Origin of the sequence: Actinacidiphila polyblastidii, from assembly GCF_036353415.1 — a bacterium.
In the GTDB taxonomy this organism is placed as follows: Bacteria; Actinomycetota; Actinomycetes; order Streptomycetales; family Streptomycetaceae; genus Actinacidiphila; species Actinacidiphila polyblastidii.
The window spans coordinates 689,026-740,178 of record NZ_JAZEWV010000001.1 but is presented as its reverse complement, the minus strand read 5'-3'; the positions used below and the strand labels follow the sequence as shown (position 1 = coordinate 740,178).

Genomic DNA, 51,153 nt, shown 5'->3' with positions numbered 1-51,153 from the left:
TGTGTTCCGACTTTAGCAGATGCTTTCCGGTCGGAATTACCAACCCCGTTGCGAACACACACGTTTCCGCGGGTCTCGTCGAGGCGGTTGTGCCAACGTACTGGAGCGGGCCCCCGGATGCAAATCCGGGGGCCCGCTCTCGGCCATGTGGTTGACGGTGCGTCAGGACGCCCGTGCGGGAGGCAGGTCAGACCTCCACGACCACCGGCAGGATCATCGGCCGGCGGCGGTAGGTGTCGGAGACCCACTTGCCGACGGAGCGCCTGATGAGTTGCTGGATCTGCCGCGTCTCCATGACCCCGTCGGAGGCCGAACGGGACAGCCCCTCCTCGATCTTGGGAATGACCGCGGCGAACGCCTCGTCCTCGATGCCGGAACCGCGCGCGTGGATGTTCGGACCGCCGACGATCTTGCCGGTGGCGGTGTCCACGACGACGAACACCGAGACGATGCCCTCCTCACCGAGAATGCGCCGGTCCTTGAGGGACGACTCGGTGATGTCGCCGACGGACAGGCCGTCGACGTAGACGTATCCGGCGGTGACCTTGCCGGCGATCTTGGCGACGCCGTTGACGAGGTCGACCGCGACGCCGTCCTCGGCGATGACGCAGCGTTCCTTGGGAATGCCGGTGAGCTGACCGAGTTCGGCGTTGGCGCGCAGATGGCGCCATTCGCCGTGGATCGGCATCAGATTGCGGGGCTTGCAGATGTTGTAGAAGTACAGCAGTTCGCCGGCCGAGGCGTGCCCGGAGACGTGCACCTTGGCGTTGCCCTTGTGGACGACGTTGGCGCCCCAGCGGGTGAGCCCGTTGATGACGCGGTAGACCGCGTTCTCGTTTCCGGGGATCAGGGAGGAGGCGAGGATGACGGTGTCGCCCTCCACGATCCGGATCTGGTGGTCGCGGTTCGCCATCCGGCTGAGGGCGGCCATGGGTTCGCCCTGGGAGCCGGTGCAGACCAGGACGACCTGCTCGTCCGGGAGGTCGTCGAGGACCTTGACGTCCACGACCAGGTTGCCGGGCACCTTGAGATAGCCGAGGTCGCGGGCGATGCCCATGTTCCTGACCATGGAGCGGCCGACGAAGGCGACCTTCCTGCGGTGGGCGTGGGCGGCGTCCAGGACCTGCTGGATGCGGTGCACGTGGCTGGCGAAGCTGGCCACGATGATGCGCTTGTCGGCGCGCCCGAAGGTCTGCCGGAGCACCTGGGAGATGTCGCGCTCGGGCGCGACGAACCCCGGGACCTCGGCGTTGGTGGAGTCGGCGAGCAGCAGGTCGATGCCCTCCTCGCCGAGCCGCGCGAAGGTCGGCAGGTCGGTGAGGCGTCCGTCCAGCGGCAGTTGGTCCATCTTGAAGTCGCCGGTGGCGACCACCATGCCGGCCGGGGTGCGGATGGCGACGGCCAGCGCGTCGGGGATGGAGTGGTTGACGGCGATGAACTCGCAGTCGAAGGGGCCGATGCGCTCTCGGTCGCCTTCCCTGACCTCCAGCGCGTACGGCCTGATGCGGTGTTCCTGGAGCTTGGCCTCGATGAGGGCGAGGGTCAGCTTGGAACCGATCAGCGGGATGTCGTCCTTCTCCCTGAGGAGGAAGGGGACGGCTCCGATGTGGTCTTCGTGGCCGTGGGTCAGGATGATGCCGACGACGTCGTCGAGGCGGTCCCTGATGGAACTGAAGTCGGGCAGGATCAGGTCGACGCCGGGCTGTTCCTCTTCGGGGAAGAGGACGCCGCAGTCGACGATCAGCAGCTTCCCGCCGAATTCGAAGACGGTCATGTTGCGACCGATCTCGCCGAGGCCGCCGAGCGGGGTGATGCGGAGGCCGCCCTCGGCCAGGGCAGGCGGAGGACCGAGTTCAGGATGCGGATGGCTCAAAGGTTTTTCTCCCTACCGCGCACGCCAGAGGGTCTCCTCTGAGGGGCCGTGGCGTGTGCGACATGCATTGGTCGTTTTCTCGGATTCTTGTCTTCCGGTGCTGCGTATTCAGTTGTGAAGTCTGTTGTCAGAGGTGTACCCCGCCCGCGGCGAGATCCCTCCTGAGCTGGTCGGTCTCGGTCCCGGTGAGTTCCACCAGGGGCAGCCGGAGGGGTCCTGCGGGCAGTCCGCGCAGCGCCAGGGCGGCCTTGGTGGTGATGACGCCCTGGGCGCGGAACATGCCGGTGTAGACCGGCAGCAGCCGCTGGTGGATCTCGGCGGCCTTGGCGACGTCGCCGCCGGCGTACGCCTCGATCAGGCTCCGCAGCTCCGGGGTGACGAGGTGGCCGACGACGGAGACGAAGCCGGTGGCGCCGATGGCCAGGAGCGGCAGGTTGAGCATGTCGTCGCCGGAGTACCAGGCGAGGCCGCTGCGCGCGAGCGCCCAGCTCGCAGCGCCGAGGTCGCCCTTGGCGTCCTTGTTGGCCACGATGCGCGGGTGCTCGGCGAGCCGGACCAGCGTCTCGGTGTCGACGGGCACGCCGCTGCGGCCGGGGATGTCGTAGAGCATCACGGGCAGGCCGGTCGCGTCGGCGATGGCGGTGAAGTGCCGGTACAGGCCCTCCTGCGGGGGCTTGCTGTAGTACGGCGTGACGGTGAGCAGTCCGTGCGCCCCGGCGCGTTCTGCCTGGCGGGCGAGGTCGATGCTGTGCGCGGTGTCGTTGGTGCCGACGCCGGCGACGACGTGTGCGCGGTCGCCGACCGCGTCGAGTACGGCTCGGACCAGCTGCTCTTTCTCCTGGTCGCTGGTGGTCGGCGACTCTCCCGTGGTGCCGTTGACGACCAGGCCGTCGTTGCCGGCGTCGACGAGGTGGGTGGCCAGCTGCTGTGCGCCGTCGAGGTCGAGGGCACCGGCGGTGGTGAACGGCGTGACCATTGCGGTCAGCACCCGGCCGAAGGGGGCCTTGGGGGTGGAGGTCGGAGCCATGTCTCCCACGGTACTGGGTGGGTGTGTACGGACGCAGCCGTGGGACCTGCGGAAAGGACTCCGGCGCTGCCTGCTCGGGGGTTCAAGCAGCGCCGGAGACCGTTTCTGCAGCGTAGATGAACTTCGCGAACGCCTGCAATTCGGGCACTTCGGACAGATTTTACGGGGCGACTCGGCCGTTCGCGTTGAATGCCGCGTGGGTGAGCGGCATCAGCTCCTTCCAGAGCTCCTCCATCTTCTCCCCGACCATCTCGATCTCCCGCTGCGGGAAGGACGGGACGGCCGCCAGCTCGTGCTGGGTCCGCAGCCCGAGGAAATGCATCAGTGAGCGCGCGTTGCACGTCGCGTACATCGACGAGAACAGACCGACCGGAAGAGTGGCCCTGGCCACCTCGCGCGCCACTCCGGCCGCCAGCATCTCCTGGTAGGCGGCGTACGACTGGGTGTACGACTCCTCCATCGCCGCCGCCACCGCCTTGTGCTGCTCGGGGCTGCCGTGCACGAACTCGTACTTGCCGGGCCGCCCCTGCTGCACCAGCTTCCGGTCCTCCCCCGGCACGTAGAACACCGGCTGCAACTCGCGGTACCTGCCGGACTCCTCGTTGTACGAGTTGTGCACGACGATTCCGTCGGCCAGGAAGTTGTGCCAGGGACCGGCGACGGACAGGTCGTACGTCATCTCCTCGCCGTCCTCGGCCACGGCCACGATGCGGTCCGGCACGGCCGGTGCGACCTTGGGGCGGTCGCGCTGGTTCGAGGTCCCTACCCCGATGTCCCGGCGCACGCCGGGCGGAACGAGGTCGGCGGGCGGCTGCGGGGCGGTGTCCGCCGCCATGACCGCGTCACCTGCCGCCAGCTCGCCGGCCTTGCGCCACCCTTCCGGCGTGAGGACGGCGTGATCGACGGAGCAGCGCAGCGTCCGCCCGCTCTCTGTCGTGAGACGCAGGAGCGCCTTGACCCCGGACTCCATCACGTCGACGATCTGCGCCCGCTGCGCGAGCAGGGTGTCCTCCTCGTAGCAGCGGACATGGGCGCCGCGGACCGATGCGACCCCGGCCTGGGAGTGCCGCGTCGCCCCGTCGGCCGACAGCCCCGTGCGGTCCTCTGCACCGTGGTGCCACAGGCGGTGGAGGTCGGCGATCTTCCGGTGCCGCAGGCTCCCGTCCTCGCTCTCCAGTGTCACCTCGGTGTCACCGGCCAGGCACCATCCCACCCGGTGGCGCATGAACTCGCGGAAGACGAAGATCGGGGCGCTGACGAAGAAGGTCATGGAGTTGTGCTCGAAGGGGCTGCCGTGGCGGTCGCGCATCAGGTAGTTGATCAGGCCCTTGGAGCGCTCGGGGTCCTTGGTCAGCTCCGCCAGGGACTGCTCGCCCGCGGTGGAGACCCGGGCCGCCCAGAGCACGTCGGAGTCCGACGCGCTGTGCTTCACCAGCTCGACGCTCACGTCGTCGCGAAAACGGACGGGGGTGTCGGGGGCGGCGGGCTGATCAGTGGACACCGGCGGGTCCTTCCTGTTGGCTTCAGTGCGCCGCCCAGCCTAAGCGGTGGGCCCGACAGTGGGGCGTACGCGGCCTGCGCGACCCGGAGGTTGGCCGTCGCCGGGTTGACGGCTAGCCTCACCGGTCATAGCCCCTGCCGGAATCCGGAAGAGGAATCTCCGCGTGTCCCTGCCCTACCGCTCCCCGACCGCCGTCGACGACGAGTTCGCGACCGGACGGCCGCTGCCGCACGATGTCCACGACCGCTGGATGCGGCCGTACCGACCGGGGCCGTGGCGGGTCGGTCTCGCGGCCCTCGCCCTGATGCTGGCCGCCTACATGCTCTTCGCCTCGCTCATCATGGTCGCCGCCGGCAGCGTGAACGGGGCCGCCACCTGCCTGGTCGTCGCCCTCGCGGTGATCGTCTGCACCCTGCGGCTGCTGCGGGTGGGGCTGTGGCTGAGCGGCAAGGGGCTGCGTCAGGTGTCCTTCTTCGGCACGGTCACGGTGCCGTGGTCGAAGGTCGACACGGTGCGTACGGCGCAGCAGCCGGTGAAGGTGCTGGGGCTGCCGCGGACCGTGATGGGTCAGGCGCTGCTGATCACCCGGCGTGGCGGCGGCCAGCTGCGCACCATGGTGACCGACCACAACGCGGACTTCCTGGGCCGGGTGGAGGCGTTCGACATCGCAGCCGACGCCATCGAGGGCTGGTCGACCGAGCTGCGCTGACCGGCGGGGCTTCGGGGGCCGGCCGGTTCGCGGCCTCCCCCGGGGCTCCGGGCCGGTCAGCGGGCGGCCTGCCGGTCCCCGTCGTGCAGGGCGATGGCCCGCTGCATGGCCTTGCGGGCGCGCGGCGTGTCGCGGGCGTCGAAGTACGCGACCGCCAGCCGGAACCAGTTCCGCCAGTCCTCAGGGGCGGCCTCGGTCTCGGCCTGGCGCTTGGCGAAGACGGCGTCCGCCGAGTCCCGGTCGATGCGGCCGCTGGGTGTGCGGACCAGCTCGTCGACGGGCAGTCCTCCTTCGGCCTCCAGCTCCCGGCCGAGCCGTCCCGCGTGCCGGGCGAACTGCGTGGTGTGCCACAGGAACCACGCGCCGATCAGCGGCAGCACCAGCACGGCGACGCCGAACGCCACCGTGACCGGGCGGCCGTCGGCGATGAGCAGCACGCCGCGGTCGCCGACCAGGACGAAGTAGAAGAGCAGGGCGATCGCGGAGGCCGCGTAGCCGATTCGGGAGCGCATGACGTCAGGCTCCTTCGCCGGCGCCGGTGCCGTCGCCGGGCCCGGCCGTCCCGGTCTCCGCGGTCACGCCGGTGAGGAAGTGCTCGAGGCCGAAGGTGATCCCGGGCACGCCGGGGACGGTGCGGACGGCCAGCAGGATGCCCGGCATGAAGCTGCTGTGGTGCAGCGAGTCGTGCCGCAGGGTGAGGGTCTCCCCGGTGCCGCCGAAGAGCACCTCCTGGTGGGCGAGCAGGCCGCGCAGCCGTACGGAGTGCACCGGGACGCCGTCGACGTCGGCGCCGCGCGCGCCGTCGAGGCCGTGGGTGGTGGGGTCGTGCTGCGCGTCGAGCCCGGCCTCGCGGCGGGCGGCCGCGACCAGCTGGGCGGTGCGGGTGGCGGTGCCGCTGGGCGCGTCGGCCTTCTTGTCGTGGTGCAGTTCGATGACCTCGACGGACTCGAACCAGCGGGCCGCCTGGCGGGCGAACTGCATGGTCAGGACGGCGCCGATGGAGAAGTTCGGGGCGATGAGGACGCCGGTGCCGGGCGAGCCGGCGAGCTGCCCTTCGAGGGTGGCCAGCCGCTCGGGCGTCCACCCCGTGGTGCCGACCACGGCGTGGATGCCGTGGCCGGCGCAGAACTCCAGATTGCCCATGACGGCGTCCGGGTGGGTCAGCTCCACGACGACCTCGGCGCCGGCCTCGGTGAGGGCGTCGAGGCGGTCGCCGCGGCCGAGGGCGGCGACCAGGTCCAGGTCGTCGGCGGCCTCGACGGCGCGTACCGCCTCGGAGCCGATCCTGCCCCTGGCGCCGATGACGGCCACACGGAGCTTGCTCATCGTTGTCCGGTCCTCCGGGTCGTAAGGACCGCGCACCTATGGTGCGCGGGTATTACACGCGCGCGGGCCGCCGCGCGCTCACGCGGTCACGCGAGTGCCTCGTGCAGGCGTGCGGCCTGCTTGTCCTTCACCGGCCCTATGACCGCGAGCGAGGGCCGCTGTCCCAGTACATCGCGGGCCACCTCGCTCACTTCCTGCGGGGTCACCGAAGCGATGCGGGCCAGCAGGTCGTCCACGGACAGCTGCTCGCCCCAGCACAGCTCGCTCTTGCCGATCCGGTTCATCAGCGCGCCGGTGTCCTCCAGGCCCAGCACCGTCGAGCCGGAGAGCTGCCCGATGGCGCGGCGCAGCTCCTCGTCGGTCAGCCCGTGCTCGGCGACCTGCTGCAGCTCGTCGCGGCAGATCTTCAGCACCTCGGGAACCCGCCGCGGCTGGCAGCCGGCGTAGACGCCGAACATGCCGCAGTCCGCGTAGGAGGAGGTGTACGAGTACACGCTGTAGGCCAGGCCGCGCTTCTCGCGGATCTCCTGGAAGAGCCGCGAGCTCATGCCGCCGCCGAGTGCGGCGTTCAGGACGCCGAGGGCCCAGCGGCGGTCGTCGGTACGGGACAGGCCGGGCATGCCGAGCACCACGTGGGCCTGCTCGGTGCGCCGGTCCAGCACCTCGACGTGGCCCGCGGCGCGCAGCGCCCGCGAGCCGCCGCGCGGCGGCACCGGGACGGCGTCGCCGTCGCCGAGCGCCCCGGCCCGCTCGAAGGCGCGGCGGACCTGGCGCACGACGCTGGCGTGGTCGACGTTGCCCGCGGCGGCGACGACCAGGCGGGTCGGGTCGTAGTGCTTGCGGTAGAAGCGCGCCACCTGGTCGCGGGTCATCGCGTTGATGGTCTCGACGGTGCCGAGCACCGGGCGGCCGAGCGGGGAGTCGCCGAGCAGCGCGGTGGTGAACAGGTCGTGCACCTGGTCGCCGGGGTCGTCCTCGGTCATGGCGATCTCTTCGAGGACGACGCCGCGCTCCGCGTCGAGGTCCTCCTGCCGGATCAGCGAGGACGTGAGCATGTCGCAGACCACGTCGATGGCCAGCGGCAGGTCGGTGTCGAGGACCCGCGCGTAGTAGCAGGTGTACTCCTTGGCGGTGAACGCGTTCATCTCACCGCCCACGGCCTCGACGGAGGCGGAGATCTCCAGCGCGCTGCGCCGCTGCGTGCCCTTGAACAGCAGGTGTTCGAGGTAGTGGGTGGCGCCGTTGAGGACCGGTGTCTCGTCGCGGGAGCCCACGCCGGCCCAGATGCCGAAGGTGGCGGAGCGGACGGTGGGCAGCGTCTCGGTGACGACCCGCAGGCCGCCGGGGAGCACGCTGCGGCGCACCGTGCCGACACCGTCGGTGCCGGGCAGCAGGGTGCGGGTGCGGGTGGCCCGCGTGCGGACGGCCCGCCCCTCGGTCGAGGGGCGGGCCGTCGCAGCGGTGGAGCGGGTCGTCACTTGGCCGACTCGTCCTTCGCGTCGTCGTCACCGTCTGCGGCTTCGCCTTCGCCGTCGATCACGGGGATCAGGGAGAGCTTGCCGCGCTGGTCGATCTCGGCGATCTCGACCTGCACCTTGGCGCCGACGCCGAGGACGTCCTCGACGTTCTCGACGCGCTTGCCGCCGGCGAGCTTGCGGATCTGCGAGATGTGCAGCAGACCGTCCTTGCCGGGCATCAGCGACACGAAGGCGCCGAAGGTGGTGGTCTTCACGACCGTGCCCAGGTACCGCTCGCCGACCTCGGGCATGGTCGGGTTGGCGATCTGGTTGATCATCGTGCGCGCGGCCTCGGCCTGGGAGCCCTCGGTCGCGCCGATCAGCACCGTGCCGTCGTCCTCGATGGAGATGTCGGCGCCGGTGTCCTCCTGGATCTGGTTGATCATCTTGCCCTTGGGGCCGATGACCTCGCCGATCTTGTCCACCGGGATCTTGATGCTGATGATCCGCGGCGCGTTGGGGGACATCTCGTCCGGGGAGTCGATGGCCTCCATCATCACGTCGAGGATGTGCAGGCGGGCGTCGCGGGCCTGCTTGAGGGCCGCGGCCAGCACGGACGCCGGGATGCCGTCGAGCTTGGTGTCCAGCTGGAGGGCGGTCACGAAGTTCTTGGTGCCGGCGACCTTGAAGTCCATGTCGCCGAAGGCGTCCTCGGCACCGAGGATGTCGGTCAGCGCGACGTAGTGCGTCTCGCCCTCGATCTCCTGCGAGATCAGGCCCATGGCGATACCGGCGACGGGGGCTTTGAGGGGCACACCGGCGTTCAGCAGCGACATGGTGGAGGCGCAGACCGAGCCCATCGACGTGGAGCCGTTGGAGCCGAGCGCCTCGGAGACCTGGCGGATCGCGTAGGGGAACTCCTCGCGGGTCGGCAGGACCGGGATCAGGGCGCGCTCGGCGAGCGCGCCGTGGCCGATCTCGCGGCGCTTGGGGGAGCCGACGCGGCCGGTCTCGCCGACGGAGTACGGCGGGAAGTTGTAGTTGTGCATGTAGCGCTTGCGCGTCTCGGGCGCCAGCGTGTCGAGCTGCTGCTCCATCCGGAGCATGTTGAGGGTGGTGACGCCCAGGATCTGGGTCTCGCCGCGCTCGAACAGCGCCGAGCCGTGCACCCGCGGGATCGCCTCGACCTCGGCGGCCAGGGTGCGGATGTCGGTGACACCGCGGCCGTCGATGCGGACCTTGTCGCGGATGACGCGCTGGCGGACCAGCTTCTTCGTCAGCGAGCGGTAGGCCGCGGAGATCTCCTTCTCACGGCCTTCGAACTGCGGCAGCAGCTTCTCGGCGGCCAGGCCCTTGACCCGGTCGAGCTCGGCCTCGCGGGCCTGCTTGCCGGCGATGGTCAGCGCCTGCGCCAGCTCGCCGGTGACCGCGGACTCCAGCGCCTCGAAGACGTCCTCCTGGTACTCCAGGAAGATCGGGAACTCCGCGGTGGGCTTGGCGGACTTGGCGGCCAGTTCGGACTGCGCCTTGCAGAGCACCTTGATGAACGGCTTGGCGGCGTCCAGGCCGGAGGCGACGATCTCCTCGGTCGGCGCCTCGGCGCCGCCCTCGACGAGCTTGATCGTCTTGTCGGTGGCCTCGGCCTCGACCATCATGATCGCGACGTCGCCGTCGTCGAGCACCCGGCCCGCGACGACCATGTCGAACACGGCCTCCTCGAGCTCGGTGTGGGTCGGGAACGCCACCCACTGGCCCTTGATCAGCGCGACGCGGACGCCGCCGATCGGGCCCGAGAAGGGCAGGCCGGCCAGCTGCGTGGAGCAGGAGGCGGCGTTGATGGCGACCACGTCGTAGAGGTGGTCGGGGTTGAGCGCCATGACGGTGGCGACGATCTGGATCTCGTTGCGCAGGCCCTTGACGAAGGACGGGCGCAGCGGGCGGTCGATCAGCCGGCAGGTCAGGATGGCGTCCTCGGAGGGACGGCCCTCGCGGCGGAAGAAGGACCCGGGGATCCGGCCGGCCGCGTACATGCGCTCCTCGACGTCCACCGTGAGGGGGAAGAAGTCGAAGTGCTCCTTGGGCTGCTTCGAGGCGCTGGTGGCCGACAGCACCATGGTGTCGTCGTCCAGGTAGGCCACGGCGGAACCGGCGGCCTGACGGGCCAGGCGGCCCGTCTCGAAGCGGATGGTGCGGGTGCCGAAGGTGCCGTTGTCGATCACGGCTTCGGCGTAGTGGGTCTCGTTCTCCACTATGGGGTTTCTCCTCGTCCTTGCCCGCAGGGCGTCTCCCTGGCGGGCCATCGGTGGAGGGGCGTCCTGCCGGGGCCGGTCTTCGATCGAAGCCTCCGGGGGTGTTCCCACCCGGGGGCCACTACCGAGGACCGGCGCATGCGGCGGATAGGAGGACGCTCCTCCTCATTCGTTGTCAACGGCACCATTGCACCAGACGACGCGGGGATCGCGCACGTCATGTGCACAGGCCGTCGCCATGTGCATACGGGACCGGCGTGTCCGGCACATATGCCAAAGGGAGCGGCCCCGTCGAGACGGGGACCGCTCCCTCCACGGCGTCCTAGCGAACGCCCGCCGCGCCGGCACGGATGCCGAGGCGCTCGCGGAGCTCACGGAAGCGGGTGATGTCCTTCTTGGCCAGGTACTGCAGCAGACGGCGGCGCTGGCCGACCAGGATCAGCAGACCACGACGGCTGTGGTGGTCGTGCTTGTGGGTCTTGAGGTGCTCGGTCAGGTCCGAGATCCGGCGCGACAGGAGCGCGACCTGGACCTCGGGGGAGCCGGTGTCGCCCTCCTTGGTGCCGAACTCGGCGATGATCTGCTTCTTCGTCTCGACGTCGAGCGACATACGGACTCCTCAGGTTTTGTGTGGCCTCCGAGCGCCCCCGGTCTTCATCGCGGGGGAATCTCACGGAACTCGCGAGGCGAGGCCACGCGGGTGAGCACACGCGTGACCGTCACCCAGAGTACCAGCCCGCGACGGCCTCCTTACCCGCGGGTCATCTCCGGCGCCGCGCCGTGTCCCGCGGCGCGCAGCCGGGCGAAGGCGGTGGGCGCCTCGCCGCGGGCGACGGCCGACTCGACGTGCGCCTTCACCAGCTCGGCGCAGGCGCGGGGGGACGCCGCGCCGGTGTCGCACTCGACGTCGTAGACGCCGTGCGCGTGCACCTTTCCGTACTGCAGTGCTGCCAGTCCCCGCGGCCTGTCGCCGCGGGCGCGCTCGCGGCGCTCCAGCTCCGGGAGCGGGCAGTGCACGCCGACGAGGAAGACGTCGGCGCCGGCCAGCACCTCCAGGCAGTCCGCGAGCCGCCAGGGCTCGCTCAGCACGTGGTCGACGACGAGGTCGTTGCCCGCCGCGGCCATCCCGGCGATCGCCCGGTGGTATCCCATCCGGGTGCGCCGCAGCACGTCGTCCAGCCGCTCGGGCGCGACCTCCCTGTCGGCCCGCATCGCGCCGACGGCGTCGACCGCCAGGTGGAAGTAGGGGTCGCCGTCGAGAATGCGCAGCAGCTCACCGGCGATGGCCGATTTGCCCGAACTGGAGGTGCCGTTGAGGAAGATGATCCGACCACGCCGCATACCGATCATCGTATCGACGGCCTGTCGGTGCGCGGGCGGCGGGAGTTGGAGGCGCGGGCTGTGGTGAGCCGCCGCGCAGGGCGGGTACGGGGCGGGTACCGGCCCTTGCGGGACGGCGGTGTTCGTGCCGGGCGGGCCTGACGCCCACCGGGGACCGGCGATTAGTCTTGCCCTGAACGGGGAGGGTCGACGGGCAGTGCGGCGCTGGGTACGGCGCGTCGCGGGGCGCTCGGCCGCAAAAGACCAGGAGGCACAGTGAGCAGCGATCGGGACGAGAACCGCGTGGCCGGGGCCGCCCCTGTCGAGGACGCGTCCGAGTCGGACTACACCGGGGAGTTCAGCCTCGGCCCGAGGCTGCCCGCCTGGTACATGCAGGACTCGGGGAGCCGTTCGGACACATCGCAGGACGCGTCACAGGAGGAGTCGCAGGAGGAGTCGGCGGACGGGTCGCAGGAGGAGACGGCCGACCGGTCCGCTGATGAGGACGCGGACCGGTCGCAGCGCGGCTCATCCGGCCGCGACGCGCAGCCGGGGGCGGGTCAGGAACCGCGGCCCGCACCGGCGTTCGGGCCGCCTGCCGCGGACCGGGCGGCCGCGCCGCCCCCTTCCGCGTCGCCTTCTTCTGTGCCGACTTCTTCCGTGCCGCCCGCGCCCGCCGGCGGCTCCGCGTCGCCGCAGAGCTGGTCGGCCGCGTCCGTGCCGTCGATCCCGCTGCCGACCGCCCCGCCGGCGGAGCCCGGGACCGTGTTCGCGCCCGAGTCGGCGGCCGACGGGACCGACGACGGGGCCGCCGGCGACGAGCCCGTACGGGAGCGGTCCGTACCGGAGGCCACCGCCGAGGAGTCCGCTCACGAGGCCGCGCGCGAGGTCGAGCCGGAGCCCGCGCACGACGAGCCGTCGTGGTCGGCGTCGTCCTGGTCGGCGTCGTCCGTTCCGCTCGGGCCCGGGGCGGCGCAGCCGGCGGCCGACGAGGCGGGGCCGCAGGGCGGGGACGCCGCGCCGGACGAGGCACCGGATGCGCCGCAGCCCGCGGAGCCGCGGGCCGACGCCACCATGCGCTTCTCCGCGGCCGCGCTGCGCCGGGAGATCGAGGAGCGGGCGGGCGAGAAGCTCCCCGGGAGGGCGGAGGACGCGGAGCCGGTGGACGAGCCCGAGCGCGAACACGGCCGCGAGCAGGAGCACGAGCACGAGCACGAGGCGTACCGCGAGGCGGGCGAGGTTCCGGTGGAGGCGGCCGCCGCCGAGGCCCAGGAGGAGGAGGCCGCGGAGGTCGCTGAGGCCGCGCCGCCCAAGCGCGCCCCGGTCTGGACTCCGCTGCCGCCCGGCGCGAACCCGTGGGCGCCCGCGCCGCCGCAGGGCCCGGTACCGCCGCTGCCGCCGGCGTACGAGCGTGCGGACGTCCCGCTGCACTCGGGTGGCCACAATCCGCCGGCGCCGCAGGACGGTCCCGCCTATCCCCCGCCGACGGGCCGGCCGCTCGCGCCGATGCACCCCGGCGGCCACAACCCGCCCGCGCCGCAGGGCGGGCAGCCGTTCACGCCTCCCGCGAGCGAGCCGCCGCAGGACTTCTCGCCGCGGCCCGAGGCGCCGCGGCCCGAGCCGCAGCCGCCGGCCGCCCCCGCGCCGGGGCTCGACTTCCCGCCGCCCACCGGCAGTCCGGTGATCCCCGCGGAGTACGGCGTCCCGCAGCCAGGGCCCCAGGGCGGCTACGCCTTCCCGCCGCCCGCGCCGCTGCCTCCTGCCGCCCAGTCCCCCGCGGCCCCGTCCGCGGCAGTCCAGTCCCCCGCGCCCGCGCCGCCGGTGGAGGAGCCGCACGGGCAGCCGGGGCCCGCCTTCCCGGCGCCCGCCGCACCCCAGCAGAACGCACCGCAGCAGAACGCACCGCAGCAGAACGCGTCCGTGCCCGGCCAGGGCGGCTACGGCTTCCCGCAGCAGCAACAGCCGCCGACCGCTCAGCCCCAGCAGGGGCAGGAGCAGCCGCCGCGGCCCGCGCCCGACGCGCAGCCGCAGCCGTATCCGCAACCCCTCCCGCCCGCGCAGGCCGGCTACGGGTTCCCGCAGCAGGCACCGCCGCCGCAGGCCGAGCCCGGGCCCGCGCAGCCGCCGGCCGCCGAGGACCGGCTGCCCGCGCCCGGCCCGTACGGGTATCCCCCGGCCGACCCGCGGCCGTCCGACGCGGCGCACGGCCCGACTCCGGTGCCGCCGGCCGGTATCCCGCACCAGCCGCAGGGTCCCGAGTCCGGTTGGCCGGGTCAGCCGCCCCAGCCGCAGCCTCAGCCCCAGCCGCAGGCGGAGCAGTTCCGGCCGCCGCAGTCGGGTGCGCCGCAGTTGCCGCCGGGGCAGGGTGGCTACGGCTTCCCGCAGCAGGCGCCGCCGCAGGCGGAGCCCGGCCCGCTGCCGCCGCTGCCCGCCCAGGGCGGCTACGGCTTCCCGCAGCAGCAACAGCAGCAGCAGCAGCCCGAGCGGCAGGACCCGGCCGCCGGCCCGGGCCGCACCGAGCAGCCCGCACCCCCCGCACAGGTCCCGCAGGTCCAGCAGGTCCCGCCGGCACCGCAGCCTCCGCAGGTGCCGGGGCCGCCGCAGCAGCCGCAGGGCTACACCCCGCCGGTCGACCCGCGCGCCGGGGGCTGGCCGACGGTCACGCCGGACCAGCGCCAGCGCACCGCGCAGGGCGGTGCGCCGCTGGGCTACACGGCGGCCGTCGAGCTGTCCTCCGACCGCCTGCTGCGCAACCAGCCGAAGCCGAGGAAGCCGGGCGCCAACGCGCAGCCGTCGCGGTTCAGGATCGGCGGCAAGAAGGAGGAGGCGGAGCGGCAGCGCAAGCTGGAGCTGATCCGCACGCCGGTGCTCTCCTGCTACCGGATCGCGGTGATCAGCCTCAAGGGCGGCGTCGGCAAGACCACCACGACCACCGCGCTGGGCGCCACGCTGGCCAGCGAGCGGCAGGACAAGATCCTGGCGATCGACGCCAACCCGGACGCCGGCACGCTCGGCCGCCGGGTGCGCCGCGAGACCGGCGCCACGATCCGCGACCTGGTGCAGGCGATCCCCTACCTCAACAGCTACATGGACATCCGCCGGTTCACCTCGCAGGCGCCCTCCGGTCTGGAGATCATCGCCAACGACGTGGACCCGGCGGTCTCGACGGCTTTCAACGACGAGGACTACCGGCGGGCGATCGGCGTGCTCGGCCGGCAGTACCCGGTGATCCTCACCGACTCCGGCACCGGGCTGCTCTACAGCGCGATGCGCGGCGTGCTGGACCTGGCCGACCAGCTGATCATCGTCTCGACGCCGTCGGTGGACGGCGCCTCCAGCGCCAGCACCACGCTGGACTGGCTGTCCGCGCACGGATACGCGGAACTGGTCGCGCGGAGCATCACGGTCATCTCCGGGGTGCGCGAGACCGGCAAGATGATCAAGGTCGAGGACATCGTGTCGCACTTCACGACGCGCTGCCGCGGCGTGCAGGTGGTGCCGTTCGACGAGCACCTCGCCGCGGGCGCCGAGGTCGACCTCGACATGATGCGGCCCAAGACGCGCGAGGCGTACTTCAACCTCTCCGCGATGGTCGCCGAGGACTTCGTGCGCGCGCAGCAGGCGCAGGGGCTGTGGACGCAGGACGGCTCCAACCCGCCGCCGGTGCAGGCTCCGCCGATGCCGGGCCACCAGGGCGGCCAGGACGGCGGGCAGGCCGGTCCTTACGGCGGGGCGCCGGGGCCCTACGGGGGCGTCGCGCCGGGTGCGCCCGCGGGCTACCCGCAGCAGGGCGGTTATCCGGCGCAGCCGGGGCAGGCGCCGCAGCAGCCGGGCCGGCCCGGTCAACCCGGCCAGCCGGGTGGGCCGTTCCCCCAGCAACCGGGCCAGCCGCAGTACGCGCTGCCGCCCGGGCAGGTCCCGCCGGGCCAGTACGGGGTGCCGCCGCAGGCCCCGCAGCCGTATCCGCCGGCCCAGCCGGGGACGGCGCCGCAGCCGTTCCAGCCGCAGTCGCTGCAACCCCAGGCGCCGCAGCCGCAGCAGGGCTGGCCGCAGCCGGGGCAACCGCCGTACCCGGGACAGCCTGGTCCGCCCGCGCAACCCGGCACCCCGCCGCAGGGTCAGCCGGATGGGTCAGCCCAGCTGCCGCCGCACCAGCGGCCGCAGGACCCCGAGGGCTACGGCTACCCGCCGCCGCCCGCACAGCAGTAGCCGCCCTGCCGCAGGGGCCGTCGCGCGGACCGCGCGACGGCCCCTGCGCCGTTCGGGTGAGCCGTACACCGCGGGTCGTACGTGGGGTAAGACCGGGGTGGCACATGGGCGCGAGCAGAATCCGCCCGTAGATCGTCGTGCGGGCGGGGTCGTGGCGGAGACGATGGAACTCCACCGTCCATCGACGCACGATCCGAGGACCACCCATGATCGAAGCCCACGCTCTGACCAAGCGCTACGGCGAGCGCGCCGCTGTGACCGACCTCGGCTTCACCGTCCGCCCAGGAGTCGTGACCGGCTTCCTCGGGCCCAACGGCGCGGGGAAGTCGACCACGATGCGGATGATCCTGGGCCTGGACGCCCCGACGTCCGGCTCGGTCACCGTCAACGGCAAGCAGTACGTCCAGCACCGTGCGCCGCTGCACGAGGTGGGCGCGATGCTGGAGGCCCGCGCCATCCACACCGGGCGGACTGCCTACAACCATCTGCTGGCGCTGGCGGCCACCACGGGCATAGGGCGTCGCCGGGTGGACGAGGTCATCGACATCGTGGGTCTCCGCGAGGTGGCCAGGAAGCGCGTCGGCGGCTTCTCCCTCGGCATGGGCCAGCGGCTGGGCATCGCCAGCGCGCTGCTCGGCGATCCGGCCACGCTGGTGCTGGACGAGCCGGTGAACGGCCTGGACCCGGAGGGCATCCTCTGGATCCGGACGCTGCTGAAGGACCTGGCGGCGGAGGGCCGCACGGTGCTGCTGTCCTCGCATCTGATGTCGGAGATGGCGCTGACCGCCGAGCACCTCATCGTGATCGGCCGGGGCCGGCTGATCGCCGACACCTCGGTGGCGGAGTTCGTGCACGCCGCGGCGGGGACGTCGGTGCGGGTGCGCACCGACGAGGCGGAGTCGCTGCGCAGGCTGCTGGCCGGGCCGGACGTGGCGGTCGCCTCGGTCGACTCCCAGGTGCTCGAAGTGACCGGGCTGAGCAGTGACCGGATCGGCCGCATCGCCGCGGACGCCGGCATCGCGCTGGCCGAACTCACCCCGCAGCAGGCCTCGTTGGAAGAGGCGTTCATGGAGCTGACCAGGGACGCCGTGGAGTACCACGCGCCCGTGCGCGAGAAGGAAGGACAGCCGGCATGACGACGACCACGCTCTCTGCGGCCCCGGCGCCGCAGACCTCCGTCACGCCCCCGCGCGGGCACGTGACCCCGCTGCGGGTGCTGCACTCCGAGTGGATCAAGCTGCGGACCCTGCGCTCCACCTTCTACACGCTGCTGGCCGCGATGGTCGCCCTGATCGGCCTGGGCGCGCTGTTCTCGTCCTTCACCGCGAGCCACTGGACGAGCATGCCGGCGCACGAGCGGGCGACGTTCGACCCCTCGCTGACCAGCCTGCGCGGCTACTTCCTGGCGCAGCTCGCGGTCGGTGTGCTCGGTGTGCTGGTGATCAGCGGCGAGTACGCGACGGGCATGATCCGCGCGTCGCTGGCGGCGGTGCCGCGCCGGCTGCCGGTGCTGTGGGCGAAGGCTGCGCTGTACGCGGTCGTGGTGTGGGCGCTGACGACGGTGAGCGCGCTGGTCGCCTTCCTGGCCGGCCAGGCGCTGATGTCGTCCCGGCACATCGGCGCCTCCCTGGGCGACCCGGGAGTGCTGCGGGTGGTGCTGGGCGTGCCGCTCTACCTGACCGTGGTGGGCGTGCTGGGGGTGGCGATCGGCGCGCTGATCCGGAACACGGCGGGCGGCATCGCGACGGTCTTCGGGCTGCTCCTCGTCGTCCCGGTGCTGGCCGAGGCGCTGCCGTCGTCCTGGGCGAACCACGTGAACCAGTGGCTGCCGAGCAACGCGGGACAGTCCCTGCTGACCGTGCACCACGAGGCGCACACCTTGCAGCCGTGGACCGGGTTCGCCGTCTTCTGCCTCTATGCGGTGGTGGCGCTGGCCGGCGCGGCCGTCCTGCTGAAGCGCCGCGACGCCTGAGAGGGTGGGGAGATGCAGGGGGAGGGACGGGTGAACGCTGCGCCGGCCGGGGTGGCCGGTGCGGCTGGGGCGGCCGGCGCGCTCCCGCTGGGAGTCCTGCCGGCCGGCTCCCGCGCCCCGCGCCCCGGGCGGACAGCCGGGTCGGCGGCCGGTCGGGCGTACACCGCAGGCCGGCGGCTGGTCGGGGAAGCGCGGCGCCGTGTGGGGGTGGCGGCGTCGCCGTGGGTGGTGGACGCCTGCCTGGCAGGCGGCCTGTTCGCGCTGCTGAGCGCTGTGCTGCGCGGGCCGATGATCCATCACACCGCGGTGCTGGTGCCGGCCCATCTCGCACTGGTCGTGCCGCTGGCCTGGCGCAGGCAGGCGCCGCTCGTGGTGTTCGGGTGCGTGGCGGGGGCGGCGTTCGTGCAGTGGCTGGCGGATGTGCGGACGCCGGCCGACGCCGCTCTCCTGCTGGCCCTCTACACGGTGGCGGCGACCCGGGACCGGGGCCGGATGCTGGCGGCCTTCGCGGTGCTGGAGGCCGGCATCCTGCTGGCCACGCTTCGCTGGTCGCTGCACGTTCGCCCGACGGCGATGTTCGTCTCGCTGTCGGCGATGGCCGTCGCAGCGACGGTCATCGGCGCGAACGTCCGCGGACGGCGTGAGCGGATGACGTTCCTGGAGGACCGCGCGGTGCGGCTGGAGCGCGAGCGGGATCAGCGGGCCCAGCTCGCCGTCGCGGGCGAACGCGCCCGTATCGCACGGGAGATGCACGACATCGTCACCCACAACCTGTCGGTGATGGTGGCGTTGGCGGACGGCGCGGTGTTCGCCCAGGACGCCAGCCCGGAGCGGGCGGGCGCGGCGATGCGGCAGGTGGGTGTCACCGGGCGGCAGGCGATCACCGACATGCGCAGGTTCCTGGGGGTGCTGCGGGCCGACGAACCGGACGCGCTGCGTCATCCGATGCCCGGGATCGCGCAGCTGGGGGCGCTGACCGAGCAGGTGCGGGCGGCCGGTCTGCCGACCCGGCTGGAGATAGCGGGCGAGCCTGCCGCGGTGGGCGGCGCGGCCCAGCTGACCGTCTTCCGGCTGGTCCAGGAGGCGCTGACGAACACCCTCAAACACGCGCCACCGGGGGCCCGGGCGGAGGTCCGGCTCAGCTGCCGGCCGGACGCGGTCTCCCTCACGGTGACCGACGACGGCGCGGGGGTCGTCGGCGGCGACCCGTCCGGCGCGCTGGGGCACGGCCTGCCGGGGATGCGGGAGCGGGCGGCGGCCTACGGCGGCCGGCTGGCCGCGGGACCACAGCCCGGCGGCGGCTGGCGAGTGGCCGCGGAGCTGGACCTGACCACGGTGGAGGTGCCATGACCGGGACGGCTGAGCGCACACCGGCCGACGTCCCGCGCGAGGTCGCGGAGGACACGACGGCAAGGGAGGACGTGGCGGAGAGGGACGCGGGGCGGGACACGATCCGGGTGCTGCTGGTGGACGACGAGCCGCTGCTGCGGCTGGCGTTCACGATGGTGCTGGACGCGCAGTCCGACATGGTGGCGGTCGGCGAGGCGGGCGACGGCGCGGAGGCCGTGCGCAAGACGCGGGCGCTGCGTCCTGACGTGGTGCTGATGGACGTGCGGATGCCCGGGACCGACGGCATCGAGGCGACCGCCCGCATCATCGAGAGCTGCCCGCAGTCGCGGGTGCTGATCCTGACGACGTTCGACCTGGACGAGTACGCGTTCGCCGGGCTCAGGGCGGGGGCCTCCGGGTTCCTGCTGAAGAACGCGCTGCCCGAGGAGCTGCTCGGGGCGATCCGCGCGGTGGCCGCGGGGGACGCCGTGGTGGCGCCGCGCATCACCCGCCGGCTGCTGGAGCACTTCGCGGACCGGCTGCCCGGGTCCGGCGCGGCGGACGGCGGCCAGTCCGACGGACGGCTGGCCCGCCTGACCGCGCGGGAACGCGAGGTCCTGGTGGAGGTCGGCCGCGGGCTGTCCAACGCCGAGATCGCCGGGCGGCTGCACCTCGCCGAGGCGACGGTGAAGACACACCTGAGCCGGATCCTGCTGAAGCTGGAACTGCGCGACCGGGTCCAGGCGGTGGTCTTCGCCTACGAGACCCGGCTGGTCCGCCCGGCCTGACGGGAAGGGGGGCGGGGACGGGAGAGGGGTCAGGACTGGGACGCGGTCACGTCGACCAGTTCGCGGGCCCGCTTCACGTCGTCGGCCATCCGCTCCAGCAGGGCGTCGATGGTGTCGAATTTCTCCATGCCGCGCAGGTAGGCGACGAAGTCGACGGCGACGTGGAGCCCGTAGAGGTCGAGGTCGACGCGGTCGATGGCGTACGCCTCGACGGTGCGGGCGGTGCCGTCGAAGGTCGGGTTGGTGCCGACGGAGATCGCCGCGGGCATGGCCTCGCCTGCGACGTGCAGCCAGCCCGCGTAGACGCCGTCGGCGGGGATGGCGGTGTGCGGGACGGTCTCGACGTTGGCCGTCGGGTAGCCCAGTTCGCGGCCGCGCTGGGCGCCGCGGACGACGACACCCTCGACGCGGTGCGGCCGGCCGAGGATCTCGCCTGCGCCCTCCACGTCGCCCTCGGCGACCAGGCGCCGGGTGAGCGTGGAGGAGAAGGGCTCGCCGCCGCCCGCCTCGCCGCGTACGAACAGGTCCACGACCTCCAGGTCGTAGTCGTACTTCAGGCCGAGCGCGGAGAGGAAGTCGACGTCGCCGGCGGCGCGGTGGCCGAAGCGGAAGTTGGGGCCCTCGACGACGAGCTTGGCGTGCAGGCCGTCCACGAGCACCGTGCGGATGAACTCGCTCGGCGTGAGCTTCGAGAACTCGCTGGTGAAAGGCAGGATGAGCAGGGCGTCCACGCCGAGTTCGGCGATCAGCTCGGCGCGCCGGTGGTGGGCGGCGAGCAGCGGGGGGTGGCTGCCGGGGCGTACGACCTCGCTCGGGTGCGGGTCGAAGGTCACGACCACCGACGGCAGCCCCAGCTCACGGGCCCGCTGCACGGCCCGCCCCATGATCAGCTGGTGGCCGCGGTGCACCCCGTCGTACGAGCCGATCGTGACGACGCTGCGGCCCCAGTCACCGGGAACGTCCTCCAAGCCCCGCCAGCGCTGCACCTTGACGCTCCGCTTCTTGTTTCTTGTTCTCTTCGCCGTTTTCACAGACCTGCTGGGCCAAGCCTGCCATGCCGCCCGGTGGCCGTGCCCATCGGCACGTCCCGCACGGCCCGCCGCCGCGGCGGCGACCTGCGGGACCGCCGCCAGTGTGACGTCGGCCGCGCACCGGCGCCGTGCCGCCGGCGGGCCGCCGGTGGGCCGTGGCGGCGCGGTCGGCTCTCACGCCACGGTGTCCAGGCGGCGGCGGGCGCTCGGGCCGATCAGCGCGTCCCAGCTGCCGCCGTCCGCGAGCCATTCCCTGACCTGGCCGGCGAAGGTCGGCGCGGCGGCGGCCAGTTCCACGATCCGGCGGTCGAAGCGGGCGGTGCCCTCGGGGGTGCGGCCCATCAGCAGGCCGAGCCGGTGCACGAGGTCGCGGGTGAGCAGCGGGTGGCGGCGGCGGGCGCCGTCCGCCGCCGCGGTGAGCAGGGCGTCCAGCACCACGGGGTCGCGTTCGGTGGCCAGCACGGAGTCGAGCAGCTCCTGGCGCAGCGGACGCGACAGATGGCTGCCGGGAGCGGCGAAGACCGCCGCCAGCGTCCGCCGCACCTGCGCCGGGTGGTCGCGCAGCAGCGCGGCGGCCAGTGGCAGCAGCACGGGGCGCGCGTCCGGCCCCTGTTCCAGCCGCAGGTCCAGATGGTGGGCGACGGCCGCGGCGTGTTCCGGCCGGCGCCGCAGGTGCTCCTCCACGAGGGCCGCGGTGCGCCGGGCGAGCGCCGGCTGCGCGGGTCCGGCCAGCTCGGCGAGCACCACGCGGGCGGTGGCCTCGTCGGCGTGCCGCAGCCGGGCGGCGAAGGCGGCGAGCACCGGTTCGGGGTCCGTTGCGAGCGCCTGGGTCAGCGCTGCGGGATGCAGGCCGCCGCAGGCGTCACCGGCGGCCCCGGCGGAGCCGAAGTGCCGCAGTGCGGCGGGAAGATGGCGCGCCCGGGTGTCCGGGTCGCGCACCAGCAGCCCGAGCGCCACTCCGTGCAGCGTGCAGTCGCCCGGCCTGGCCAGCAGGGTGAGGGCGGCGTAGCGGAGGAGTTCGCGGTCGGCCCGCGTGGGTGCGAACGGCGCGGCGCGGGGACCGTAGGTCGCCGCCGCGACGTGGCGGTCGGGCCGCGGGTCGTGCGCCCAGCGGTCGACCGCCCGGCACATCGCGGACGGCTCGTCCTCGGCGAGCACGCCGAGCACCTCGTCCGCGCCCGGGTGTCCGGCCGCCACCAGCGCCTCGGTGAGGTCGTCCAGGGCCGGCCGCCGGTGCGCGTACAGCAGCGCCTGGGTGGCCGTCGCCACGGTGAGCCGGCCGGGTGCGGGCCGCACCGTCCGCAGCGGGCGGTCGTCGGTGAACCATCCGCACACGACGGGCAGCGCCCGCGCCGGGTCCTCGCGCAGCATCGCGGCGACGGCGTCCAGGTAGCGGTCGGCGCCTCGCGGCCCGTCGCCGCGCCGCGCCCGGCCGTCACCCGCGGGGGGCGCGGGCGGCGGGTCGGCGGGCAGCAGGACGCGCAGCAGGTCCAGCCGTTCGGCGGCCGGCAGCGGCACGCGGCGCCAGAACCACGGCCCGAACCCGCCCAGGCCGCCCATCCCCGCCGCGTGGAAACCGCCGGCGTCCACCGCCCCGACGACGACGCTCCCCGCGAGGTCGCGGAGGACCTCGCGCAGCGGCGCCGCGTCCGCGACCCGCAGCAGCACCTCGCGCAGCAGGTGCGCGGCCCACCACACCGCCTCCGCCTGGCGTACGGCCTGCGCCGGCCAGGCCCGGCCCGGTCGCGGCGCGCCCGCCGCCGCAGTCGTCGGGGTCTCCCCCGGCGTACGGCCTTCGGGGCGGCGGTCGCAGGGCGCGGCGCCCGGCAGCCGGCCGATCCAGCCGGGCAGTCCCGCGGTGGGCGGCCCGGTCGGCGGCCCGGTAAGAGGCTCGGTCGAAGGCCCTGTCTGCGGCGGGGCCGCGGCGCCGGGGCGTTGGGGGCGGGGGTTGGGCACCGTGTCGGCGTCCAGGTCGGCCGGCGGCGCGGCGGGCGCCGGGGCCGGCGGCGCGGGCGTGACCCGGGTGGGCGGTGGAGTGTGCCGGTCCAGGACCCGGACGAGCGCGCCCAGTTGGGCGGCCAGCGTGCCGGGCGGGGTGAGCAGCATCGCCTCGACGACCGCGCCCGCGCGGTGCCGGGGCACCGGCAGCGACCGCGGGAAGTGCGGTGGCGCGACCGGGGGAGCCGGCGGCACGCAGGGCGGCGCGGCGGCGCGCGCGGCCGGACGGGACGGCAGCCGGACGGGCGCCTCGGCCGCCGCCGAGGACTGCGCGAACCAGCGGTGCACCAGCGCGTGCAGCGCGGCGTCCACGTCGAGGTGCAGGGACTGCAGCCAGTCCGCCAGCCCTTCGTGCGCGAAGCGGTAGCCGGCTCCCGCCGGCACCAGCAGCCCTTCGGTGAGCACGGCCGACGCCCAGCCGGTGCGCCAGGGGAAGAGCTCCTCGAACGCCTCGCGGTCCAGCTCGCCCTGTCCTGGGCCGAGGCAGCGCCTCGCCGCCTCGTGCGCCGCGCCGGTCACCCTGGCCGCGAGCCGCCGCACCGCGGTGCCGCGCGCCTGCGGCTGCGCCGCCGAGGCGGCGGCGAGCCGTAGGGCGATCCGCAGGCACACCAGGTCGAGATACGCCGAGAAGATCTCCACCCGGCTGGGGGGCCCGGTCGGCGCGGGACCGCGGTCCGCGTCCCCGGGCGCCGGGGTGCCGCCGCCCGCGACGGCGTCCTCGGGCTGCTCGTCGTCCTCGTCCTGCGGCAGCGCGGCCCGCACCTGCGACAGCAGCCGCAGGGTGAGCGGGTGCGCGGCGTCGGCGGCCGCCACCGAGCCGGCCGGCAGGCCGTAGCGCGCGCGGGCGCGCGCGGCCTGTCCGGGGGTCAGATCGCCCAACCGCAGACACGCCGGCAGCTCCCGTCCCCCGGCTCCCCCCGGCCCGTCCTCGGCACGACTCGCCGAAGCCGCCGAAGCCGCCGGCCCGGCGGAGGCCGGGTCGTGGAGGATCTCCGGCGGGAGCAGCGCCCCGGCCTGCTCCCAGAACTCGGGGCGGCAGGCCACGACGAGTCGGGTGCGGCCGGTACGCAGCCAGGCCGCGGTGGCGGCGGTCCAGTCGGGGAGGGCGTGCGCGAGGACCGGCGGCATCTCCTCGGGGGCGTCGAGCAGCACGAGCAGCGGGCGGCCCGCGGTGCGGGCCAGTCCGGCGAGAGCGTCTGGCGAGGCGTACAACGGCTCGCCCGGATCGGTGGCGCCGACGGCTCCCGGGACTCCGGCGGCGGTGACGACGCGCGCCGCGGTGCGCAGCGCCCGCTCGACGGCGTCCTTGATGCCGCCGTCGCCCGGCCGAAGGTCGGCGCCGCGCAGCCGGAGGGTGGGGGCGGGCGCGGGTGCTTCGGCGCGGCGGGCGGCCAGCCGGGCCAGTTCGGTGCTGCGGCCGGTGCCGGGCTCGCCGACCAGGCCCAGCACGAGGGGCGCGGGCTCGCCCGGCGCGGTGAGGAACTCCTCCAGCGCCGTCGCCACTTCGGGCCGTTCGACCGGCTCACGCCACGGCGCGGGGCCCGCCGCGGAGCCGGTCGTCGTGCCGGTCAGCCGGAGCGCCCCGGCGAGGTTCAGGTGGGCGCCGTAGCAGGGCACGGTGGCGGCGTTGCGCGCCAGGAGCGCGGCGAGCGCGGCGGGCGTGCGCCGGGCCCGCAGCGGCAGCGCGAAGCCGCCGGCGCGGTGCCCCGCGTGCAGGGCGAGGGCGGACGCGACGACGGCGAGCACCGCGCCGGTCTCGGCGTCCAGCAGCGGGGCGCCGGACACCTGCGGCGGCACCGTGTGCAGGTCGAGGCCGTCGAGTGCGATCTCGTAGACCTCGTCGAGGAGGTGGAAGCGGTCGGTGGCCGTGTAGGTGACCGCGGTGGTGCCGACGACGGTGCCGGCGACCGGCTGCGGCAGCCGGACGACGGCCCGGCGGTCGGGGTGGGCCGGTCCCGAGGGGGCGATGGGCAGCGGCGGCAGGCCGAGCCCCTCGGTGGCGACCAGGGCGAGGCCGGTCTCCGGCAGCGCGGTGACGGCCGCGGCCTCGACCAGGCAGACCTGGTCCCCGGGGCCGTGCAGGACCAGCCGGGCCAGCCCGTCGACCGCCTCGTGGCTGGTGACCATCGTGCCCTCGGCGTCGGCGAGGAAGCCGGTGCCGCGCGGCCGTCCGGCGAGGTCGCGGACGCGGATCAGCGCGTCCGCGGCCGTACGGTGTCGTCCCGCTGCGTCCTGGCGTGCCGCCATGCGGCGCCCTCCCCGCGACCTGCCCCCGCCGCTGCGGAAGCGCCCCGTTTCGTCCCGCTTCGACGGTAGGTGTGCGGTGATCTCCCGCCTAGATCACGGGACGAAAGCGCCCCCTTGCGCTCCCTCTGTTCACTCCGAGCGCCTGCCCGTTGGAGTGATTTCGCGGCGCCAGGTGGATAGGGAGAGGTCAGGGGGGCGGAGGGGATCGTGGAGCGGGACCGCTCAGGGGACAGGCGGTCCCGCTGCTCGGTGCCCTCACCGGGCGTACCCCGTGGGGGTACGCGGCTCCTCGCGGTACGGGCCCGCGCGAGGGCGGGACCTCCGCGACGGTACGGGCGCGGTCCCACGGACGGGGACCGCGCCCGTCTCCGGGGCTCAGGAGGCGAAGCCGGCGACGATCTTCGCCTGGCCGCCCTTCTCCTCGACCAGTGCGAGGAAGCGCCCGTCGGGGCCGAAGACGGCGTTCGGGCCACCGGCGAGCGCGGGCGCCTCGATCCGCACGCCGTGCCCCAGCAGCCGGGCCTGGTCGGCGTCGACGTCCCAGCGCGGGAAGGCCGCCGCGGCCGCGTCCTCGATGGGCAGCACGGCGAGGGACTCCTCCAGCTGCTCCAGGGTGCGCGCGCCCTCGATGCCGTACGGGCCCACCCGGGTGCGGCGCAGCGCCGTGAGGTGGCCGCCAGTACCGAGTGCGGCGCCGAGGTCCCGGGCCAGCGCCCGGATGTAGGTGCCGGACGAGCAGACGACGGTGACGTCGAGGTCGAGGAGGTCCGGCGCGTCCTGCGGCGTCCGCACCTCGCGCACGGTGAAGGAGTGCACGGTCACCGGCCGGGCGGGCAGCTCGAAGTCCTCGCCCTCCCGCACCCGGGTGTAGGACCGCACCCCGTTCACCTTGATGGCGCTGACCTTCGAGGGCACCTGCTGGATCGGCCCGGTGAGCGCCGCGATCCCGGCGTCCACGGCCTGCCGGGTGACCCCGGCGGCCGGCGCGGTCGCCGTGACCTCGCCCTCGGCGTCGTCGGTGACCGTGCTCTGGCCGAGCCGGATCGTCGCGGCGTACTCCTTCTCGGTGAGCGCGAGGTGGCCGAGCAGCCGGGTGGCCTTCTCGACGCCGATCACCAGCACGCCGGTCGCCATCGGGTCGAGCGTGCCGGCGTGCCCGACCCGCCGGGTGCCGGCCAGCCGGCGCATCCGGGACACCACGCCGTGCGAGGTGAGCCCGCCGGGCTTGTCGACGATCACCAGCCCGGAGGGGGCCTGCTGTGCGCGTGTCATCCCGCCGACGGACCGTCCTGGCCGGCGTCCTTCTCGGGAGCCGCGCCGGCGCCGGCGTCCAGGTCGAGGTCCGCGTCTTCGTCGTCGTCCGCGTCCTCGTCCACCGGCTTGCGGTACGGGTCGGCGTCGCCGGCGTACTGCGCGTCGGTGGCCGTCTTGCGGACCTCCTCGTCGGCCGCGCGGGCCCTGGCGAGCAGGTCGTCGATGGTGCGGGCGTTGTCCGGCAGGGCGTCGGCCACGAAGGCCAGGGTCGGCGTGAACCGCACCCCGGTCTGCCGCCCGACCTCCGAGCGGAGCACGCCCTTGGCGCTCTCCAGGGCGGCCGCGGACGCGGCGCGCTCCTCGTCGTCGCCGTAGACCGTGTAGAAGACCGTCGCCTCCCGCAGGTCGCCGGTGACCCGGGTGTCGGTGATGGTCACATAGCCCAGCCGGGGGTCCTTGATCCGGCGCTGCAGGGTCTCGGCGACCACGACCCGGATGCGGTCCGCCAGCTTGCGCGCCCGCGCGGTGTCGGTCATCGTTCTTCTTCTCTCTTCTCCGGTTTCGGCCGCCGGGGCCTGTCGTGGCCCCGGGAGACGGCTCAGTCGTCGTCGCCGTGGATCCGCTGCCGTGCCGACAGCAGCTCCACCTCGGGCCGGGCGACCATCCACCGCTCGCACCGGTCGAGTACGTCCTTGATGTGTGCCACGTCCCCTGACACCACCGCGATTCCTATCTCCGCCCTGCGGTGGAGGTCCTGCTCTCCGGTCTCCGCCACGCTGATCCCGAACCTGCGGTGCAGTTCGGCGACGATCGGGCGGACCACGGACCTCTTCTCCTTCAGGGACCGTACGTCACCCAGGAGCAGGTCGAAGCACAACGTGCCTGCATACATGTCTACGACGGTACAGGCGACGGCCGGGGCCGATCGACGGAATTACTTCCGCCGACCGGCCCCGGCCGGTCCGCACGCGATCAGCCGCGCGGCTTCTCGCGCATCTCGTACGTCGCGATGACGTCGTCGATCTTGATGTCGTTGTAGTTGCCGAGGTTGATACCGCCCTCGTAACCCTCACGAATCTCGGTGACGTCGTCCTTGAAGCGGCGCAGGCCCTCGATGTTGAGGCTCTCCGCGATGACCTTGCCGTCGCGCAGCAGGCGCGCCTTGGTGTTGCGCCTGACCTCGCCGGAGCGGACCAGCACACCGGCGATGTTGCCGAGCTTGGAGGAACGGAAGACCTCGCGGATCTCGGCGGTGCCGAGCTCCACCTCCTCGTACTCCGGCTTCAGCATGCCCTTCAGGGCCGCCTCGATCTCCTCGATGGCCTGGTAGATCACCGAGTAGTAGCGGACGTCCACGCCTTCGCGCTCGGCCATCTGGGCGGCCCGGCCGGCCGCTCGGACGTTGAAGCCGATGACGATGGCGTCGGAGCCGGTCGCCAGGTCGATGTCCGACTCGGTGACCGCACCCACACCGCGGTGCAGGACGCGGATGTCGACCTCGTCGCCGACGTCGAGCTGGAGCAGCGAGGACTCGAGAGCCTCCACCGATCCGGACGCGTCGCCCTTGATGATGAGGTTGAGCTCCTGCACCAGGCCGGCCTTGAGTGCCTCGTCCAGGTTCTCCAGGGAGAACCGCACGCCCTTGCGGGCGAAGCGGACGTTGCGCTCGCGGGCGGCACGCTTCTCGGCGATCTGCCGGGCGGTGCGGTCCTCGTCGACGACCAGGAAGTTGTCGCCGGCGCCGGGCACGTTGGTCAGACCGAGGACGAGCACCGGAGTCGACGGGGTCGCCTCCTCCACGTTGTCGCCCTTGTCGTCGAGCATCGCCCGCACGCGGCCGTACGCGTCGCCGACCACCATGGTGTCGCCGACCCGCAGGGTGCCGCGCTGCACCAGGACGGTCGCGACGGCGCCGCGGCCCTTGTCCAGGTGCGCCTCGATCGCGATGCCCTGCGCGTCCTGCTCCGGGTTGGCCCGCAGGTCGAGCGAGGCGTCGGCGGTCAGGATGACCGCTTCGAGCAGCGAGTCGATGTGCAGACCCTGCTTGGCGGAGATGTCGACGAACATCGTGTCGCCGCCGTACTCCTCGGCCACCAGACCGAACTCGGTGAGCTGGCCGCGCACCTTGGTCGGGTCGGCGCCCTCGACGTCGATCTTGTTGACCGCGACCACGATCGGCACGTCGGCCGCCTTGGCGTGGTTCAGCGCCTCGATCGTCTGCGGCATCACACCGTCGTTCGCCGCCACCACGAGGATCGCGATGTCGGTGGACTTCGCACCGCGGGCACGCATGGCGGTGAACGCCTCGTGGCCCGGGGTGTCGATGAAGGTGATGGCCCGCTCTTCGCCGTTGACCTCGGTGGCGACCTGGTAGGCGCCGATGTGCTGGGTGATGCCGCCGGCCTCGCCCGCGACCACGTTGGTCTTGCGGATCGCGTCGAGGAGGCGGGTCTTGCCGTGGTCGACGTGGCCCATGACGGTCACGACCGGCGGGCGGGAGACGAGCATCTCCTCGCCGCCCTCGTCCTCACCGAACTCGATGGAGAACGACTCGAGCAGCTCGCGGTCCTCCTCCTCCGGGCTGACGATCTCCAGCACGTAGTTCATCTCGCCGGCGAGCACCTCGAGGGTGGCGTCGGAGACGGACTGGGTCGCCGTGACCATCTCACCGAGGTTGAGCATCACCTGGACGAGCGACGCCGGGTTGGCGTTGATCTTCTCGGCGAAGTCGGTGAGCGAGGCGCCGCGCGACAGGCGCACGGTCTGGCCGTTGCCGCGGGGCAGCAGCACGCCGCCCACGGACGGGGCCTGCATGGCCTCGTACTCCTGGCGCCTCTGGCGCTTGCTCTTGCGGCCGCGCGCCGGACGGCCGCCGGGGCCGCGACCGAACGCGCCCTGCGTGCCGCCACGGCCGCCGGGGCCGCCGGGACGTCCGCCGAAGCCGCCGGGACGGGGGCCGAAGCCGCCGCCACCGCCGGGAGCGCCACCGCCGGGACGGGGGCCGCCGAAGCCGCCGCCGCCACCACCGGGACGACCGCCGCCGCCGGGACCCGCGGGACGGCCGGCGAAGCCGCCGCCGCCACCGGGACGACCGCCGGGACCGCCCGGACGACCGCCGCCGGGACCGCCGGGACGGCCACCGGGGCCGCCGGGACGGCCGCCGGGGGACGGCGCCGGACGCTGGGGCATCATGCCCGGGTTCGGGCGGGGGCCCGAGGACTGCGGACGGGGCATGCCGCCGGGCGCCGGACGACCGCCGCCGGGGCCTGCCTGGCCGCCGGGCGCACCGGGACGCGGGGCGCCGCCGGGACGCGGAGCGCCACCGGGACCCGCGGGACGCGGGGCGCCGCCCTGGCCGCCGCCGGGACGCGGCGCGCCGCCGGGGCGCGGCATGCCGGTGGAGCCGGAGGTGAACGGGTTGTTGCCGGGACGCGGGCCCGCGGGGCGCGCGCCGCCGGGGCGGGCACCGCCCTGGCCGGGGGCGGGACGGCCGCCCGGACGGGCGCCTCCGTCACGCTGCGGCCGCGAGTCGCGGGAGTCGCGGGACTCCCGGGAGTCGCCCTGGCCGCCGGCGGCCGGACGGGCCGGACGGGGACCGGGGGTCGCGCCGGAGCGCGGGGCCGCCGGCGTCGTCGGCGCGGCGGGCGCCGCCGGGGGTGCCTGGAACTCCGCCGCGGGCACCGGGGCCGCCGGGGCGGCCTTCGCCGGGGCGGGGGCCGGAGCCGGGGCCGGCTTGGGGCCCGGACGCGGACCGGGCGCCGGCGCGGAGCCGGTGCTCGGGGCGGACGGGGCCGCGGGGGTGACGGGGCCGCCGGCCGGCTTGGGCGCCGGGGCAGCAGGACGAGCCGACGCACCCGGGGTGGGGGCCGGCTTCGAGGGCGCCGCCTTGCGGGGCGCCGAGGGCTTCGCAGCGGACTTGCCGGCGCCGCCGCCGGGTCCCTGGAAAGCGTCAGTCAGTTTTCGGACAACCGGTGCCTCGATGGTCGAGGACGCCGAACGGACGAATTCGCCGAGTTCTTGGAGCTTGGCCATGACGACCTTGCTCTCGACTCCCATCTCCTTGGCGAGTTCGTATACCCGGACCTTAGCCACTTCGCTCCTTCTAGGTCCGGGGTGGTCGTCCGCCGGACCGTCGCTACTTCATGGGCGTACTCATCGCGTACTCATCGAGTGCTCATCGCAATCTCGACCTACTTCCATCTCGCGAGGTACCTGACCGCACGGTTTGGCCCGTGCCGTACTGCTTTCTTCTTACGGGGCTGCCTGCTCGACGAACCGGCGCAACTCCGCGGTATCGGGCGCCACCGGGCCTTTGAAGGCCCGGCCGAACGCCCGGCGGCGGACCGCCAGGTCAAAGCAGGCAAGGGCGGGATGCAGATAAGCACCCCGACCGGGCAGCGTACCGCGATGATCGGGAACGCACGCGTCCCCGACCGCCGCCACACGCAGCAGGTCGCTCTTGGCCGCACGCTGCCGGCAGCCGATGCAGGTTCGCTCCGGGCATGCTGGGTCCGACGTCCGACCAGACACCGTTAAGTCTACCTCCCCGCGCCGACCTCACTCCTTCGAGTAAGCCGACGGACGGTTGTTCGTGTGCCATACGGCCGCCGGATGGCCGGATTCAGCCCTGCGGCAGCCTTCCGGCCACCCCCCTGACGAGGGTCCAGCCGGGGGTCCACCCGGCCCAGTCGTGCGGCTCAGTCCTGCGCCGGCTCCGCCTGCTCGGTGTCCGGGCGGATGTCGATCCGCCATCCGGTCAGCCGGGCGGCGAGCCGGGCGTTCTGGCCCTCCTTGCCGATGGCCAGCGACAGCTGGTAGTCCGGCACGGTCACCCGTGCGGACCTGGCGGCCATGTCGACCACCTCGACGTGGGAGACCCGGGCCGGGGAGAGCGCGTTGGCGACCATCGAGGCGGGGTCGTCCGACCAGTCCACGATGTCGATCTTCTCGCCGTTCAGCTCGGCCATCACCGCGCGCACCCGCGAGCCCATCGGGCCGATGCAGGCGCCCTTGGCGTTGAGCCCGGAGCGCGCCGACCTCACCGCGATCTTGGTGCGGTGCCCCGCCTCGCGGGCGATCGCCTCGATGACCACCGAGCCGTCGGCGATCTCCGGGACCTCCAGCGCGAAGAGCTTCTTCACCAGGTTGGGGTGGGTGCGCGAGAGCGTCACGGACGGGCCGCGCACGCCCTTGGCGACCCGGACGACGTACGAGCGCAGGCGGGCGCCGTGGCCGTAGTCCTCGCCGGGGACCTGCTCCTGCACCGGCAGGATGGCCTCCAGCTTGCCGATGTCGACCAGCACGTTCTTGGGGTCCTTGCCCTGCTGGACGATGCCGGTGACGATGTCGCCCTCACGGCCGGCGTACTCGCCGAAGGTGACGTCGTCCTCGGCGTCGCGCAGCCGCTGCAGGATCACCTGTTTGGCGGTGGACGCGGCGATCCGGCCGAAGCCGGTCGGGGTGTCGTCGAACTCGCGCGGCTCGGCGCCCTCCCCCGCCTCCTCCGGCTCCTCGGTGGCCCACACGGTGACGTGCCCGCTCTGCTTGTCCAGCTCCACGCGGGCCCGGCGGTGGCTGCCCGGCTCGCGGTGGTAGGCGATGAGGAGGGCCGACTCGATCGCCTCGACCAGCAGGTCGAACGAGATCTGCCGCTCGGTGACCAGACCCCGCAGGGCCTTCATGTCGATGTCCACGGCTACGCCTCCTCGGTGCTCTCGTCGGCGCCGGTCTGCTCGGCGGTGTCGCCGTCGGTCCCGCCGTCCGCCGTGCGGTTGAACTCGATCTCGACGCGCGCCCGGGCGATCTCCGCGAAGTCCGCGCGGGCCGGCTTGGGCTTGCGTCCCTTGACGCCCGGGACCTCCAGGTCGAGGCCGGTGTCGTCCACCGTCATGATCCGTGCGATCAGCTCGCCGCGCTCCTTGAGCTGCAGCTTGACCAGGCGTCCCGCGTTGCGCCGGAAGTGCCGGGGCTCGGTCAGCGGCCGGTCGGTGCCGGGTGAGCTGACCTCCAGCAGGTACTCGCTCTCGCCCATGGCGTCGGAGGCGTCCAGCGCCTCGGACATCTCCCGGCTGAGCTGCGCGACCGCGTCCAGCTGCACGCCCTCGTCGGCGTCGACCACGACGAGCAGCTGACGGCGCTTGCCGGCGGCTGTCACCGTGATCTCTTCCAGGTCCAGGCCCGCCGCGACGGCGAGCGGCTCGAGCAGCGCGCGCAGCCTCTCGCTCTGGGTGGTGCTCATCCGGGTGACTCCTCGGCCGCGTCTGCTGTTGTCATGGAAGGTCGCGTGTTTCGCGTGGACAAGGCTACCTGAGTTCGGGACCCCTTTTTCGCCGCCCTTAGACTGCCCGCATGATCCCCGAGGTGGCCCGGCTGAGCCGGCGCGGAGTGGTGGGCGTGGCGGCGGCCGGGGCGCTGACCGGTTGTTCCGGCGGTGGGAAGGCCCCCGCGCCGCGGCGCCCGCCGGCCCCCGGCGCGGCCGCGAGGGCACGGGCGGCGGCCGACAGCCTGACCCTGCTGCGGCGGTACGACGCGGTGGCCTCCGCCCACCCCGGACTCGCCGTGCGGCTGGCGCCGCTGCGGGCGGAGGTGGCCCGGCACGCGCAGGCGTTCGGCGTCCGGCCGCCCGGTGCCCCCGCCGTGCCGCCTGGCTCCGCGTCGCCCCGGTCGGCGCCCCCCGGGCCGGCGCCGGCCCGGTCGGCGTCCGCCCCGGCGAGGCCGTCCGCGCCGCCGGTGCCCGGCGTGCCCGCCGCCCCCCGCGCCGCGCTGTCGTGGCTCGCCGCGGCCGAGCGGGCGCTCGCCGACCGCAGGGCCGCGGCGCTGGCCGCCGCGCCGGGCGACCTGGCCCGGCTGCTGGCCTCGGTGTCGGCCGCGGGCGCGGGCCACGTGGTGCTGCTGACGGCGCCCACCGACCGTACGGAGGACTCATGAGCAGCACCGTCCTGGCCGCCGCGCAGGCGGCGCTCGCCGCGGAGCACGCCGCGGTGTACGGCTACGGCGCGGTCGGCGGCCGGGTCGCCGCGTCCCGTGAGGCGCAGGCCCGGCAGGCGTACGACGCGCACCGGGTGGCGCGCGACGCGCTGATCCGCACGGTGACCGACCTCGGCGGCACGCCGGTGGCCGCGGCGGCCGCGTACGAGCTGCCGTTCGCGGTGTCGGGGCCGGCTGCCGCGGTGCGGCTGGCCGCGGTCCTGGAGGACCGGGTGGCCGGCGCGTACGGCGACCTGGTCGGGGCGGCCACCGGGGGCGTACGGCGTGACGCGGCGGCGGGGCTGCGGGCCGCGGCGGTGCGCGCGGTGCGGTGGCGCGGCGGCAGCGTAGCCTTCCCGGGATTGGCGGAACGCCGCTGAGCGGCACCGGGCCGCCGGCCGGGGGACGTCGCGGAGGGATGGCAGCGCTGTGGATCTGGAACCGCCCGAGCGGCTGGCGCGGACCGTCGCGGCCTGGGAGGGCGAGGCCGGCCGGGTGTGGCTCACGGAGCTGCCAGGGCGGGTGGCCGGATATCTGGAGCGCTGGCAGCTGACGCCCGAGCGGGTCTTCGCGGCCGGCGGCCAGATCAGCATGATCGTGCTGGTCAGGGCGGTGGACGGAACGCCGGCCGTGCTCAAGGTCGGCATGGTGAACCAGGAGACCGCGCAGGAGCACGCGGCGCTCGCGCACTGGGGCGGCCGCGGCGCGGTGCGGCTGCTGCGGGCGGACCCCGCGCAGGGCGTGCTGCTGGAGGAGCGGCTGCGGGCCGACGTGAGCCTGCGGTCGCTGGCGGAGCCGAAGGCGATGCTGGAGGCGGCGGGCATCGTCCAGCGGCTGTGGGTGCCGCCCGCGGAAGGGCACCCCTTCGCCTCGGTCGCCGACCGCACCGCGGCGCTCGGCGCGGTGCTGCGCCAGCGGCGCGAGCAGGAGTTCGCGGCGGACGCCCGCGACCTCGTCGACGAGGCGCTCGCGCTGCGCGAGGAGCTGACCGCCTCCGCGCCGGAACCTGTGCTGCTGCACGGCGACTTCCACCACGGCAACGTGCTTTCGGGCGAGCGGATGCCCTGGCTGGCCATCGACCCCAAGCCGCTGGTGGGCGAGCCGGCGTACGACCTCGCGTGGCTGGCCCGCGACCGGCTGCCGACGCTCGCCGCCCAGCCGGGCTCGCGCGCCGCGGCCCGCCGGCGGGTGGCGAAGCTCGCCTCCTCGCTGGAGGTGGACCCGGAGCGGCTGCGCGGCTGGGCGCTGTTCCGCGCCGTGGAGGCGGGCGTGTGGTACCTGTCGGTCGGCGGCCGCGAGGACGGCGAGCTGCTGCTGGAGTTCGCCAGCTGGCTGTAGGCCCGCGCCGCGCTACCCGGCGAGGCGGGCGACGGCCTCGGCCAGCGGCAGTTCCTCGCGTTCCCCGGTGGCGCGGTGCTTGAGCTCCACGACGCCCTCCGACGTGCGGCGGCCCGCGACGAGGTGCACGGGCACGCCCAGCAGGTCGGCGTCGGCGAACTTGACTCCCGGCGACAGCGCGCGGTCGTCGAGCAGCACCCGCAGGCCGGCCGCCGCGAGCGCCTCCGCGGCCTCCTCGGCGAGCGTGAGCTGGGCCGCCTTGCCGGCGGCGACGACGTGCACGTCGGCGGGCGCGACCTCGGCGGGCCAGCACAGCCCGCGGTCGTCGGCGGTCTGCTCGGCGAGCGCGGCCACCGCCCGGGACACGCCGATCCCGTAGCAGCCCATGGTGAGCCGCACCGGCCTGCCGTCCTGGCCCAGGACGTCGACCTCGAAGACGTCGGTGTACTTGGCGCCGAGCTGGAAGATGTGCCCGATCTCGACGGCCCGGTCCAGGGTGAGCCCGGCGCCGCACTCGGGGCAGGGGTCGCCGGTGCGGACGGCGACCACGTCGAGGTGGCGGTCGACGGTGAAGTCGCGGCCGCAGACGACGTCGGCCGCGTGCCGGCCCTGGCGGTTGGCGCCGGTGATCCACGCGGTGCCGGGAGCCACCCGGGGGTCGGCGAGACAGGGGAGGTCCAGGCCCTGGGGGCCGACGTAGCCGGGTACCAGGTCGGGCCGGGCGGCGAGCTCCTCGGCGGTGGCGAGCCGGACGTCGGCGGGCGCCAGGTGCGCGGCGAGCTTGCCGAGATCCACCTCGCGGTCGCCGGGGACGCCCACCGCGGTGATCTCGCCGTCCACGGTGACCAGCAGGTTCTTCAGGGTGGCGGAGGCGGGCACGCCGAGGTGGGCGGCGAGCGACTCGATGGTGGGGGTGTCGGGGGTGTCCAGTTCCCGCGGCGGACCGGGGTGGACGGCCGCGGGCACGTCCGCGGTGAAGGCGACGGCTTCGGTGTTGGCGGCGTAGCCGCAGCCGGAGCAGTGGGCGAAGGTGTCCTCGCCGGCCGCGGCGGGCGCCAGGAACTCCTCGGAGGCCGACCCTCCCATCGCGCCCGACACCGCGGAGACGATCCGGAAGTCCAGCCCGAGCCGCCGGAAGATCCGGGCGTACGCCTCGCGGTGCAGCCGGTACGCCTGTGCGAGCCCGGCCGCCGAGGTGTCGAAGGAGTAGGCGTCCTTCATCTGGAACTCGCGCCCGCGCAGCACCCCGGAGCGGGGCCTGGCCTCGTCGCGGTACTTCGTCTGGATCTGGTAGAGGATCACGGGCAGGTCCCGGTAGGAGGCGACCTGGTCCTTGACCAGCTGGGTGAAGACCTCCTCGTGGGTGGGCCCGAGGACGTAGTCGGCGCCCTTGCGGTCCTGGAGCCGGAAGAGCAGGTCGCCGTACTCGGCGGCGCGGCCCGTCGCGTCGTAGGTCGCGCGGGGCAGCAGCGCGGGCAGCAGCACCTCCTGGCCGCCGATGGCGTCCATCTCCTCGCGGACCACGCGGGTGACGTTGTCCAGCACCCGCTTGCCGAGCGGCAGCCAGCTCCACACGCCCGCCGAGGAGCGGCGCACGTATCCCGCTCTGACCAGCAGCCGGTGGCTGGCGGTCTCGGCGTCGGCCGGGTCGTCGCGCAGCGTCCTGAGCAGCAGACGGGACATGCGCAGGACCGGGGGCTGGGCCATGGCGTTCTCCTGGGATCGCGGGGTGCGGCGAGGATAGCCAGCGCGCGCCGCGGTCCGGAAACCGTTTATCCGCCGGCGCCGGCGTCCGCCGGGCCGGCCGGGTGCGGGGGCCGCGGCAGCGGGAGCGGCGCGCCCATCACCGCGTACGGGCGGGTGGCGCTGGGGAAGTGCACCGGCCGGGCCAGGTCCTGGTAGCCCAGGGTGTGGTAGAGGCGGCGGGCCGGGCTGTCCCCGTCGATCGCGGAGAGGATGCTGCGCGGCTCGTCCGCGCCGTCGGTGATCTCGGTGATCAGCCGGCGGCCGATGCCGCGGCCCTGGTAGGCGGGCAGCACGTGCAGCTCGGTGATCACGAAGGAGTCGTCGAGCCACCCGTCGGTGCCCTGCCGGCGCAGATAGGGCTGCACCACACTGGACCACCAGTGCGAGCGGTCGTTGGGCAGCCCGTAGACGAAGCCGACGAGCCGGCCGTCGTCGCCGTGCGCGCCGAGCGCCCGCGCGCCCGGGTAGGACAGGTGCCTCAGGACGATCTGACGCCGGATCGCCACCTCCTCGGGCCCGAGCCCGAAGGCGACGGCCTGGACGGCGAGGGCCTCGTCGACCCGGGCGGCGAGGTCGGCCGGGGCGACCACCACATGCTCCATGCGGGGACCCTACCCGTGGCGGCGCACCGGCCGCTGCGGCATCCCGTTCCGGCCTCCCGCCCGTGCGTCTGGCCGGCACGTCTCAGCGGTCGCGCGCGGGGGCGCCGCGCGGGTCGCGGCGGCGGGGCCGGCCGCCGGTGCTCAGAACAGCACGCTCATGAAGGCGCCGACCTCGGTGAAGCCGACCCGGTGGTAGGCGGCGCGCGCGGGGGCGTTGTAGTCGTTGACGTAGAGGCTGACGACGGGGGCGACGTCGCGCAGCGCGTAGTGGAGCACGGCGGCCATGCCGGTCTTCGCCAGGCCGCGGCCGCGGTGCGAGGGGGCGACCCACACGCCCTGGATCTGGCAGGTGTGCCGGGTGACGGCGCCGATCTCGGCCTTGAAGACCACCTCGCCGTCCTCGATCCGGGCGAACGCGCGGCCGTTGGTGACGAGTTCGGCGACCCTCGCCTGGTAGAGCAGCCCGCCGTCGCCGGCCAGCGGGGAGACGCCGACCTCCTCGGTGAACATCGCCACGCAGGCCGGCATCAGGACGTCCATCTCCTCGCGCCGCACCCGGCGCACCCCCGGGTCGGGGACGACGTCGGCGGGCAGCGCGCGGGTGGTCATCAGCGGCTGGTGGGCGCGGACCTCGCGGGCCGGCCCCCAGTGCGGTTCGAGCTGCGCCCACAGGTCGGCGGTGGACTGCGCAGGGCCGACGATGGACGAGCAGCGGCGGCCGGCCCTGCGGGCCCGCTCCGCGAACGCGCGGACCGCCTCGGGCGTCGCGCACAGCGGCACCAGGTTGGCGCCGGCGTAGCACAGCGAGGTGAGCCGGCCCGCGGAGTACCAGCCCCACATCTCGCCGCCGAGCCGCCACGGGTCGAGCCCGGCCACGTTGACCCGCGAGGTGACGAACGCGTTGGCCACCGGGTCGCGGTCGAGCACCGCCAAAGCGGCGTCGAGATCGCCCGGCTCCAGGACGCGGGCTGTCGAGTGGGTCAACACGGGGGCACCTCACCGTATGGGCCGTGAGCGACGGCGAAAGAAGGTTCCCGCACCTTACCCCGCAGCGCAGAGCCCTGCCCCGCGACCGGGAAAGGGCGGCCGGAACACGGCTCGGGGCGACCGGGCGGCGGGGTCGGGCAGCGGGGTCAGGAGACGCTCACCTGCGGCTCGCCCGAGGCGGCGCCGGCCGCCTCCATCTGCTCCGCGAGCTTCATGGCCTCCTCGATCAGCGTCTCCACGATCTTGGACTCGGGCACCGTCTTGATGATCTCGCCCTTGACGAAGATCTGCCCCTTGCCGTTGCCGGAGGCGACGCCGAGGTCGGCCTCGCGGGCCTCGCCGGGACCGTTGACGACGCAGCCCATCACCGCGACGCGCAGCGGCACCTCCATGCCGTCGAGCCCCGCGGAGACCTGGTCGGCGAGCTTGTACACGTCGACCTGGGCGCGGCCGCAGGAGGGGCAGGAGACGATCTCCAGCCGGCGCTGGCGCAGGTTCAGCGACTCCAGGATCTGGATGCCGACCTTGACCTCCTCGGCCGGCGGCGCGGAGAGCGAGACCCGGATGGTGTCGCCGATGCCCTCGGCGAGCAGCGCGCCGAAGGCGACCGCGGACTTGATGGTGCCCTGGAAGGCCGGTCCGGCCTCGGTGACGCCGAGGTGCAGCGGGTAGTCGCACTTCTGGGCGAGCAGCCGGTAGGCGTTGACCATCACGACCGGGTCGTTGTGCTTGACGGAGATCTTGATGTCGCGGAAGTCGTGCTCCTCGAAGAGCGACGCCTCCCACAGCGCGGACTCCACGAGCGCCTCGGGGGTGGCCTTGCCGTACTTCTCCAGCAGCCGTCGGTCCAGCGAGCCGGCGTTGACCCCGATGCGGATCGGCACGCCGGCCGCGCCGGCCGCCTTGGCGATCTCCTTGACCTTGTCGTCGAACTGCTTGATGTTGCCGGGGTTGACCCGGACCGCCGCGCAGCCCGCGTCGATCGCGGCGAAGACGTACTTCGGCTGGAAGTGGATGTCCGCGATGACCGGGATCTGCGACTTGCGGGCGATCGTGGACAGCGCGTCGGCGTCGTCCTGCGTCGGGCAGGCCACGCGCACGATCTGGCAGCCGGACGCGGTCAGCTCGGCGATCTGCTGCAGGGTGGCGCCGATGTCGGAGGTCCTGGTGGTGGTCATGGACTGGACGGAGACCGGCGCGTCGCCGCCCACTGCGACGCTTCCGACCTGGATCTGACGGCTTTTGCGCCGGTCGGCGAGCCTGGTCGGAACATCTGGCATACCGAGCGAAATCGCGGTCATCAGCGTGGCATCCCCAAGGTTGAACGAGGTCCCGTCGTGGGCGGGCTCCGGCATCGAGGTTACGGCACCGGGCCCGCCGTCTTCATCCGGCTCGGGCGGTCACGAACTGAGTTTGACGGGGTTGACCACGTCGGCGATCAGTACCAGCAGCGTGAACGACACGAAGATTCCGGCCACGACATAAGCGATCGGCATCAGCTTGGCCACGTCGAACGGCCCGGGGTCGGGACGGCGGAAGACCCGCGCGGTGTGCCGGCGGATCGACTCCCACAGGGCGCCTGCGATGTGCCCGCCGTCCAGCGGCAGCAGCGGCAGCATGTTGAAGAGGAAGAGCGACAGGTTGAACCCGGCGACGAGCATCACCATGGTCGCGATCCGGTCGATCGCGGGCTCCTTGAGCGCGAAGACCTCGCCGCCGACACGGGCCGCGCCGACCACGCCCATCGGGGAGTCGGCCTTGCGGGGGGCGCCGTTGAACGCGGAGTTCCACAGGTCGGGGATCCGCTTGGGCAGCGACACCAGCGAGTCGACGCCCTGCCGTGCCATGTCCTGCATGTGCCCGAAGGAGTCGGCGACGCCGAGCTGCTCTATGTGCGTGGCGGGGCTGAAGCCGAGGAAGCCGGCCTTGACGGTGCCGTTCACGTAGTCGCCGTCGCCGTCGGTCCTGGCGACGGTGTTGGTGGTGATGGTCGGGGTCAGGGTGACCCGGTGCCCGTCGCGCAGCACCACGATCTCGGCCTTGCCGGGGTTCTCGCGGATGTCGTCGGACAGCTGCGCCCAGTTCTTCACCGGCCTGCCGTTGAACTCCACGAACTCGTCGCCCGCCCTGAAGCCCGCGGTCTTGGCGGGGGCGACCGGGTCGGTGGCCAGGCAGGGGTTCTTCGCGTCCCGCTTGGCGGTGTCGGACTGGGAGATCACGCAGTCGCTGACCTGGCCGATCACGGTGGTGCGGGCGGTGACGCCGAAGCCCATGAAGACGCCGAGGAAGAGCGCGACGGCCAGGATGAGGTTCATGAAGGGGCCGGCGAACATCACGATGACGCGCTTCCACGGCTTGCGCGTGTAGAACAGCCGGTCCTCGTCGCCGGGCTTCAGCTCCTCGAAGGCCGCCGAGCGGGCGTCCTCGATCATGCTGCGCCACGGCGAGGTGGAGCGGGCGGTGATCCGGCCGTCCTCGCCGGGCGGGAACATCCCGATCATGCGGATGTAGCCGCCGAGCGGGATGGCCTTGAAGCCGTACTCCGTCTCGCCCCTGTGCCGGGAGAACAGGGTGGGGCCGAAGCCCACCATGTACTGCGGCACCCGGATCCTGAAGAGCTTGGCGGTCGACAGGTGGCCGAGCTCGTGCCAGGCGATGGAGACCATCAGGCCCACGACGAAGACCACTATGCCGAGGACCGTCATGAGTGCGGTCATACGCGTGCTGCCTCCGATGCCTGTGCCAGTTCCCGGGCCCGTGCGCGGGCCCAGTCCTCCGCTTCGAGGACGTCTTCGACCGTGAGCGAGGTTCCCGCCACGGGGGTGCCGTGCTCGGCGACGACCCGGGCCACGGTGTCCATGATGCCGGTGAAGGAGAGCCGGCCCGCGCGGAACGCGTCGACGCACTCCTCGTTGGCCGCGTTGAACACCGCCGGTGCCGTGCCCCCGAGGCTACCGACATGGCGGGCCAGCGCGACCGCCGGGAAGGCCTCCTCGTCCAGCGGGAAGAACTCCCAGGAGCCGGCCTTGCGCCAGTCGAAGGCGGGCGCGGCGTCCGGCACCCGCTCCGGCCAGCCCAGTCCCAGCGCGATGGGCATGCGCATGTCCGGCGGGCTGGCCTGGGCGAGGGTGGAGCCGTCCACGAACTCCACCATCGAGTGAATGGCGGACTGGGGGTGGACGACGACCTCGATCCGCTCGAACGGGATGTCGTAGAGCAGGTGCGCCTCGATGACCTCCAGGCCCTTGTTGACCAGGGTCGCGGAGTTGATCGTGATGACCGGGCCCATATCCCAGGTGGGGTGCGCCATCGCCTGCTCGGGCGTGACGTCCGCCATCTCGGCGAGGGTGCGGCCGCGGAAGGGGCCGCCGGAGGCGGTGACGATCAGCTTGCGGACCTCGGCGCGCGAGCCGCCCAGCAGCGCCTGGAAGAGCGCGGAGTGCTCGGAGTCGACCGGCACGATCTGGCCGGGCCTGGCGAGCGCCTTGACCAGCGGCCCGCCGACGATCAGCGACTCCTTGTTGGCCAGGATCAGCACCCGGCCGGCCCGGAGGGCGGCCAGCGTGGGGCGCAACCCGATGGAGCCGGTGATGCCGTTGAGCACCGAGTGGCAGGGCAGCGCGGCGGCCAGGGTGGCCGCGTCGGGGCCGGCGAGGATCTCCGGCACCGGCGCCGTCCCGTACGCCCTGGCGAGCGCCTCGCGCAGCGGCCGCACCGCGTGCTCGTCGGCGACCGCGACGGTCCGCACACCGAGCCGGTGGGCCTGCTCGGCGAGCAGTTCCACCCGGCCGCCCGCCGCGGAGACCGCGACCACCCGGAAGCGGTCGGGGTTGCGCAGCACCACGTCGACGGCCTGGGTGCCGACCGAGCCGGTGGAGCCGAGGAGCACGATGTCGCGCGGGCCGCCGCCGGGTTCCGGCGTGACGTGCGGGCGGTGGTGCGGGTCTGCGAGAGCGTCCGTCATGGCCTCATTCTGTCCTGCCGGGGCCGCTTTCCACGCACGGGCCCGGCTCAGGCCCGCACGCTACCGCCCTGCCGGCGTCAGTGCACCGGCCGGTGCACGTTCTCCTTCTCCGAGGGGCCGGGGGCCGCGTCGGCGATCCAGGCGCCCTCACGGGTCAGGTCGACGATGCCCGCCTCCAGCCAGCCGTCCTCGCCGGCGAGCACCTTCGCGGCGAGCCTGCGGTCGGCGTCGTCGGTGTTGGTCCACAGCCGCGCGAACAGCTCGTCGGTGCGGACCCTGGCCTGCCGGCAGAAGACGTCGGCCAGCTGCGCCGCCTCCCGGCCGTGGTCGCCGGTCGCGGCGAGGTGCTGGGCGCGCACGCAGGCGGCGCTCATCGCGAACAGCTCCGCGCCGATGTCGACGATCCTGGCCAGGAAGTTCTGCTTCAGCTCCATCCGGCCCTGCCAGCGCGACATGGCGTAGAAGGTGCTGCGGGCCAGCTTGCGGGCGTTGCGCTCGACATACCGCAGATGCGCCGCGAGCGGGCCGAACTCCCCGTAGGAGGTGGGCAGCTGGCCGGGCCCCGCGACGAGCTTGGGCAGCCAGCGGGCGTAGAACCCGCCGGCCTTCGCGCCGGCCTTCGCCTTGTCGGACAGGGTGCTGTCGGGGTCGATCAGGTCGCCCGCCACCGACAGGTGGGCGTCGACGGCCTCCCGGGCGATCAGCAGGTGCATGATCTCGGTGGAGCCCTCGAAGATCCGGTTGATCCGCAGGTCGCGCAGCAGTTGCTCGGCCGGCACCGCGCGCTCGCCGCGGGCGGCGAGGGAGTCGGCGGTCTCGAAGCCGCGGCCGCCGCGGATCTGGACCAGCTCGTCGGCCATCAGCCAGGCCGCCTCGGAGCCGTAGAGCTTGGCGAGCGCGGCCTCGATGCGGATGTCGTTGCGGTCCTCGTCGGCCATCTGGGAGGACAGGTCGACCATCGCCTCCAGGGCGAAGGTGGTGGCCGCGATGTAGGCGATCTTGGCGCCGACCGCCTCGTGCTCGCCGACCGGCTTGCCCCACTGCTCGCGGGCCGCCGACCACTCGCGGGCGGCCTTCAGGCACCACTTGCCGGAGCCGACGCAGCCCGCCGGCAGCGACAGCCGGCCGGTGTTGAGGGTGGTCAGGGCGATCTTCAGGCCCGCGCCCTCGGGGCCGATCCGGTTCTCCGCGGGCACCCTGACCTGGTGGAGGCGGGTGACGCCGTTCTCGATGCCGCGCAGGCCCATGAAGGCGTTGCGGTTCTCCACGGTGATGCCCTCGGAGCCCGCCTCGACCACGAAGGCGGTGATGCCGCCCTTGTGGCCCTCGGACTTCGGCACCCGGGCCATCACGACCAGCAGGTCGGCGATGACGCCGTTGGTGGTCCACAGCTTCACGCCGTCCAGCACGTAGTCGTCGCCGTCGGGCACCGCGGTGGTGGCCAGCCGCGCCGGGTCGGAGCCGACGTCCGGCTCGGTGAGCAGGAAGGCGCTGACGTCGGTGCTGGCGCAGCGCGGCAGGAACCGCTTCTTCTGCTCCGCGGTGCCGAACAACTTCAGCGGCTGCGGTACGCCGATCGACTGATGGGCGGAGAGCAGCGCGCCGATCGCCGGGCTCGCGGAGCCGGCCAGCGCCAGCGCCTTGTTGTAGTACACCTGGGTGAGGCCCAGGCCCCCGTACTCCTCGGGGATCTTCATGCCGAGGGCGCCCAGCTCCTTGAGTCCGACGATCGTCTCGTCGGGGATGCGGGCCTCGCGCTCGATCCTGCCGGGGTCGACCTTCGTCTCGCAGAACTCGCGCAGCCGCGCCAGGAACGCCTCGCCCTTCTCCACCGCCTCGGGCGAGGGCAGCGGGTGGGGATGGATCAGGTCGAGCCGGAAACGGCCGAGGAACAGTTCCTTGGCGAAGCTGGGCTTGCGCCAGTCCTGCTCTCTGGCGGCCTCCGCGACCTGGCGGGCCTCGCGTTCGGACACCTTGCGTGCTGCGGCGGTTGCGGACACGGTTGCGTCACCTCCGGGTAGCCGGTTACCGACCGGTGCTACCTGTCCGTACTACCCGAATTCCGCCGAGCCAGCCAGAGCGGCGGCGGACCCGGGGCCCGCCGCCGCTGACCGTGCGTCATGCCGTGGCCCGGGGCGGGGCCGCGGCATGACGGCCGGCCGCCGCGCCCACGGGTCCGGGCCGCCCACGGGTCCGGGCCGTCTACAGGTCCAGGCCGTCTACAGGTCCAGGCCCGTGAGGACGAGCACCCGCTCGTAGGTGTAGTCGTCCATCGCGTACCGCACGCCCTCGCGGCCGCTGCCGGAGTCCTTCACGCCGCCGTACGGCATCTGGTCGGCGCGGTAGGAGGGCGCGTCGCCGATGATCACACCGCCGACCTCCAGCTCGCGGTGGGCGCGGAAGGCCAGCTGCAGGTCGTGCGTGAACACCCCCGCCTGCAGGCCGAAGCGCGAGTCGTTGACCGCCGCGAACGCCTCGTCGGCGCCGTTCACCCGGTGCAGCGACAGCACCGGGCCGAACGCCTCGGCGGAGGCCAGGATCGCGTCGGCCGGCAGCTCGGCGAGGACCGTGGGGGCGTAGCTCGCGCCCTCGCGGACGCCGCCGGTGAGCACCTTCGCGCCCTTGGCGACCGCGTCCTCCACCCACTGCCCCACCCGCTCGGCCGCCGCCTCGCTGACCAGCGGGCCGACGTCGGTCGCGTCGTCGGCCGGGTCGCCGGTGACCTGCCCGCGCACCTTCTCCACGACCTTCTCCACCAGCGCGTCGTACACCGAGGCGTCGGCGATGACCCGCTGCACGGAGATGCAGGACTGCCCGCCCTGGTAGTTGGCGAAGGTCGCGATACGCGCCGCCGCCCACTCCAGGTCCTGCTCGGAGGACCAGTCGGCGAGCACCACGGCCGCCGCGTTGCCGCCCAGCTCCAGCGTGACGTGCTTGCGCGGCACCGAGTCGGCGATCTGGTGGCCGACGGTGTCGGAGCCGGTGAAGGAGATCACCGGCAGCCGGGGGTCCTGCACCAGCGCGGGCATCCGGTCGTTCGGCACCGGCAGCACGCTCCAGGACCCGGCCGGCAGGCCGCTGGTCTCGGCGAGGATCTCGCCCAGCACCAGCGCGGACAGCGGGGTCGCGGGCGCCGGCTTGAGGATGATCGGCGCGCCGGCCGCGATCGCCGGGGCGACCTTGTGGGCGACGAGGTTCAGCGGGAAGTTGAAGGGCGCGATGCCGAGCACCGGGCCGCGCGGGAAGCGCCGGGTCAGCGCGAGCCGGCCGACGCCGCCCGGGTCGGTGTCCAGCCGCTGCGCCTCGCCGCTGTTGAAGCGGCGCGCCTCCTCCGCCGCCCAGCGGAAGACCGACACCGCGCGGCCCACCTCGCCGCGCGACCACTTCACCGGCTTGCCGTTCTCCGCGGTGATCAGCCGGGCGATCTCCTCGGCGCGCTCGGCCAGCCGCCGCGCCACGTGGTCCAGCGCGGCGGCGCGCACGTGCGCGGGGGTGGCGGCGAAGGCGTGCTGCGCGCCGGCCGCGGCGGCCACCGCCGACTCGACCTGCTCCTCGGTCGGCACGCTCACCCGGCCGACGGTGGCGCCGTCCCACGAACTGGTCACGTCGAAGCTGTCCGCGCCGGTGGCCGGGCTCCCCGCGAGCCAGAACGCGGTCGGGGCTGCGGCTGAGGTTGTCACGGTGGGTCCGCCCTTCTGGTGTGCGCGCGAGTCCCGACCACCGTAGGCACGCGGCCGCCGGGCCCCGCTTGTCCACGACGGAGTGCGCGCCGCGGCGGGCGCTACGGATTGGCCAGGGCGGGGGGCCTGCGGCAGCGGCGGGTGGGCGGACCTTGGGAAGATCCCGCGCGGCCGCGGGCGGCACCTCTATCCTGCTGGCGGCAAAAGGGGAGGAAGCCGCTGTGACGGAGACCGTGACGATCGACCTGGGCCACGGGGAGACGGTGGTGGCCGAGGTGATCGGCGACCTGCCCTTCCAGGACCTCGACGGGGACATGTACGGCGACGTGGGCGTCGGCCGCCACGTGGCAGAGCTGGGCACCGCCGTCGCGATGACCATGGAGCAGGTCCGCGACACGGTGCGCGGCGTGGGGCGCTGGGCGGCCGAGACGGTCACCGACGCGGCGGGCGCGCCCGACACCTTCGAGGTCGAGTTCGGCCTCAGACTCGCGGTCAAGTCCGGCCGGCTGCTGGGCGTCATCGCGGAGGCGGGCAGCGAGGCGAGCCTGACCGTGCGGATGTCCTGGGACGTCGCCGGCCGCCGCGCCGCGCGAGCGGCCACCGCGCAGGGCGCCGTCAGCGCGGACGCGCAGGGCGGCGGCGCGGCCGGCGCGGACGCCTCCGCGCACCCCGCGGGCGCGGCTGAATGACCGCCGCTCCCGACGGGGCCGAACCGGCCCTGTGGGTCGGCGGGGCGGACGGCTTCCGCGGCAGCGCCTTCCACCTCGGCGGCGGCAGCGTCGTCACCGCCGCCCACGTGGTGACGGGCGGCGAACCGGCGACCGCGCTGGCCGTCGGCGGCGGCGGCGCCACCCATTCGGTGACCGCCGCGCGGGCCACACCGCCCGCGCCCCCGGCACCGCGCACGCGCTTCCACCCCTTCCCCGACCTGGCGCTGCTGACCGTCCCCTGCTGCGCCGGGCTGCCCGCGGCCCGGCTCGCCCCGGCCGATCCGCCGCCCGGCGCCGCGGTGACCGCGGTCGGCCACTCGACGGACACGCCCTCGCCGGGCGTCCAGCCGGACACCCTGTCGCTGCGGGTCGGCGGCCGCTCGGGCGCGTACCTGCGGGTGCTGGGCGACGGGGTACACGCGGGGTTGAGCGGCAGCACGCTGGTGTCCGACGCGACCGGCCTGGTCGGCGGCGTCGTCAAGGGCAGCAGGTCCTACCGGCACGTCCAGGGCGGCTGGTTCACACCGGTCTCCGCGCTGCGCGCCTTCCTCGGCCCAAAGGAGGCGGAGGCCGCCGCACAGGTCCCGCTCGGGGCGCAGATGCCGACCGGGGCGCCGCCTCAGCCCGAGGACGCCTTGAGCGCGAGCCAGAGCTCCATCCGGACGTCCGGGTCGTCGAGGGAGCGGCCGAGGATCTCCTCGACGCGGCGCATGCGGTAGCGCAGCGTGTGGCGGTGCACGCCGAGGTCGGCCGCGGCGGCGTCCCACTGGCCGTGGTGGGCGAGCCAGGCGGCGAGGGAGGCGACCAGGTCGCCGCGGGAGGTCGCGTCGTGCTCGCGCAGCGGCCGCAGCAGGCCCTCGGCGAACGCGCGGACCGCCTCGTCGGACAGCAGCGGCATGACCGACCCCTCACCGACCTCGTCGTGCTCGACGAGGTTGCGGCCCCGGCGCAGGGCGACCGCCAGCGCGCGCTCCGCCTGGGCGTGGGCCTCGGGGACGTCGGCCGCGTCGGCGGGCGCGGACAGGCCGGAGGCCAGCGAGTCCTCGGCGTCGGCGAGGTCCGCGGCGGTGGTCAGCGCGGCCGCGTCCTCGGCGGCCAGCACGACCAGCCGGCCGCCGTCGCGGACCGCGAGCAGCGGTTCGCCGCAGCGTACGGCGGCGGCGTCCGCCCGCTCCGCCAGCAGGGTCAGGGCGTCCGGCCCGGCGTGCGGGTCGGACGGCTCGGCGATCAATACCCGCACCGGCTGCTCGAACAGCGTGCCGTAGAGGTCGCCGGCGACGCTGCGGGCGTGCTCCGGCTCGCCGGCCAGCAGCATCCGCAGCAGCGCCGCGGCCAGCCGGGCCTGCGCGTCCCGCAGGGTCTGGGACTGCTCCAGGGACAGGGTGAGCAGGGCGACCGCCGCGTGCACGACGTAGCGGGCCGAGGTGTCGAGGCGCTCCTCGGTGCCGACCGCGAGGAAGCCGCGGGGGCGGCGGCCGCTGCCCAGCGACTGCAGCTCGACCCGGTCCTCGGTGCCGGCGGCCCCTTCGACGGCGGCGCTCGCCGGGGCCGGGGTGTCGCGCAGCCGGTCGATCTCGCCGGCCAGCCGGGCGGCGCGGCGCCCGGCCCAGTCGGGGGCGGCGGCGAGCACGGAGCCCGAGGCGTCGTAGAGCGCGGCCCAGCCGTCGAGGTGGGCGGCCAGGCGGGCGAGCAGCGCGGTGGTGCCGCCGGGGGCGAGCGCGGCGCGGGTCAGTTCGCGCTGCGCGTCGAAGCCGGCCGTCACGGCGCGGTACTGGTCCTTGGCGATGGCCGCGGACACGGCCTTGCTGATCGCGATGAACGGGGTGCGGCGCGGCACCTCCAGCAGCGGCAGCGGCACCTCGGCCGCCGCGGCGACCAGCGCGGCGGGCACCGTGTCGTGGCCGACGCCCACGCCGAACCCCAGGCCCACCACCCCGGCGGCGGCCAGCCGCCGTACGTACCCGCGCATCGCGCCGGCGTCCTCGACGTCCAGCTTCAGGCCGGTGGTGAGCAGCAGCTCACCGCCCTCCAGGTACGGGCCCGGGTCGTCCAGTTCGCTCGTGTGCACCCAGCGGACCTCCGCGTCCAGCCGGTCGCCTCCGGCGAGGACGGACAGCTTGAGCGCCGAGTGGTGGGCGAGGGACGCGAGGGTGAGGGGCATACGGACCTGGTCCCGTTGGGCGGCGGCTGGGCTGGCGGTGCGGGTCGGCTCGGGTCCGCGGGTGCGGCTGGGCGCGTCCGCGGGAGGTGGCCGGGCCGTGACGGCCGGCCCCTTCGATCCTGCCGCACCGTACATCCCCGCCTCCCGCTCCGCGACCCGGTCTCACCCCCGCAGGTCGAGCAGGATCGGCGGCGCGTGCTCCCCCGACGTCGTCGTCAGCGACAGCACCCCGTGCCCGGCCGGCACCCCGTGCGCCAGATCCGACGCGGACCACCGCTCCCGCTCGACCTCGCGCACCGTCACCGATTCGGTGGTCACCGCCTCCCCGGTGAACAGGCGGCGGACGCCGCGGGAGGCACGGCGGAGCATGCCGCCTGACTGGTCGGGGGTGCGGGTGATGTCGCGGGTCTCGACCCAGGTCGTGCCCCATGCCTCGGCGAAGCGCCGGCCGTCCCAGGTGGTCACCCCGGACATCGCCATCCGGCAGCCGACGGAGCCGAGCAGGGCGGTCCGCAGCCGTTCCGGCACGTCGTCGAGGGTGCGCAGGGTGAGCAGCGCACCGGCGTTGGCGGACCGCAACCGGGCCAGGCCACGCACCGCGTCGGCGGTCACCGCGTGGGCGGCGTCGTCCAGGACCAGGCACGCGAAGAGCGACCGGTCCCGACGGGCGGCGACGGCCGCGGTGAACTGGGCCAGAACCAGCCGGGTCAGCATCCGGGACGCCTCGGTATGGCCGCGTTCCGGCAGGTCGATACGGACCCGCAGCGGGTGTTCGAGCGCGGTCATGGAGAACGGCCGGGAGCGGCCGGTGACGTCGAAGAAACCCGCGAACGCGGGCCGGTCGAGCAGTGCGACCCGTTCGGCAAGTCGCGGGCCGATGTCGCCGGGGCGGCCGGCCTGCCGAGTGCGGGCGTCGAACTCCCGGGCCATGCCGGGTGCGCCGGCCGCGTCGAGGGCGTCCCGCAAGGCGGCGTGCGCGTGGGGCGTTCCGTCGAGGAGCTCGCGCAGTTCGGGGACGGAGGGGAAGCGACCGTGGGCGGCCGCGTAAGGGCCGAGGAGCTGGCTGAGCGCGGTGGTGGCGCGGCGCAGCTCCCCTTCCTCGCCGGCGTGCGGGTCGATCAGGGCTTCGGCGAGTGCGCCGGCCGCCGTGTCGGGGTCGCTGCTGCCGCCGTAGAGGTCGAGGTCGTAGCGGGAGGAGGGGTCGGCCAGCGAGATGACCACGTCGTACGCGTCGGCGGGGCCGAGGTCGGCGCCCGCCGATCCGACGGCGACGACCGCGGCCTGGCCGGCGAGCGCCTGCAGGCACAGCGTCTCCACGACCGGGCGGACCACATGCCGGGTCTTCCCCGACCCGGGGGGGCCGACGACCAGCAGACCGGTGCCGAGCAGGGCGGCGTCGAGGCCGATCGCGGAGCCGCGGTGCTGGTACGGGTTGCGCGCGTCGTCCAGGCCCCGGCCGATCCGGACCTGGCCGGCGAACAGGTCGTGCGGGGCGGAGCGGTGGCTCACGTCGCGCGCCCCGGAAGGATGCGTGCACGCCTCGGCGCCCTGGCGCAGCACGGCGTCGGCGAAGGCGTCCAAGCGGGCGGGGTCGGCGAGGACCCCGGTCCAGGCGCGCCGGATGCGAGCGTAGTCCACGTCGTTCATCCGGCCGGTCCTGACCTCCGCGGCCAGCCGGTCGGCCAGCGCGTGCTGGCGCGCTTCGCGCAGCTCGGGCCACTGCACAGGGTCGGGGCGGTCCTCAGGGGCGGTTCCTCGCTCGGGTTCGTCCCACAGCCGGCTCAGCGCGGGGCGGAGGTAACGGCGCCACACCTCGGCCCAGTTGCCGAGACGGCCGAAGATCAGTGCGAGCAGCGCCGTGCACACGGTGGCCCAGGCCCGGGTGACGAAATTGAACGCGTTGGTGTCGCCGCCCGCTCCGCTGCGCCAGTGGTCGGGGGTGAACCATATGACCGGCCAGATCCAGAAGTCGAGATAGCCGTCGCGGAACAGCGACCAGACGAACAGCCCGACCAGCAGGGCCAGGACGGCCCCGCCGAGCAGCCGTCTGGCGGGCAGCCGGTCGGCGTCGGGGGCCGCGCGCGGAACGTGGCCGAAGCCGTAGATGCCGGGGGCGTCGCTCTCCCGCGGGGTGCGCAGCCAGATCTCCAGGTCTGAGGCGGGCGGCGCCTTGGCGGGGGGTGGCGGTGCGGGCCGCGGGACCCGGCCGGCCCCGGGCACCACGGGCGGCGCGGCAGGCGGCGGCACGGCGACGGGCGGCAGCGTCGTCGGCGGTGGGGGGGACGGGCGGCCGGGTTCGTGCCCGTAGCCCTGCGTGCCTTCGTGATCCATGGCATCCATGGCGCGTTCGCCCCTCGCCCCTCGTCTCCGACGATCCGCTCAATGTAGTCGAGCCGCTACCCCGGGAAAAGGATCTTGGCGGTTTGCGGGGGCGTCGGCCGCACTGGACGTTGCGGAGTGCGGGCGGGGTGGAGTGCGACCTATCGGCGTGTGCGGGGTGGGCGGGGGCGGCCTAGCCTGCGGGGAGACGACTGTGACTGATGTGAGGGAGATCGTCCGCCATGACCGAAGTGCCCCAGGAACGCAAGCTCGTCACGGCCGTGCCGGGACCGAGGTCCCAGGAGCTGATGGCCCGCAAGTCCGCGGCGGTCGCGGACGGGGTGGGCGTCACGCTGCCGGTGTTCGTCACCCGCGCGGGCGGCGGCATCA

Annotated in this window: 39 protein-coding genes and 2 pseudogenes (1 of these 41 only partly in view); 12 read left to right on the top strand and 29 right to left on the bottom strand. The window is 74.2% G+C overall.

The window, feature by feature from the left end; genetic code table 11:
* Positions 1–187: 187 nt before the first annotated feature.
* The 4 genes and pseudogenes from V2S66_RS03050 to V2S66_RS34460 all read right to left on the bottom strand — a co-directional run.
* Positions 188–1,873, bottom strand: coding sequence for a ribonuclease J (locus tag V2S66_RS03050; RefSeq protein WP_330792801.1), 1,686 nt, complete (start codon positions 1,871–1,873; stop codon positions 188–190).
* A gap of 127 nt (positions 1,874–2,000) precedes the next feature.
* Positions 2,001–2,900 (bottom strand): 4-hydroxy-tetrahydrodipicolinate synthase, encoded by a 900-nt coding sequence (gene dapA / locus V2S66_RS03045; protein WP_330792799.1) that lies wholly within the window; start codon positions 2,898–2,900, stop codon positions 2,001–2,003.
* 160 nt (positions 2,901–3,060) lie between these two features.
* Positions 3,061–3,504 (bottom strand): annotated as a pseudogene (gene thyX / locus V2S66_RS34465) (FAD-dependent thymidylate synthase); the annotation flags it as partial.
* Between the two features lie 9 nt (positions 3,505–3,513).
* Positions 3,514–4,401, bottom strand: a pseudogene (locus V2S66_RS34460) (FAD-dependent thymidylate synthase); the annotation flags it as partial.
* Between the two features lie 163 nt (positions 4,402–4,564).
* Between V2S66_RS34460 and V2S66_RS03030 the strand changes: the two are divergent.
* Entirely contained in the window at positions 4,565–5,110 is a 546-nt protein-coding gene (locus V2S66_RS03030; protein ID WP_330792798.1) for a hypothetical protein, read from the top strand.
* A 56-nt stretch (positions 5,111–5,166) separates the two neighbouring features.
* Here the strand turns inward: V2S66_RS03030 and V2S66_RS03025 are convergent, their stop codons facing one another.
* From V2S66_RS03025 to V2S66_RS03000, 6 genes are all read right to left on the bottom strand, one after another.
* Complete coding sequence (locus V2S66_RS03025; RefSeq protein ID WP_330792797.1) at positions 5,167–5,622, bottom strand: tetratricopeptide repeat protein; 456 nt, start codon at positions 5,620–5,622, stop codon at positions 5,167–5,169.
* A 4-nt stretch (positions 5,623–5,626) separates the two neighbouring features.
* Positions 5,627–6,436: a 4-hydroxy-tetrahydrodipicolinate reductase gene (gene dapB / locus V2S66_RS03020; protein ID WP_330792796.1), complete on the bottom strand. Its 810-nt coding sequence runs from the start codon at positions 6,434–6,436 to the stop codon at positions 5,627–5,629.
* Between the two features lie 86 nt (positions 6,437–6,522).
* On the bottom strand, positions 6,523–7,914 hold the full coding sequence (locus V2S66_RS03015) for a M16 family metallopeptidase (protein ID WP_330792795.1): 1,392 nt from the start codon (positions 7,912–7,914) through the stop codon (positions 6,523–6,525).
* The gene (locus V2S66_RS03010; protein WP_330792794.1) at positions 7,911–10,142 is read right to left on the bottom strand and encodes a polyribonucleotide nucleotidyltransferase; all 2,232 of its coding nucleotides are present in this window, start codon (positions 10,140–10,142) and stop codon (positions 7,911–7,913) included. The genes V2S66_RS03015 and V2S66_RS03010 overlap by 4 nt, the downstream gene beginning before the upstream one ends.
* Before the next feature lie 322 nt (positions 10,143–10,464).
* Complete coding sequence (gene rpsO / locus V2S66_RS03005) at positions 10,465–10,752, bottom strand: 30S ribosomal protein S15 (RefSeq protein ID WP_033173003.1); 288 nt, start codon at positions 10,750–10,752, stop codon at positions 10,465–10,467.
* A 140-nt stretch (positions 10,753–10,892) separates the two neighbouring features.
* The gene (locus V2S66_RS03000; RefSeq protein WP_330792792.1) at positions 10,893–11,483 is read right to left on the bottom strand and encodes a chloramphenicol phosphotransferase CPT family protein; all 591 of its coding nucleotides are present in this window, start codon (positions 11,481–11,483) and stop codon (positions 10,893–10,895) included.
* A gap of 255 nt (positions 11,484–11,738) precedes the next feature.
* Between V2S66_RS03000 and V2S66_RS02995 the strand changes: the two genes are divergently transcribed.
* The 5 genes from V2S66_RS02995 (at position 11,739) to V2S66_RS02975 (ending at position 19,760) form a co-directional block, all read left to right on the top strand.
* Positions 11,739–15,671, top strand: a complete 3,933-nt coding sequence (locus V2S66_RS02995) for an SCO5717 family growth-regulating ATPase (RefSeq protein WP_413966266.1) — start codon at positions 11,739–11,741, stop codon at positions 15,669–15,671.
* A gap of 206 nt (positions 15,672–15,877) precedes the next feature.
* Complete coding sequence (locus V2S66_RS02990) at positions 15,878–16,807, top strand: ATP-binding cassette domain-containing protein (protein ID WP_330792791.1); 930 nt, start codon at positions 15,878–15,880, stop codon at positions 16,805–16,807.
* Positions 16,804–17,643 (top strand): ABC transporter permease subunit, encoded by an 840-nt coding sequence (locus V2S66_RS02985; protein ID WP_330792790.1) that lies wholly within the window; start codon positions 16,804–16,806, stop codon positions 17,641–17,643. Before V2S66_RS02990 ends, V2S66_RS02985 begins: the two co-directional genes overlap by 4 nt.
* A 30-nt stretch (positions 17,644–17,673) precedes the next feature.
* Complete coding sequence (locus V2S66_RS02980) at positions 17,674–18,993, top strand: sensor histidine kinase (RefSeq protein ID WP_330792789.1); 1,320 nt, start codon at positions 17,674–17,676, stop codon at positions 18,991–18,993.
* The gene (locus V2S66_RS02975; RefSeq protein ID WP_330792788.1) at positions 18,990–19,760 is read left to right on the top strand and encodes a response regulator transcription factor; all 771 of its coding nucleotides are present in this window, start codon (positions 18,990–18,992) and stop codon (positions 19,758–19,760) included. Before V2S66_RS02980 ends, V2S66_RS02975 begins: the two co-directional genes overlap by 4 nt.
* 29 nt (positions 19,761–19,789) lie before the next feature.
* Here V2S66_RS02975 and V2S66_RS02970 read toward each other — a convergent pair whose 3' ends face one another.
* The 9 genes from V2S66_RS02970 to rimP form a co-directional block, all read right to left on the bottom strand.
* Positions 19,790–20,746 carry a bifunctional riboflavin kinase/FAD synthetase gene (locus V2S66_RS02970; RefSeq protein ID WP_330792787.1) on the bottom strand — a complete coding sequence of 319 codons (957 nt, stop codon included), beginning with the start codon at positions 20,744–20,746 and terminating at the stop codon, positions 19,790–19,792.
* A gap of 219 nt (positions 20,747–20,965) precedes the next feature.
* Complete coding sequence (locus tag V2S66_RS02965) at positions 20,966–25,036, bottom strand: trypsin-like peptidase domain-containing protein (RefSeq protein ID WP_330792785.1); 4,071 nt, start codon at positions 25,034–25,036, stop codon at positions 20,966–20,968.
* Positions 25,037–25,411: 375 nt separating this feature from the next.
* Positions 25,412–26,308 (bottom strand): tRNA pseudouridine(55) synthase TruB, encoded by an 897-nt coding sequence (gene truB, locus V2S66_RS02960; protein WP_330792784.1) that lies wholly within the window; start codon positions 26,306–26,308, stop codon positions 25,412–25,414.
* The gene (gene rbfA / locus V2S66_RS02955) at positions 26,305–26,826 is read right to left on the bottom strand and encodes a 30S ribosome-binding factor RbfA (protein ID WP_330792783.1); all 522 of its coding nucleotides are present in this window, start codon (positions 26,824–26,826) and stop codon (positions 26,305–26,307) included. The genes truB and rbfA overlap by 4 nt, the downstream gene beginning before the upstream one ends.
* Positions 26,827–26,888: 62 nt before the next feature.
* Complete coding sequence (locus tag V2S66_RS02950) at positions 26,889–27,182, bottom strand: DUF503 domain-containing protein (protein WP_330792781.1); 294 nt, start codon at positions 27,180–27,182, stop codon at positions 26,889–26,891.
* Positions 27,183–27,262: 80 nt separating this feature from the next.
* On the bottom strand, positions 27,263–30,382 hold the full coding sequence (gene infB / locus V2S66_RS02945) for a translation initiation factor IF-2 (RefSeq protein ID WP_330792780.1): 3,120 nt from the start codon (positions 30,380–30,382) through the stop codon (positions 27,263–27,265).
* Between the two features lie 159 nt (positions 30,383–30,541).
* Complete coding sequence (locus tag V2S66_RS02940) at positions 30,542–30,820, bottom strand: YlxR family protein (protein WP_330792779.1); 279 nt, start codon at positions 30,818–30,820, stop codon at positions 30,542–30,544.
* A 167-nt stretch (positions 30,821–30,987) separates the two neighbouring features.
* Complete coding sequence (gene nusA / locus V2S66_RS02935) at positions 30,988–31,983, bottom strand: transcription termination factor NusA (RefSeq protein WP_330792778.1); 996 nt, start codon at positions 31,981–31,983, stop codon at positions 30,988–30,990.
* Positions 31,984–31,985: 2 nt separating this feature from the next.
* Positions 31,986–32,528: a ribosome maturation factor RimP gene (gene rimP / locus V2S66_RS02930; RefSeq protein WP_330792777.1), complete on the bottom strand. Its 543-nt coding sequence runs from the start codon at positions 32,526–32,528 to the stop codon at positions 31,986–31,988.
* A gap of 110 nt (positions 32,529–32,638) precedes the next feature.
* On the opposite strand from rimP, the gene V2S66_RS02925 reads away from it, so the two are divergent.
* From V2S66_RS02925 to V2S66_RS02915, 3 genes are read left to right on the top strand one after another with little or no spacing between them, the layout of a single operon-like run.
* Entirely contained in the window at positions 32,639–33,217 is a 579-nt protein-coding gene (locus V2S66_RS02925; RefSeq protein ID WP_330792776.1) for a hypothetical protein, read from the top strand.
* The gene (locus V2S66_RS02920; RefSeq protein ID WP_330792775.1) at positions 33,214–33,636 is read left to right on the top strand and encodes a ferritin-like domain-containing protein; all 423 of its coding nucleotides are present in this window, start codon (positions 33,214–33,216) and stop codon (positions 33,634–33,636) included. Before V2S66_RS02925 ends, V2S66_RS02920 begins: the two co-directional genes overlap by 4 nt.
* 49 nt (positions 33,637–33,685) lie before the next feature.
* Complete coding sequence (locus V2S66_RS02915; protein WP_330792774.1) at positions 33,686–34,594, top strand: aminoglycoside phosphotransferase family protein; 909 nt, start codon at positions 33,686–33,688, stop codon at positions 34,592–34,594.
* Between the two features lie 12 nt (positions 34,595–34,606).
* Here V2S66_RS02915 and V2S66_RS02910 read toward each other — a convergent pair whose 3' ends face one another.
* The 8 genes from V2S66_RS02910 to V2S66_RS02875 form a co-directional block, all read right to left on the bottom strand.
* The gene (locus V2S66_RS02910; RefSeq protein WP_330792772.1) at positions 34,607–36,301 is read right to left on the bottom strand and encodes a proline--tRNA ligase; all 1,695 of its coding nucleotides are present in this window, start codon (positions 36,299–36,301) and stop codon (positions 34,607–34,609) included.
* Positions 36,302–36,366: 65 nt separating this feature from the next.
* Entirely contained in the window at positions 36,367–36,942 is a 576-nt protein-coding gene (locus V2S66_RS02905; protein WP_330792771.1) for a GNAT family N-acetyltransferase, read from the bottom strand.
* Between the two features lie 141 nt (positions 36,943–37,083).
* The gene (locus V2S66_RS02900; RefSeq protein WP_330792770.1) at positions 37,084–37,929 is read right to left on the bottom strand and encodes a GNAT family N-acetyltransferase; all 846 of its coding nucleotides are present in this window, start codon (positions 37,927–37,929) and stop codon (positions 37,084–37,086) included.
* A 146-nt stretch (positions 37,930–38,075) separates the two neighbouring features.
* On the bottom strand, positions 38,076–39,230 hold the full coding sequence (gene ispG / locus V2S66_RS02895) for a flavodoxin-dependent (E)-4-hydroxy-3-methylbut-2-enyl-diphosphate synthase (protein ID WP_330792769.1): 1,155 nt from the start codon (positions 39,228–39,230) through the stop codon (positions 38,076–38,078).
* A gap of 99 nt (positions 39,231–39,329) precedes the next feature.
* Entirely contained in the window at positions 39,330–40,646 is a 1,317-nt protein-coding gene (locus V2S66_RS02890) for a M50 family metallopeptidase (protein WP_330792768.1), read from the bottom strand.
* Positions 40,643–41,893, bottom strand: a complete 1,251-nt coding sequence (gene dxr / locus V2S66_RS02885) for a 1-deoxy-D-xylulose-5-phosphate reductoisomerase (protein WP_330792767.1) — start codon at positions 41,891–41,893, stop codon at positions 40,643–40,645. Before dxr ends, V2S66_RS02890 begins: the two co-directional genes overlap by 4 nt.
* Before the next feature lie 77 nt (positions 41,894–41,970).
* Complete coding sequence (locus tag V2S66_RS02880; RefSeq protein WP_330792766.1) at positions 41,971–43,893, bottom strand: acyl-CoA dehydrogenase family protein; 1,923 nt, start codon at positions 43,891–43,893, stop codon at positions 41,971–41,973.
* A gap of 219 nt (positions 43,894–44,112) precedes the next feature.
* Positions 44,113–45,573 (bottom strand): aldehyde dehydrogenase family protein, encoded by a 1,461-nt coding sequence (locus V2S66_RS02875; RefSeq protein ID WP_330792765.1) that lies wholly within the window; start codon positions 45,571–45,573, stop codon positions 44,113–44,115.
* A 221-nt stretch (positions 45,574–45,794) separates the two neighbouring features.
* Here V2S66_RS02875 and V2S66_RS02870 point away from each other — a divergent pair, with 221 nt between their 5' ends.
* Together V2S66_RS02870 and V2S66_RS02865 are read left to right on the top strand one after the other, a co-directional pair.
* Entirely contained in the window at positions 45,795–46,262 is a 468-nt protein-coding gene (locus V2S66_RS02870) for a CU044_2847 family protein (RefSeq protein ID WP_330792764.1), read from the top strand.
* Positions 46,259–47,002: a trypsin-like peptidase domain-containing protein gene (locus V2S66_RS02865; RefSeq protein ID WP_330792763.1), complete on the top strand. Its 744-nt coding sequence runs from the start codon at positions 46,259–46,261 to the stop codon at positions 47,000–47,002. The genes V2S66_RS02870 and V2S66_RS02865 overlap by 4 nt, the downstream gene beginning before the upstream one ends.
* Here the strand turns inward: V2S66_RS02865 and V2S66_RS02860 are convergent.
* Positions 46,903–48,444, bottom strand: coding sequence for a PucR family transcriptional regulator (locus tag V2S66_RS02860; protein ID WP_330792762.1), 1,542 nt, complete (start codon positions 48,442–48,444; stop codon positions 46,903–46,905). The two genes, V2S66_RS02865 and V2S66_RS02860, sit on opposite strands and share 100 nt — an antisense overlap.
* A gap of 162 nt (positions 48,445–48,606) precedes the next feature.
* Entirely contained in the window at positions 48,607–50,775 is a 2,169-nt protein-coding gene (locus V2S66_RS02855) for a type IV secretory system conjugative DNA transfer family protein (protein WP_330792761.1), read from the bottom strand.
* A 230-nt stretch (positions 50,776–51,005) separates the two neighbouring features.
* Between V2S66_RS02855 and gabT the strand changes: the two genes are divergently transcribed.
* Positions 51,006–51,153, top strand: the 5' end (the start) of a protein-coding gene (gene gabT / locus V2S66_RS02850) for a 4-aminobutyrate--2-oxoglutarate transaminase (RefSeq protein ID WP_330792760.1). Its footprint extends 1,184 nt past the window's final position; the window shows 148 of its 1,332 coding nt (coding positions 1–148); it begins with the start codon at positions 51,006–51,008; its stop codon lies beyond the right edge, outside the window.

Excerpts from the sequence above, each read along its gene's own strand:
- V2S66_RS02925 (WP_330792776.1), top strand. The coding sequence starts at position 32,639 with ATGATCCCCGAGGTGGCCCGGCTGAGCCGGCGCGGAGTGGTGGGCGTG.
- rimP (WP_330792777.1), bottom strand. The coding sequence starts at position 32,528 with ATGAGCACCACCCAGAGCGAGAGGCTGCGCGCGCTGCTCGAGCCGCTC.
- V2S66_RS02965 (WP_330792785.1), bottom strand. The coding sequence starts at position 25,036 with ATGGCGGCACGCCAGGACGCAGCGGGACGACACCGTACGGCCGCGGAC.
- rpsO (WP_033173003.1), bottom strand. The coding sequence starts at position 10,752 with ATGTCGCTCGACGTCGAGACGAAGAAGCAGATCATCGCCGAGTTCGGC.
- truB (WP_330792784.1), bottom strand. The coding sequence starts at position 26,308 with ATGACACGCGCACAGCAGGCCCCCTCCGGGCTGGTGATCGTCGACAAG.
- ispG (WP_330792769.1), bottom strand. The coding sequence starts at position 39,230 with ATGACCGCGATTTCGCTCGGTATGCCAGATGTTCCGACCAGGCTCGCC.
- V2S66_RS02920 (WP_330792775.1), top strand. The coding sequence starts at position 33,214 with ATGAGCAGCACCGTCCTGGCCGCCGCGCAGGCGGCGCTCGCCGCGGAG.
- dxr (WP_330792767.1), bottom strand. The coding sequence starts at position 41,893 with ATGACGGACGCTCTCGCAGACCCGCACCACCGCCCGCACGTCACGCCG.
- V2S66_RS02865 (WP_330792763.1), top strand. The coding sequence starts at position 46,259 with ATGACCGCCGCTCCCGACGGGGCCGAACCGGCCCTGTGGGTCGGCGGG.
- V2S66_RS02890 (WP_330792768.1), bottom strand. The coding sequence starts at position 40,646 with ATGACCGCACTCATGACGGTCCTCGGCATAGTGGTCTTCGTCGTGGGC.
- V2S66_RS02905 (WP_330792771.1), bottom strand. The coding sequence starts at position 36,942 with ATGGAGCATGTGGTGGTCGCCCCGGCCGACCTCGCCGCCCGGGTCGAC.
- V2S66_RS03025 (WP_330792797.1), bottom strand. The coding sequence starts at position 5,622 with ATGCGCTCCCGAATCGGCTACGCGGCCTCCGCGATCGCCCTGCTCTTC.
- dapB (WP_330792796.1), bottom strand. The coding sequence starts at position 6,436 with ATGAGCAAGCTCCGTGTGGCCGTCATCGGCGCCAGGGGCAGGATCGGC.
- V2S66_RS02990 (WP_330792791.1), top strand. The coding sequence starts at position 15,878 with ATGATCGAAGCCCACGCTCTGACCAAGCGCTACGGCGAGCGCGCCGCT.
- V2S66_RS02985 (WP_330792790.1), top strand. The coding sequence starts at position 16,804 with ATGACGACGACCACGCTCTCTGCGGCCCCGGCGCCGCAGACCTCCGTC.
- rbfA (WP_330792783.1), bottom strand. The coding sequence starts at position 26,826 with ATGACCGACACCGCGCGGGCGCGCAAGCTGGCGGACCGCATCCGGGTC.
- V2S66_RS02975 (WP_330792788.1), top strand. The coding sequence starts at position 18,990 with ATGACCGGGACGGCTGAGCGCACACCGGCCGACGTCCCGCGCGAGGTC.
- dapA (WP_330792799.1), bottom strand. The coding sequence starts at position 2,900 with ATGGCTCCGACCTCCACCCCCAAGGCCCCCTTCGGCCGGGTGCTGACC.
- V2S66_RS02950 (WP_330792781.1), bottom strand. The coding sequence starts at position 27,182 with ATGTATGCAGGCACGTTGTGCTTCGACCTGCTCCTGGGTGACGTACGG.
- V2S66_RS02860 (WP_330792762.1), bottom strand. The coding sequence starts at position 48,444 with ATGCCCCTCACCCTCGCGTCCCTCGCCCACCACTCGGCGCTCAAGCTG.
- V2S66_RS02910 (WP_330792772.1), bottom strand. The coding sequence starts at position 36,301 with ATGGCCCAGCCCCCGGTCCTGCGCATGTCCCGTCTGCTGCTCAGGACG.
- V2S66_RS02855 (WP_330792761.1), bottom strand. The coding sequence starts at position 50,775 with ATGGATCACGAAGGCACGCAGGGCTACGGGCACGAACCCGGCCGCCCG.
- V2S66_RS03000 (WP_330792792.1), bottom strand. The coding sequence starts at position 11,483 with ATGCGGCGTGGTCGGATCATCTTCCTCAACGGCACCTCCAGTTCGGGC.